The sequence below is a fragment of the Lentzea sp. NBRC 105346 genome (assembly GCF_030269605.1).
In the GTDB taxonomy this organism is placed as follows: Bacteria; Actinomycetota; Actinomycetes; order Mycobacteriales; family Pseudonocardiaceae; genus Lentzea.
Genome location: NZ_BSTQ01000002.1, coordinates 518,254 through 575,924 on the forward strand (window position 1 = coordinate 518,254; position 57,671 = coordinate 575,924).

The 57,671-nt window shown below is 68.1% G+C and carries 39 protein-coding genes (2 of these 39 only partly in view); 21 read left to right on the plus strand and 18 right to left on the minus strand.

What is annotated here, in order from left to right:
* The 3 genes from QSK35_RS06395 to QSK35_RS06405 all read right to left on the minus strand — a co-directional run.
* Positions 1-2,884: the beginning of a non-ribosomal peptide synthetase gene (locus tag QSK35_RS06395; RefSeq protein ID WP_285743192.1), read on the minus strand. Its footprint begins 10,226 nt before the window's first position; the window shows 2,884 of its 13,110 coding nt (coding positions 1-2,884); it begins with the start codon at positions 2,882-2,884; its stop codon lies beyond the left edge, outside the window.
* Positions 2,881-15,795 carry a non-ribosomal peptide synthetase gene (locus QSK35_RS06400; RefSeq protein WP_285743194.1) on the minus strand — a complete coding sequence of 4,305 codons (12,915 nt, stop codon included), beginning with the start codon at positions 15,793-15,795 and terminating at the stop codon, positions 2,881-2,883. The genes QSK35_RS06395 and QSK35_RS06400 overlap by 4 nt, the downstream gene beginning before the upstream one ends.
* A 151-nt stretch (positions 15,796-15,946) precedes the next feature.
* Positions 15,947-17,107 carry a beta-ketoacyl synthase N-terminal-like domain-containing protein gene (locus tag QSK35_RS06405; RefSeq protein ID WP_285743197.1) on the minus strand — a complete coding sequence of 387 codons (1,161 nt, stop codon included), beginning with the start codon at positions 17,105-17,107 and terminating at the stop codon, positions 15,947-15,949.
* A 332-nt stretch (positions 17,108-17,439) separates the two neighbouring features.
* Here QSK35_RS06405 and QSK35_RS06410 point away from each other — a divergent pair, with 332 nt between their 5' ends.
* Positions 17,440-20,151 (plus strand): EAL domain-containing protein, encoded by a 2,712-nt coding sequence (locus QSK35_RS06410; protein ID WP_285743609.1) that lies wholly within the window; start codon positions 17,440-17,442, stop codon positions 20,149-20,151.
* Here the strand turns inward: QSK35_RS06410 and QSK35_RS06415 are convergent.
* The 3 genes from QSK35_RS06415 to QSK35_RS06425 all read right to left on the minus strand — a co-directional run bounded on the left by QSK35_RS06415 (position 20,148) and on the right by QSK35_RS06425 (position 21,939).
* Complete coding sequence (locus QSK35_RS06415; protein WP_285743199.1) at positions 20,148-20,636, minus strand: hypothetical protein; 489 nt, start codon at positions 20,634-20,636, stop codon at positions 20,148-20,150. The genes QSK35_RS06410 and QSK35_RS06415 overlap by 4 nt on opposite strands.
* Before the next feature lie 37 nt (positions 20,637-20,673).
* Entirely contained in the window at positions 20,674-21,489 is an 816-nt protein-coding gene (locus QSK35_RS06420; protein ID WP_285743201.1) for an RICIN domain-containing protein, read from the minus strand.
* Between the two features lie 72 nt (positions 21,490-21,561).
* On the minus strand, positions 21,562-21,939 hold the full coding sequence (locus QSK35_RS06425) for a hypothetical protein (protein WP_285743203.1): 378 nt from the start codon (positions 21,937-21,939) through the stop codon (positions 21,562-21,564).
* 25 nt (positions 21,940-21,964) lie between these two features.
* Here QSK35_RS06425 and QSK35_RS06430 point away from each other — a divergent pair, with 25 nt between their 5' ends.
* Positions 21,965-24,337, plus strand: a complete 2,373-nt coding sequence (locus tag QSK35_RS06430) for an NACHT domain-containing protein (protein ID WP_285743205.1) — start codon at positions 21,965-21,967, stop codon at positions 24,335-24,337.
* Here QSK35_RS06430 and mycP read toward each other — a convergent pair.
* On the minus strand, positions 24,321-25,544 hold the full coding sequence (gene mycP / locus QSK35_RS06435) for a type VII secretion-associated serine protease mycosin (RefSeq protein ID WP_285743207.1): 1,224 nt from the start codon (positions 25,542-25,544) through the stop codon (positions 24,321-24,323). The genes QSK35_RS06430 and mycP overlap by 17 nt on opposite strands.
* A gap of 243 nt (positions 25,545-25,787) precedes the next feature.
* Between mycP and QSK35_RS06440 the strand changes: the two genes are divergently transcribed.
* Together QSK35_RS06440 and QSK35_RS06445 are read left to right on the plus strand one after the other, a co-directional pair.
* The gene (locus tag QSK35_RS06440; RefSeq protein ID WP_285743209.1) at positions 25,788-28,682 is read left to right on the plus strand and encodes an AfsR/SARP family transcriptional regulator; all 2,895 of its coding nucleotides are present in this window, start codon (positions 25,788-25,790) and stop codon (positions 28,680-28,682) included.
* On the plus strand, positions 28,663-29,637 hold the full coding sequence (locus QSK35_RS06445) for an RCC1 domain-containing protein (protein ID WP_285743211.1): 975 nt from the start codon (positions 28,663-28,665) through the stop codon (positions 29,635-29,637). The genes QSK35_RS06440 and QSK35_RS06445 overlap by 20 nt, the downstream gene beginning before the upstream one ends.
* A 50-nt stretch (positions 29,638-29,687) precedes the next feature.
* On the opposite strand, the gene QSK35_RS06450 is transcribed toward QSK35_RS06445, so the two are convergent.
* Positions 29,688-30,284, minus strand: coding sequence for an MmpS family transport accessory protein (locus tag QSK35_RS06450; protein ID WP_285743213.1), 597 nt, complete (start codon positions 30,282-30,284; stop codon positions 29,688-29,690).
* Positions 30,285-30,369: 85 nt separating this feature from the next.
* On the minus strand, positions 30,370-32,292 hold the full coding sequence (locus QSK35_RS06455) for a putative bifunctional diguanylate cyclase/phosphodiesterase (protein ID WP_285743215.1): 1,923 nt from the start codon (positions 32,290-32,292) through the stop codon (positions 30,370-30,372).
* A 207-nt stretch (positions 32,293-32,499) separates the two neighbouring features.
* Between QSK35_RS06455 and QSK35_RS06460 the strand changes: the two genes are divergently transcribed.
* Together QSK35_RS06460 and QSK35_RS06465 are read left to right on the plus strand one after the other, a co-directional pair.
* Complete coding sequence (locus tag QSK35_RS06460) at positions 32,500-33,513, plus strand: sugar ABC transporter substrate-binding protein (RefSeq protein ID WP_285743217.1); 1,014 nt, start codon at positions 32,500-32,502, stop codon at positions 33,511-33,513.
* 43 nt (positions 33,514-33,556) lie between these two features.
* On the plus strand, positions 33,557-34,948 hold the full coding sequence (locus tag QSK35_RS06465) for an amidohydrolase family protein (RefSeq protein WP_285743219.1): 1,392 nt from the start codon (positions 33,557-33,559) through the stop codon (positions 34,946-34,948).
* 5 nt (positions 34,949-34,953) lie between these two features.
* On the opposite strand, the gene QSK35_RS06470 is transcribed toward QSK35_RS06465, so the two are convergent.
* Together QSK35_RS06470 and QSK35_RS06475 are read right to left on the minus strand one after the other, a co-directional pair.
* Positions 34,954-35,724 carry a hypothetical protein gene (locus QSK35_RS06470; RefSeq protein WP_285743221.1) on the minus strand — a complete coding sequence of 257 codons (771 nt, stop codon included), beginning with the start codon at positions 35,722-35,724 and terminating at the stop codon, positions 34,954-34,956.
* A 157-nt stretch (positions 35,725-35,881) separates the two neighbouring features.
* Positions 35,882-38,695 (minus strand): tetratricopeptide repeat protein, encoded by a 2,814-nt coding sequence (locus QSK35_RS06475; protein ID WP_285743222.1) that lies wholly within the window; start codon positions 38,693-38,695, stop codon positions 35,882-35,884.
* A gap of 115 nt (positions 38,696-38,810) precedes the next feature.
* Between QSK35_RS06475 and QSK35_RS06480 the strand changes: the two genes are divergently transcribed.
* The 3 genes from QSK35_RS06480 (at position 38,811) to QSK35_RS06490 (ending at position 43,142) form a co-directional block, all read left to right on the plus strand.
* A complete protein-coding gene (locus tag QSK35_RS06480) occupies positions 38,811-39,083 on the plus strand; it encodes a hypothetical protein (protein ID WP_285743224.1) in 273 nt (90 codons plus the stop codon).
* Between the two features lie 126 nt (positions 39,084-39,209).
* Complete coding sequence (locus QSK35_RS06485; protein ID WP_285743226.1) at positions 39,210-40,976, plus strand: protein kinase domain-containing protein; 1,767 nt, start codon at positions 39,210-39,212, stop codon at positions 40,974-40,976.
* 3 nt (positions 40,977-40,979) lie between these two features.
* Positions 40,980-43,142 (plus strand): ATP-binding cassette domain-containing protein, encoded by a 2,163-nt coding sequence (locus QSK35_RS06490; RefSeq protein WP_285743228.1) that lies wholly within the window; start codon positions 40,980-40,982, stop codon positions 43,140-43,142.
* A gap of 3 nt (positions 43,143-43,145) precedes the next feature.
* Here QSK35_RS06490 and QSK35_RS06495 read toward each other — a convergent pair whose 3' ends face one another.
* Positions 43,146-44,552, minus strand: a complete 1,407-nt coding sequence (locus QSK35_RS06495; protein WP_285743231.1) for a hypothetical protein — start codon at positions 44,550-44,552, stop codon at positions 43,146-43,148.
* On the opposite strand from QSK35_RS06495, the gene QSK35_RS06500 reads away from it, so the two are divergent.
* A complete protein-coding gene (locus QSK35_RS06500) occupies positions 44,551-44,754 on the plus strand; it encodes a hypothetical protein (RefSeq protein ID WP_285743232.1) in 204 nt (67 codons plus the stop codon). The genes QSK35_RS06495 and QSK35_RS06500 overlap by 2 nt on opposite strands.
* Before the next feature lie 5 nt (positions 44,755-44,759).
* Positions 44,760-45,104, plus strand: a complete 345-nt coding sequence (locus tag QSK35_RS06505; RefSeq protein ID WP_285743233.1) for a hypothetical protein — start codon at positions 44,760-44,762, stop codon at positions 45,102-45,104.
* A 54-nt stretch (positions 45,105-45,158) separates the two neighbouring features.
* Here the strand turns inward: QSK35_RS06505 and QSK35_RS06510 are convergent, their stop codons facing one another.
* On the minus strand, positions 45,159-45,527 hold the full coding sequence (locus QSK35_RS06510; protein WP_285743234.1) for an SH3 domain-containing protein: 369 nt from the start codon (positions 45,525-45,527) through the stop codon (positions 45,159-45,161).
* Between the two features lie 128 nt (positions 45,528-45,655).
* On the opposite strand from QSK35_RS06510, the gene QSK35_RS06515 reads away from it, so the two are divergent.
* Positions 45,656-46,627 (plus strand): hypothetical protein, encoded by a 972-nt coding sequence (locus QSK35_RS06515; RefSeq protein WP_285743235.1) that lies wholly within the window; start codon positions 45,656-45,658, stop codon positions 46,625-46,627.
* A gap of 17 nt (positions 46,628-46,644) precedes the next feature.
* Here QSK35_RS06515 and QSK35_RS06520 read toward each other — a convergent pair whose 3' ends face one another.
* Positions 46,645-47,583, minus strand: a complete 939-nt coding sequence (locus tag QSK35_RS06520) for a toll/interleukin-1 receptor domain-containing protein (protein WP_285743236.1) — start codon at positions 47,581-47,583, stop codon at positions 46,645-46,647.
* Between the two features lie 239 nt (positions 47,584-47,822).
* Between QSK35_RS06520 and QSK35_RS06525 the strand changes: the two genes are divergently transcribed.
* The 5 genes from QSK35_RS06525 to QSK35_RS06545 all read left to right on the plus strand — a co-directional run bounded on the left by QSK35_RS06525 (position 47,823) and on the right by QSK35_RS06545 (position 51,274).
* Positions 47,823-48,401: a TerD family protein gene (locus QSK35_RS06525; protein WP_285743237.1), complete on the plus strand. Its 579-nt coding sequence runs from the start codon at positions 47,823-47,825 to the stop codon at positions 48,399-48,401.
* 85 nt (positions 48,402-48,486) lie between these two features.
* Positions 48,487-49,569, plus strand: coding sequence for a DUF475 domain-containing protein (locus QSK35_RS06530; protein ID WP_285743238.1), 1,083 nt, complete (start codon positions 48,487-48,489; stop codon positions 49,567-49,569).
* Between the two features lie 8 nt (positions 49,570-49,577).
* Complete coding sequence (locus QSK35_RS06535) at positions 49,578-50,219, plus strand: TerD family protein (RefSeq protein ID WP_285743239.1); 642 nt, start codon at positions 49,578-49,580, stop codon at positions 50,217-50,219.
* A gap of 32 nt (positions 50,220-50,251) precedes the next feature.
* On the plus strand, positions 50,252-50,476 hold the full coding sequence (locus tag QSK35_RS06540) for a TerD family protein (protein ID WP_285743241.1): 225 nt from the start codon (positions 50,252-50,254) through the stop codon (positions 50,474-50,476).
* Positions 50,477-50,722: 246 nt separating this feature from the next.
* Entirely contained in the window at positions 50,723-51,274 is a 552-nt protein-coding gene (locus QSK35_RS06545; protein ID WP_285743243.1) for a hypothetical protein, read from the plus strand.
* On the opposite strand, the gene QSK35_RS06550 is transcribed toward QSK35_RS06545, so the two are convergent.
* Genes QSK35_RS06550 through QSK35_RS06560 form a run of 3 tightly spaced genes read right to left on the minus strand, consistent with a single transcriptional unit; the run spans position 51,271 to position 53,467 of the window.
* Positions 51,271-51,870 carry a flavodoxin family protein gene (locus tag QSK35_RS06550; protein WP_285743245.1) on the minus strand — a complete coding sequence of 200 codons (600 nt, stop codon included), beginning with the start codon at positions 51,868-51,870 and terminating at the stop codon, positions 51,271-51,273. The two genes, QSK35_RS06545 and QSK35_RS06550, sit on opposite strands and share 4 nt — an antisense overlap.
* The gene (locus tag QSK35_RS06555; RefSeq protein WP_285743247.1) at positions 51,867-53,057 is read right to left on the minus strand and encodes a cytochrome P450; all 1,191 of its coding nucleotides are present in this window, start codon (positions 53,055-53,057) and stop codon (positions 51,867-51,869) included. The genes QSK35_RS06550 and QSK35_RS06555 overlap by 4 nt, the downstream gene beginning before the upstream one ends.
* Before the next feature lie 8 nt (positions 53,058-53,065).
* Positions 53,066-53,467, minus strand: coding sequence for a PRC-barrel domain containing protein (locus QSK35_RS06560; RefSeq protein WP_285743249.1), 402 nt, complete (start codon positions 53,465-53,467; stop codon positions 53,066-53,068).
* A gap of 95 nt (positions 53,468-53,562) precedes the next feature.
* Here QSK35_RS06560 and QSK35_RS06565 point away from each other — a divergent pair, with 95 nt between their 5' ends.
* Genes QSK35_RS06565 through QSK35_RS06580 form a run of 4 tightly spaced genes read left to right on the plus strand, consistent with a single transcriptional unit; the run spans position 53,563 to position 57,361 of the window.
* On the plus strand, positions 53,563-55,851 hold the full coding sequence (locus QSK35_RS06565; protein WP_285743250.1) for a molybdopterin oxidoreductase family protein: 2,289 nt from the start codon (positions 53,563-53,565) through the stop codon (positions 55,849-55,851).
* 2 nt (positions 55,852-55,853) lie between these two features.
* Entirely contained in the window at positions 55,854-56,327 is a 474-nt protein-coding gene (locus tag QSK35_RS06570) for a hypothetical protein (protein ID WP_285743252.1), read from the plus strand.
* A 48-nt stretch (positions 56,328-56,375) separates the two neighbouring features.
* A complete protein-coding gene (locus QSK35_RS06575; RefSeq protein WP_285743254.1) occupies positions 56,376-56,690 on the plus strand; it encodes a hypothetical protein in 315 nt (104 codons plus the stop codon).
* Positions 56,687-57,361 (plus strand): DUF6766 family protein, encoded by a 675-nt coding sequence (locus tag QSK35_RS06580; protein WP_285743255.1) that lies wholly within the window; start codon positions 56,687-56,689, stop codon positions 57,359-57,361. The genes QSK35_RS06575 and QSK35_RS06580 overlap by 4 nt, the downstream gene beginning before the upstream one ends.
* On the opposite strand, the gene QSK35_RS06585 is transcribed toward QSK35_RS06580, so the two are convergent.
* Positions 57,342-57,671: the end of a TIGR03557 family F420-dependent LLM class oxidoreductase gene (locus tag QSK35_RS06585; RefSeq protein ID WP_285743611.1), read on the minus strand. 618 nt of this gene lie beyond the right edge of the window; 330 of the gene's 948 nt are visible here — the last part of the coding sequence; the start codon falls outside the window, past its right edge; its stop codon occupies positions 57,342-57,344. The two genes, QSK35_RS06580 and QSK35_RS06585, sit on opposite strands and share 20 nt — an antisense overlap.

The window sequence follows — 57,671 nt, forward strand, 5'->3', positions numbered from 1 at the left end:
CGTCAACACCGACCACTTCACCAGCGGCGTCGACCGTCGCCAGCGCGGCGACCGTGCGGCGTTCGAACACGTCGCGGATCGACAGCTCCACCCCGGCCGCCCGCGCCCGCGACACGAGCTGGATCGACATGATGCTGTCGCCACCCAAAGCGAAGAAGCTGTCGTCGACGCCCACCGACGGCAGCCCCAGCACCTCGGCGAACAGGCCGCACAACACCTCTTCCCGCTCGGTGCGCGGCGCTCGCCCGGACACCGCCACCGACGGAGCAGGCAGTGCGTTCCGGTCCACCTTCCCGTTGGGCGTCACGGGCAACGCGTCCATCGGCACGATCACCGACGGCACCATGTGCTCCGGCAACCGTGAAGCCAGCCAGGAACGCACGTCGTCGGAAGACACCACGTAGGCGACGAGCCGGCCGTCCCGCACCACCACGACGTTCTGCGCGATCTCCGCCAGCACGGCCTCGATCTCACCGAGCTCGATCCGGAAACCGCGCACCTTCACCTGATCATCGGCCCGGCCGATGAACTCGAGCTCGCCAGAACGGTTCCAGCGCACCATGTCCCCGGTGCGATACATCCGCCCGCCGAACGGACAAGCCACGAACCGCGACGCGGTCAACGCAGGCCGCCGCAGATACCCGCGCGCCAGACCGGCACCCGCGACATACAACTCCCCCGCCACACCAGCGGGAACCGGCCGTAACAACCCGTCCAGCACGTAGACGCGCGTGTTGGCAATCGGCCCGCCGATCGGCGCCCCCGAGCCCAACGGCGAGCTCATCGTGGCGCACACGGTCGTCTCGGTCGGGCCGTACGCGTTGATCATCCGACGACCGGGCGCCCACGCCGACACCAGCTCGGGCGAGCACGCCTCACCGGCCACAACAAGGCATTCGAGCGAAGGAACCGGCGACACACCGGCCAACGCGACCGGCGGCAGCGTCGCATGGGTGACGTCGCGAAGAACGGACGCGAGGTCGTCGCCCAGCACCTTTCCGCTGGTCAGCACGAGCGTCGCGCCGGACAGCAGCGACATGCAGATCTCCCAGAACGCCGCGTCGAAGCTCAGCGATGCGAACTGCAGGACCCGTTTCCCGGGCCCGACCCCCAGCTGAGACCGTTGCGACTCAAGAAGACTCGCCACGCCGGCGTGCGACACCACGACACCCTTGGGCCGCCCGGTCGACCCGGACGTGTAGATCACGTACGCCGGATGCTCCGGCCGCAGGTCCACCACCGGGTCGTCGACCGGCCCCGACAGTTCGGGCAAGGCGGTCAGCACCACCTGTGGCGCGGCATCGGTCAGCATGAACTCGATGCGCTCGGCCGGATAGTCGGGATCGACCGGCAGGTACGCGCCACCGGTCTTCAAAACACCCAGCACCGCCACGACCATGTCGATCGACCGCGGCAACGACAGAGCCACGATCGACTCCGGTCCCACCCCGAGCCCGATCAGGTGGTGCGCTAGGCGGTTCGACCGCTGACTCAGCTCCAAATAGGACAGTGAAGTGCCGTCACACTCCACGGCCGTACGATCCGATACCTGGAACAGCGCGGGCACGGTCGCCGCCGACACGGGACGCGCCGAGTCGTTCCACTCCAACAGCATCCGAGAGCGTTCGGTCGGATCCATCAGCTCGACGCGCGCCAGCGGCCGGCCGGGATCCGCCGCGAACGCCGCCAGCACGCGGACGAGCCGATCGACGATCAACCGCACGTCGGCGTGGGAGAACAGGTCGGGCCGGTAGCTGACCCGCAGCCGCAGCCGCTGACCCGGCACCGCGACGAGCGACAGCGGATAGTGCGTGACGTCCCCGCCGTTGGTGCCGAGATACGAGACCCGCACCGCACCGACGGTGTGCTGGGTGGACGCGTCCACCGGATAGTTCGCGAACTCCGTGACGGTGTCGAACAGCTCGCCGTGCCCGCGCTGGATTTCCACGAGGTCGAGGTGCTGGTGGTTCAGCAGCGCGGCCCGCTGTTCCTGCAACCGTTCCAGCACCGTGCCCAGCGAGTCACCGGGCCGCATCCGCACCCGCACCGGCACGGTGTTGATGCACAACCCGACGAGCCGGTCGCAGCCGGGCAGCTCGGGCGGTCGCACCGCGACAGTGGCGCCGAAGACCACGTCGTCGCTACCGGTCAGATAACCGAGCAGAACACCCCACGCGCCCTGCACTACCGTGCTCAGCGTCAACCCGTGCCGCCGCGCCTGCGCGGTCAGGGACGACGTCAGCTCGGGCGACAGCAGCTCGGCGACCTCCGACGGGATGACGGAGGCGTTGTCGCCGGGCCCGATGCGCGTGGGCGTCACCCCGTCCAGCGCCGCGTGCCACGCCTCCCCCGCCGCGTCCTGATCCTGCCCCAGCATCCACGCGAGGTAGTCCCGATACGTTGGCGGATAAGGCAAAGTGGTACCGGAGTAGAGGGCGAACAGCTCCTGCAGGAAGATCGGCGCGGACCAGCCGTCCAGCAGGATGTGGTGGTTGGTGAACACCAGCCGGTAGCCGTCGTCCAGGCGGATCAGGGTGAACCGGAGCAGCGGCGGTCGCACCGGATCGAACCGCCGGGCCCGGTCCTCGGCGAGCGTCCGCTCCAGGTCGTCGGTCTCGATCTCCGACCACGGCACCTCGATGTCGGCCGGCACGATCTGGACCGGGAAGTCCAGGCCCTCGTAGTGGAATCCGACCGCGAGGTGCGGATGGCGGCGCAGCAACGCCTCGGCCGCCGCGCGCAACGCGGGCACGTCGAGCGGCCCGGTCACCTCGAAGACGGTCTGCACGACGTAGACGTCCGGGGCGTCCGCGTCGTACAGCGCATGAAACAGGAAGCCCCGCTGCAACGGCGACAACGGCAGCACATCGGCAACACCCGTCACGACTTCGTCCTCCGCGCCGACTCGAGCATCGCGATCTGGGCCTGGCTGAGCGGCACCAGCAGGTCAGATGGGGTGAGCCCGCCCGCCTCAGGCCGTTGCGCGTGCGTGACCAGGCCTTCCAGCGCGGCGAACCACAGTCCGGCGAGCTCACCGATCCGCTCGGCGGAGAACAGGTCCGCGGCGAACAGCCAGTGCGCCACCAGTTCCGGCCCGTCCGGCCGGTCCTGGGTGGCGGCGTCCAGCGCGATGGCGTGGGCCAGCGGCATCTCCCCGTGTTCGATCCCGCTCAGCAGCGTCGCGTCCGAGGATGGTGCCCAGTCGTGATCATCGGTCACGGTGAACCGGCCGAGATAGTTGAACCCGAGCTGCGGCCGCGGCAACCCGGCAAGCGCCGGTCCGGTCTCGGCGTCGAGGTACCGCAGCACGCCGTAGCCCAACCCGTTGTCCGGCAACGCCCGCAACTGTTCCTTCACCTGTTTGACCGCCTGGCCGAGCGACACCCCGCCGGACGTCACCTCGTCCCACGCGAGCTGGCCGGGGTCCAGCCGCACCGGGAAGATCGTGGTGAACCAGCCGACCGTGCGGGACAGGTCGACGCCCGGCACACCGAGCGCGTCCGCCTCCCGGCCGTGGCCCTCGACGTCCACCAGCACCGGTCCAGGTTCGCCGCGCCACTGCGCGACGGCCACCGCGAACGCGGTCAGCAGGACGTCGTTGATCCGCCCGTGGAACAGCTCCGGCACCCGCGTCAGCAACGGCCTGGTCACCGATGCGGGCAACGTCAGGGTCAGCGATCCCGCCTTGGTGTCCTGGTCGGTGAGTGGCCGGACGGACAGCAGTGGATCCGGACCGCGCAGCACGTCTGTCCACAATGGCAGCTCGGATCGCCTGTCCTGCTTCGACAACAGCCTCGCCCACTCGCGGAACGACGTCCCGCCCCTCGGCAGCGGCCGGCCTTCGAAGGCCGCTTGCAGGTCAGGCAACAGGATCCGCCACGACACTCCGTCCACCACGAGGTGATGCGCGACCAACAGCAGACATCCGCTGCCGAACCAGACGGCCTGCAGCATCACGCCGGACTCGGGGTTCAACCGGGCCAGCGCCTGTTTCGCCTCCTCGGCCAGTCCCCCGGTCGCAGGCCGCACGGTCACCTCGACGGAGCCCGGTGGCGTGATCTCCAGCTTCCGGCCACGCACCCGCATTCGCAGCGCGTCGTGGTGATCGACAACCTTCTGCAGCGCGGCCGTCAAATCTTCCGCGCTGGTCGGCGGAACCCGGATCACCATCGACTGGTGGAAGTCGTCGATCGACCCGCCGCGCTCCCACAGCCAATGGATGATCGGTGTCGCCGGCAGCTCACCCGCTCCAGCGTCGGCGGCCCGTTCGACTACGTCCCCGGCGCAGGCGGCGAGCGCGGCCGGCGTCTTGCGGTCGAACACGTCCTTCGGGCTGATCAGCAGACCGGCCTCGCGGGCGCCGCTGACCAGGCGCAGAGTGTTGATGCTGTCGCCACCCAGTGCGAAGAAGTTGTCGTCCACACCCACACGCGGCAGCCCGAGCACGGACGCGAACAGCCCGCAGAGCAGCTCTTCCCGCTCGGTCCGCGGCGCGCCGTCCGACACCACGATCTCCGGGTCGGGCAGCGCCGCGCGGTCCACCTTTCCGTTGGGCGTCAACGGCAACGCGTCCAACGACACGATCACCGATGGCACCATGTACTCCGGCAACCGTTCCGCCAACCATGACCGGACATCGGCCTTGGACACCACATAGGCGACCAACCGCCCGTCGCGCACCACCACGACGTTCTGGGCGATCTCCGCGAGCACGGCCTCGATCTCACCGAGCTCGATCCGGAACCCGCGCACCTTCACCTGATCATCGGCCCGGCCAACGAACTCGAGCTCGCCAGAACGGTTCCAGCGCACCAGGTCCCCGGTGCGATACATCCGCCCGCCGAACGGACAAGCCACGAACCGCGATGCGGTCAACGCAGGCCGCCGCAGATACCCGCGCGCCAGACCGGAGCCCGCGACGTACAGCTCACCGGTCACGCCGACCGGAACCGGCCTCAGGAAGGCGTCCAGCACGTAGACCCGCGTGTTGGCGATCGGCCGGCCGATCGGCGCCCCCGAAACCAGCGGCTCGCTCATCGTGGCGCACACGGTCGTCTCGGTCGGTCCATACGCGTTGATCACACGCCGCCCCGGCGAGAACCGACTGATCACCTCGGCGGAGACGGAATCGCCCGCCACCACGAGGGTTTGCACATCCGCCAGCTGTTCGGGCGTCCATGCCGCCAGCATCGACGGCGGCACGGTCACGTGCGTGATGTCGTCCAGCCGGTCGCGCGGGCCGATCACCAGCGCCGCGCCGGACAGCAACGCCATGCACACCTCGGAGAACGCGGCGTCGAAGCTCGGCGACGCGAACTGCAGCACCCGGCTGCCCGACGTGACGCCGAACCGCGCGACCTGCGACGCCACCAGGCTCGGCACACCCGCGTGCGAGACCACAACACCCTTGGGCGTGCCGGTCGATCCGGACGTGTAGATCACGTACGCCGGATGTTCCGGCCGCAGGTCCACCGCCGGTTCGTCGACCGGCCCACTCAGTTCGGGCAGCTCGGTCAGCACCACCTGGGGCGCCGCGTCACGCAGCATGAACTCGATGCGTTCGGCCGGATAGTCCGGGTCGATCGGCAGGTACGCGCCACCGGCCTTCATGACGCCGAGCATCGCGACGACCATGTCGACGGACCGCCCGAACCGCAGCGCCACGACCGACTCGGGTCCGACGCCGAGCCCGATCAGGTGATGCGCCAGCCGGTTGACTCGCTCGTTGAGCTCCACATAGGACAGTTCGCCGCCCTCGAACACGATGGCCGGGTTGTCCGGCGTCGTCGCCACCTGCCGCCGGAACAGCTCCGGCACGGTGCCCGACAGGGCACGGCCGGTGTCGTTCCAGTCAACCAGCAGCCGCGCGCGTTCGCGTTCGTCCAGCAGATCCAGGCGAATGATCGGACACGAGTCATCCGTGAAGGCTTGGAGCACGCGAAGGAACCGTGCGGCGATCGCGTTCGCGTCCAGGTCCGGCCGGTGGCTCAGCTTGAACCTCAGCCGCTCGCCGGGCACGGTCAGCAGCGACAACGGGTAGTGCGTGACGTCGCCGCCGTGGGTGCCGACGAACCGGATCCGTTCGTCGCTCTGGTCGATCGGGTAGTTCTCGAACACCGTGACGGTGTCGAACAGCTCGCCGTGCTCCCGCTGGATCTCCGCGAGGTCCAGGTACTGGTGCTCGAGCAGCGCGGTCTGCTGTTCCCGCAACCGTTCCAGCACCTCGCGCACGGTGCCGGTGAGCCGCACGCGCACCGGCACGGTGTTGATGCACAACCCGACGAGCCGCTCGCTGCCCGGCAGCTCCGGCGGCCGGACCGCCACGGTGGCGCCGAAAACCACGTCGTCGTTGTTCGTCAGGCACCCGAGCAGCACCGCCCACGCGGCCTGCACCACCGTGCTCAACGTCAGCCCGTGCCGCCGGGCCAGGCCGGTGAGCCCGCGGGTCAGCTCCTCGGACGCCGCGACCTCCAGCAGCTCGGGAACAGCGGGGGTCGCGTCCCCGATGCGCGTCGGCTGGGCCCCGGACAGCGCCTCGCGCCACGCCTCTATCGATGCCGCTTGGTCCTGACTTTCCAGCCACGCCAGGTAGTTCGCGAACGGCACCGGTTCGGGCAGCTCGTCGGTGAGCAGCTCGTTCAGCAGGATCGGCATCGACCAGCCGTCGAGCAGGATGTGGTGGTTGGTCAGCACCAGCAGCCGCCGGCCCCCGGTGCGGATCAACGTGAACCGCAACAGCGGCGGCCGTGCCGGGTCGAACCGCCGGGCCCGGTCCTCCGCGAGCGTCCGCTCGAGGTCGTCGGTCTCGATCTCGGCCCACGGCAGCTCGACGTCCGCCGGCACCACCTGGACCAAGGCCTCGTGATCGAACGCGGCGGCCAGGTGCGGATGGCGGCGCAGCGCCCGTTCCGCCCGCGCCCGCAACGGGCTCACGTCCCCGGTCACCTCGAAGACCGTCTGCACCACGTAGACGTCCGGCGCGTCCGCGTCGTACAGCGCATGGAACAGCAGTCCTCGCTGCAACGGCAACAGCGGCAGTACCTCCGGGTTCAGCGACATCGGTTTCGCCTCGGGGATGTCCGTGCCCGCGGCCGCCGCCAGACCCGCGGGCGTCTTGTGCTCGAAGACATCCTTCGGCCGGATCAGCATTCCGGCGTCCCGCGCTCCGCTGACCACGCGCAACGTGCTGATGCTGTCGCCGCCCAGCGAGAAGAAGTTGTCGTCCACGCCCACGCGCGGCAGCCCGAGCACGGACGCGAACAGCCCGCACAGCAGTTCTTCCCGTTCGGTCCGCGGCGCGCCGTCCGACACCACGATCTCCGGGTCGGGCAGCGTCGCGCGGTCCACCTTTCCGTTGGCGGTCAACGGCAACGCTTCCACCGACACGATCAGCGACGGCACCATGTACTCCGGCAACCGTTCCGCCAACCACGACCGAACATCGGTCTCGGAGACCACATAGGCAATCAGGCGGCCGTCGCGCACGATCACGACGTTCTGGGCGATCTCGGCAAGCACGGATTCGATCTCCCCGAGTTCGATCCGGAACCCGCGCACCTTCACCTGGTCATCGGCCCGGCCGATGAACTCCAGGTTCTCGCCCGCCCACTTGACCAGGTCGCCCGTCCGGTACATCCGCCCTGGTCCGAACGGGCACGCCACGAATCGTTCCGCCGTCAGGTCCGGGCGGTTCACGTAGCCACGGGCCAACCCGGCGCCCGCGATGTACAGCTCGCCGACGACACCGGCGGGCACCGGCCTCAGGAACGCGTCCAGCACGTAGACCCGCGTGTTGTCCAGCGGCGACCCGATCGGCACCGCGCCCTGGTGGTCGCGCGGCACGTCGTACGTGGTCGCGAACGTCGTCGTTTCCGTTGGCCCATAACCATTCGTGACCACGGTGTCCGGGCAATGGTCGAGCACACGCCGCACCGCGTTACCGGACACGACGTCACCACCGGCCAGGACGCGCCGCACCCCGGCGAACACCTCGGGCTCGCGTTCGGCCATGACGTGGAACAACCCGGCGGTCAGCCACACCGCGGTGATCCGCTGCTCGACGATCGTCCGCGCGAGATCCTCCGGCGCCACGACCACCGTGCCGCCGCGCAGCAACGGAACCCACAGCTCGAAGGTCGAGGCGTCGAACGCGTGCGGCGAGTGCAGCAGCACGCGTTGCGCCGAGCCGTCGTCCCAGCGCCGGTCCAGCGCCAGTTCGACGACATCGCGGTGGGTGATCTGGATCCCCTTGGGCGTGCCCGTCGAGCCCGAGGTGTACATGACGTACGCGATCTGGTCCGGGTCAACCGTCAACTGAGGCTCGTTGGCCTGGGCCCCGGTCTCCTCGGCACCGGTGAGCACGATCGCCGCGCCGGTTTCCCGCAGCCCCAGCTCGATCCGGCTCTCGGGATACGACTCGTGCACCGGAACGTAGGCGCCACCGGCCTTGGTGATGGCCAGAATCGCCACAATCAGTTCGGTGGAGCGGTTCATCCGCAGTGCGACCGGTGTTTCCGGCCTCACACCTCGTTCAATCAGATGGTGCGCCAACCCGTTCGCGCGCGCGTTAAGTTCCTCGTAGGTCAAGGTTTCTTCGCCGCACACGACCGCGGTGTGCTCGGGCGTCCGGGCGACCTGCGCCGCGAACAGCTCGGGCAGCGTCGCGTCCGGAACCGCATGTTCTTTGAAGGTCAGCAGCTTCCGGCGTTCGTCGGGATCAAGCAGATCGATGTGGCTCAGGGGTTTGCGCGGGTCGCCGGTGACCGCGTCGAGCAGCCGGACCAACCGTTCGGTCAACATGCGCACGGTGTCGTGGTCGAACAGGTCGGTGGCGTAGCCGACCTGGCCGTGCAACCCGTCCCCTTCGCGGAAGTCGAGCAGCAGGTCGAACTTGGCGCCGTGCGTAGGCAGCGGTTCGAGGTCGACCCGCAGGCCGGGCAGCTCGAAGCTGGTCTCCGCGGCGTTGCGCAGCGTCAGCATGACCTGGAACAACGGGTGGCGCGCGAGCGACCGCTCCGGGTTGAGCACCTCGACCAGGCGGTCGAACGGCAGGTCCTGGTGCGCGTACGCCGCCAGAGCGGTGCTGCGCACCCGGCCGAGCAGCTCCTCGAACGACGGGTCGCCACTCGTGTCCGTGCGCAGCACCAGCGTGTTGACGAAGAACCCGACGAGGTCGTCGAGCGCGTCGTCGGTGCGGCCCGCGATCGGGCTGCCGATCGGGATGTCCGTGCCCGCGCCCAGCGCGCTGAGCAGGGCGGCCAACGCGGCGTGCAGGACCATGAACAGGCTCGTGCCGCTCTGCCGGGCCAGCGTCACCAGCTTCGCGTGCAGTTCCGGCCCGATCTCGAAGTCCAGCGTCGCGCCCTCGTGGCTCGCCACGGCCGGGCGCGGCCGGTCGGTCGGCAGTTCGAGGTGGTCGGGCAGGTTCTCGAGGGCTTTGGTCCAGTACGCCTCCTGCTCGGCGACCGGCAGATCCCGTTGCCACAGCGCGTAGTCCGCGTACTGCACCGGCAGCGGCTTCCAGTCCGGCGCGTTGCCGGTGGAGCGCGCGGTGTAGGCGGTCGCGATATCACTCCACAGTGGACCTATCGACCACTCGTCGCCCGCGATGTGGTGCAGCAGCACGACGAGCACGTTCCCGCCGCACAACCACGCGCGGATCGGCAGCTCGGTCGTGAGGTCGAACCGGTGGCTTGTCAGCGTGGCCGGGTCGACGTCGACTTGTTGTAGTTCCGGTGTCAGGTCGGTGACCAGCTGGCTCGGCACGCCGTCGCGTTCGACGATGATCGTGCGCAGGCTCTCGTGCCGCTGCACCACATCCTGCAGTGCTTCTTGCAACGCCACCACGTCCAGTGCGCCCGTGAAGCGGACGGCCAGCGGCACGTTGTAGATCGCGTTCGGCCCCTCCAGCCGGTCGAGGAACCACAACCGCTGCTGCGCGAACGACAACGGCACGACGTCCGGCCGCGGCATCGGCTCAATGCGCGGCGCGGTGTTGCCGGCGTTGGCGATCCCGGCCACCGTGGGCGCCTCGAACACCGACTGGACCCCGATGTCCAGGCCCAGCACCGCACGGATGCGGCTCACCAGCCGGGTCGCCAGCAGTGAATGCCCGCCCAGCGCGAAGAAGTCGTCGTCGATGCCGACCCGCTCTACGTTCAGGACTTCGGCGAACAGTCCGCACAGGAGCTCTTCCCGCGGTGTTCGCGGTGCTCGACCTTCGGCGACGAACTCAGGTTCTGGCAGTGCATTTCGGTCGAGCTTTCCGTTGGGAGTCAACGGAATTTTGTCGATCTCGACGAACTTTGCGGGCACCATGTGGCTCGGGAGCTTGGCTTTCAGCTGCTCCCGCAGTCCGTTGGTGTCGCCGACGACGTAAGCGACTACCTTGTCGTCTTTTGCGATTACTTTGTTCGGCGCCGGGATCGCCGCTTCGATCTCGCCGAGCTCGATGCGGTAGCCGCGGATCTTGACCTGGTCGTCGCTGCGTCCGAGGTACTCCAGCTGGTTTTCGTGGTTCCACCGCGCAAGGTCGCCGGTGCGGTACATCCTGCCAGGGCCGAACGGGCACGCCACGAACCGTTCGGCCGTCAGCCCCGGCCGGTTCAGGTATCCGCGCGCGAGCCCGGCGCCGGACACGTACATCTCGCCGGGCACGCCGGGCGGCACAGGCTTCAACCGGTCGTCGAGGACGTGGACGCCCAGGTCCGGGATGGGCTCACCGATGATGCTTCCATCGCGCGGCCTGTCGACCTGGAAGTATGTGACGTGCACGGTGGTCTCGGTGATGCCGTACATGTTGACCAGCGCGGGTCCCTCGACCCACGCCCGCCGCAGGTCGAGCGCCTCGCCGCCGAAGATCACGTACCGCAGGCCGTCCACGCGTGGCAGCTGGTAGAACGCCGACGGCGTCTGGTTGAGCACCGTGACGCTTTCTTTTCGCAGCAGCTGTGCGAACTCCTCAGGCGCACGGCTCACCTGCTTCGGCACCACGACCAGCCGTCCGCCGTGGAGCAACGCACCCCAGATCTCCCACACCGAGAAGTCGAAGGCGTAGGAGTGGAACAACGTCCACACGTCGTCGGGCCCGAACCCGAACCAGTGGTCGGTCGCCTCGAACAGCCGCACGACGTTGCCGTGCGGGATGACCACGCCCTTGGGCCGGCCGGTCGAGCCGGACGTGTAGATCACGTACGCCGGATTCTCCGGCCTGACCAGCACTTCCGGATCCGTGTCGGGGTATCCGTTGGTGTCGGGGATTTCGGTGAGCGTGATGACGGGAGCGGCGTCCGTCAGCGTGGTGTTGATGCGCTCTTCCGGGTAGTCCGGGTCGATCGGCAGATATGCCGCGCCCGACTTCAGCGCCGCCAGGATCGCGACGACGAGGTCCTTGGATCGTGGCATGACGAGTGCGACGATCCGTTCCGGTCCGGCACCTCGCTCGATCAGGTGGTGCGCCAGGCGGTTCGTCCTGTTGTTCAGTTCCACATAGGACAGTTCGCCGTGCTCGTCGGTGATGGCTGTGTTTTGGGACTGTTTGGGGAACAGGTCGAGCAGCGTCCTGGGTGTGGTCTCGATCGGTCGCGGCAGCACCGCGTCGAACAGCTCGACGTCGCCGATCCGGACGTCGGGGTCGGCGATGACGGCGTCGAGCATCCGTTCCCAGTACCCCTTGACGGCCTCGATCGTGGTGGCGTCGAAGAGATCCGTGGCGTACTCGAAGTGTCCTTCCAGTCCGTGCGGTGTTTCTTGCAGCGTCAGGCAAAGGTCGAACTTCGTGGTGCCGGTGGCGACCGGCTCCACCTCGACCTCGAGTCCGGGCAGGTCGATCTCGGCCGGGCCGGCGTTCTGCAGCACCAGCATGATCTGGAACAGCGGGTGGTGCCCCCGCGACCGAGCCGGATTGAGCGCCTCGACGAGGTACTCGAACGGCACGTCCTGGTTGGCGTAGGCGGCGAGGTCGGTCTCGCGGACCTGGTGAAGCAACTCGCGGAACGTCGGGTTGCCCGCGGTGTCGGTGCGCAGCACCAGTGTGTTGGTGAAGAACCCGATCAGGTCGTCGAGCGCCGCGTCGGTGCGCCCGGCGATCGGGGTGCCGATCGGGATGTCGTTCCCCACGCCGAGCCGCGTCAGCAACGCCGCGAGTGCCGCGTGCAGCACCATGAACAGGGTCGCGCCTTCGCGGCGCGCCAGCTCCTTGATCCCGTTTCCGGCGATCGAGACCCCGGTCCGGGCGCCCCGGTCCGACGCGACCGCGGGCCGTTGCCCGCCCATCGGCAGCGTGGCGAGCTCCGGGAGTCCGGCCAGCCGCTCTTTCCAGTACTTCAGCTGCCGGTCCCGCTCGTTCTTCAGCGCATCTCGTTGCCACAGCGTGTAGTCCGCATACTGCACGGGCAGCGGTGCCCAGTCCGGGGTCTTTCCTTCGGTTCGCGCCCGGTAGGCCGTGGCCAGGTCTTTGAGGAATGGCCCCATCGACCAGCCGTCGCCGACGATGTGGTGCACTACTACCAGCAGTCGGTGTTCGGTCTCGCTGATTTTGGTGAGCTCCACACGGACCGGGACCTCGCCTGCAAGGTCGTACACGATTGGGTGACTGAAACTGTCAACAGTTCGGCCCTGCGCCTGCGGCGGCTCAAAAGTGTCAGACCCCCGCGGTACGCTTTGAGCGCATAAGGAAGCGCGCGGGCCAAGCGGCTGCTCTGACACGGGCACAACGACCTGCTCCGGCTCGCCGTCCGTGGTCGTGGTCGGGAAGAACGTTCGCAACGACTCGTGCCGGGCTACCACGTCAGCCACCGCGGCCCACAGCGCATCGGCGTCCAGGTCGCCGGTGAGCCGGAGGGCCAGCGGCATGAGGTAGGTGGCGCTCGGGCCTTCGAGCTGGTGCAGGAACCACAGGCGGCGCTGGGCGAACGACAGTGGGATCCGGTCTGGCCTCGGCTGCGAGGTCAGGGCGGGCCGGGGGTTGGCGGCGGCCAGCGTCAGGCCGGCCACCGTCGGCGTGTCGAAGAGGGCGCGCATCGGTAGTTCGATGCCCAGTACGGCTCGGACCCGGTTGGTGAACCTGGTGGCCAGCAAGGAGTGGCCGCCCAGTTCGAAGAAGTTGTCGTCGATCCCTATGTGGTCGACGCCGAGTACTTCGGAGAACAGGCCGCAGAGGACCTCTTCCTGTGGGGTGCGCGGTCCGCGTCCGCGCCCGGCGAACTCCGGGGCGGGCAGCGCCGCGCGGTCGACCTTGCCGTTCGGGTTCAGCGGCAGTTCGTCCAGTTCGACGAACGCGGTGGGGACCATGTGTTCGGGAAGCAGCCGAGCGGCGTGCTCCCGCAACCCGTCCGCGGAACCAACGACGTAGGCGACGATTCGCTCGTCCCGCACGACGACGACCGCCCGGCGAACCCGGCTCAGCAGGGCCGCCTCGATCTCTCCGGGCTCGATCCGGAATCCGCGCACCTTCACCTGATCATCCGCGCGACCGGCGAACTCCAGCGATCCGGAACGGTTCCACCGGGCCAGATCGCCCGTGCGGTACATGCGGCCCCCGAAGGGGCAAGCCACGAAACGGGATGCCGTCAGCCCCGGCTGCCGCAGATACCCGCGCGCCAACCCGGCGCCGGCCACGTACAGTTCACCGACCACCCCCGGTGGCGCGGGCCGCAAACGCTTGTCCAGCACGTAAACCCGGGTGTTCCAGATTGGACGTCCGATATGGACATCCGTCGAGAACAGGCAATCGCCGGTAACCTCGGTCGAGCCGTAGAAGTTGATCAGCCGGGCGTCCGGCAGAACGGAAGCGAACCGGGCGGCGTGGGCCGCGGTCAGGGCCTCGCCGCTGGATATCCAGAGCCGGCAAGCCGGAGGTGTCCGCGACTCGAGCAAGGTCATCAGCAGGCTGGGTACGACCGTCAGGCGGCCGATGTCGTGCCGGGCCACCAGATCGGGGTCGACCGACGTCGACGGCGACAGCACCAGGTGGCCGCCGTGCAGCAACGGGCCGAGCAGTTCGGTGGTGCCGTCGATGAAGCTGAGCGACGTCTTCGCCAGGACCGGTTCGTCGTAAGGGAACTCGTGCGCACCCCACAGCAACCGGTTGACCAGCGCGGAATGCGTTCCGACGACCGCCTTCGGGCGGCCGGTCGACCCGGACGTGTAGATCAGGTACGCGGGATGCGACGGGCGCAAAGGAACGACCGGGTCCGACGAAGGCACATCGGCAACAGGCAGCGAGCGAAGAACCACCGCGGGAGCGGCGTCGGCCAGCAGGAACTCGACCCGCGAGGCCGGATACTCGGGATCGATCGGCAGGTAAGCCGCACCCGCCTTGAGCACGCCGAGCACGGCGATCACCAGGTCGAGCGACCTGGGCATGTGCAAGGCGACGACGGATTCGGGACCCACGTCGGCCAACGCGTGCGCCACGCGGTTGGACAAGAGGTTCAGCGAAGCGTAGGTGAGACTCTCATCGCCGAACGTCACCGCCACGGCGTCGGGTGTGCGGGCAACCTGCGCGCGGAACAGCGCGGGGATCGTCGTGTCCGGCACGTCTACAAGCGTGTCGTTCCAGTCGAAAACGACCTGACGGTCCTCGAGAAACGGGATCTGCCCGACCGGTTCGCGACCGGAGCAGAGCGCGCCGACGAACGCGGTGAACCGGGAAGCGTGCGCGGCGAGATCGGCAGCGGAGTACAACGCCGGATTGGCCTCGAACTCCACGGTGTCGCGGCCGTAGGCGTAGATCATCAGGTCCTTGACCGGCGCCATCGGCAACGCGTGCATGGTCGAGACACAGGAGCCGAACCGGACGTCGTGGTCGAACGACATGGGGTTGACGACGACGCTGAACGCGGAACGCCGCGCGAACTCCGCACCGGGGTGGTCCTGATGCTCGACGACACGCCGCAGGCTGTCGGCCACCGAAGCGACGACCTCCGTGAACGGCATGCCGGGATCCACGTGGACCCGCAGCGGCAGCTGCGTCGCGCGCATCGCGGGCGTCGCGAGAGCAACGCCGCTCGAACGGCCGGCCGAAGTAAGCCCGAGGACCACATCCTCGGTACCGGACAACCGGTGCAGGTAGACGGCGGTCGCCGCGATCAGCACCGTCGACCAGGGCACCCGGTGCGCGGACAGGTCGGCCGACAGGGAAACACGCAAGGTTTTCGCGGAGGCGGGTGCGGCCAGGCTCACGGGCGCGGCGCACTGCGACAGCCAGAAGTCGCGGTCCAGCGCGAACTGCGGCGACGAGAGGTACGCGGCCTCCTCGGCCACCAGGTCGTCCAGCGAGCCGAACGTCGACGGCGGTGGTTTCTGCCCGGCGACCAGAGCCGAATAGATCTCGGCCAGCCGCTGCAGATAAATCGTCTGTCCATAGCCGTCGAGCAGGATGTGGTGCACGCGGAATTGAAAGAAGTAGCGGGAAGGAGAAATACGGAACAGGGTGTGACCGAACAGCGGACCGTGTTCCAGATCCATCGGATCAGCAAGAAGTGCACGCATCCGGTCGTGTGCCGCATCCGGACCGTCAACGTCCACAATAGACAGATCGACATCGAAGAGTGGCTCGACGACCTGCCATGGGGTGCCGTCCTCGTCCGGGACGAACCGCGCCCACAGGGCCTCGGTCTCGGCGACCGCCTGCCGCACCGCCCGGCTCAGCAGTCGCGCGTCCAGCGAACCGTTGATGTCGAACCAGATCGCGCAGTTGAACTGCGCTTCGGCCGGACTGAGCTGCTGCGCGACCCACACCCCCGACTGGGCGGCCAGCAGCGGCCGGCGGGTGGTACTGGTGTCGAACAACATCCGCTCACACTCCTGTCGAGAGGGCAACGCGCCGGATGGGCGGTGTTGTTCTCTAGCGGGGTCAGGAGCGCGGTGCCGACCATTGTTCGCCCCAAGGAAACCAGGGCGCAGGCCGGTCAGCAGTAGAGCGTTTCCATGAGGCGGTAATCACTCAGGCCGGTGGCGCCAGCACGATTACCGAGTTGTGACCGCCCATTCCCAAAGAGGATTTGACGGTGATGCCGTCTGCCACCTGCGACGGTCCGTCGAGCAGGCGGGGATGTCCCGGTGCGACGACAGGTGGCGCGGGTAGGACGCCCCGGTCGTAGCCGAGGGCGGCAACGGCCACCTCGACCGCGGACGCCGCGCCCTGACAGTGGCCGGTCATCGGTTTTACCGAGTACACCTCGGTTTCCGGGAACAAACGGTCCAGCACGGCGGCCTCGGCCCGGTCGCATTGGGCGGTACCGGGACCGTGCGCGTTGAGGTAACGCACGGCGGACGCGGGTACGCGGGCGTTCTCCAGCGCGTCCTCGAAACAGGCTGTGATCTGTGAAAGGTTCGGGTCTATCGATGTCACGTGGTAGGCGTCATGGGACATCGCGCCACCCAGCGTTGTCGCATATGGCCGATCGGCGCGCGACGAGAGCACGAAGGACACCGACGCCTCGCCCATGATGAAACCGCGGCTGCCCTGCTGGAACGGGCGGCACGCGTCGAACGGCTCCGCGTCGGCGATCGCGACGCCGAGCCGGACGAAGTGCGAGACGTTCTCCGGGGTCAGCGAAAGATCAGTCGCGACGAACACGACGTCGTCGACGATTCCGGCGTCCAGCCAGGACTTCGCGGTGATGAGGCCCGCGTTGCCGGACGCGCACATGGCCGACACGTTCATCGCCGGACCGTGGAACCCGTACTCCTGCATGAAGGTGGACATCGGCGTGGACGGCATCAGCGCCAGGTAGTCGTGTACGGACAGAGATCCGCCACGGGTGGTGTAGAACTCGCGCCACAGGTCGACCTCGCCGAGCACGACGGCGTGCAGGAGGCCGACGCGACGACCCGGCCGCCAGCCGCGGTCGGCGGCGTCGTGGATCGCTTCGCGGGCCGCGGCGCGCATGGCCTGGGCGAACCGGCTCGGTCCGTCCTGGAGGTCACCGCCGTCGTCGGACACACAGGCGGCCCACACGGTGTCGCCGGGATGTTCGGCCAGTCCGGACACGATGCTGGCCGCGGGTTTTCCGCTCATCAGACCGTTCCACAGCGGTTCGCGGCCCCAGCCGTACCCGCTGACGACTCCGATTCCGCAGATCGGCATGCCCTGCACGGTCATTTCGCTCCCCCTCACCTCGAGAGCTGACACCGCCCGCCGGCGAACTCACAGAAGCAAACTCACCCAGAAGCGAACTCATACAGCGCGATCCGCCGAAGAGAGCAACCGTTGACGTGCTGTTCAAGGGCAGGCGTGACCATGGTAACCGCGATGACACACGAGTAGGCACATCCGCTTCCAGTGGTCCACCATGGACGCGGTCCGATATAACGGCACACCGTGGACGCATCAGACGGGTGGGAATTACGTCCTCGATGTAGTACTACTCCCCGATGGCGCCACCACGAATCGGACCTGACTACGGGCCTGGGGGCCACGCGGTGAAGGAGCTCATGGGCGACGCCGAGTTCGACCAGGAGGTCCTCGTCGAACTCGCGCTCTCGGCCGGGTCGGCCGTGGTGTGGTGGTACGACTTCGCTTCCGACGGTGTGGCCTGGCTATCCGGTCTGGACGACATGCTGGGCCTGTCCGGCTCGGACGAACCGGTGGTGCGCGCCCGCCTCGCGGACCTGATCGCGCCGCTGACCGTCGCCGCGAAGGCGGCCGCGGTGTGGCAGACCTTCGAGCTGGAGCAGGAGTGCAAGACCCCGGCCAACGAGGTCCGGTGGATCCTGTTCCGGGCCAGGGTGTCCGAGCACGACGGCAAACGCACCCTGCTCGGTGTCGCGAGCGACGTGACGAGCCAGCGTCTGCAGCAGCAGGCGCTGACCGATCTGGCCGACCGGTACCGGCTGCTGATCGAACTGTCGCCGGACGCGATCGTGGTGCACGAGGCCGGGCACGTCGTGTACGCGAACCCGGCGGCGGTGCGGTTCGTGCACGCGAGGTCCGACGCCGAGATCCTCGGCCGGCCGATCACCGACTTCGTGCACGCGGACTCGGTTCCGCAGATGTTGCAGCGCATTTCGGAGCTGAACGCGCCGGGTGCGGCGAGCGAACCCGCCGAGGCCGTGCTGCTGCGGTTCGACGGCGGCACGATCGACATCGAGTCCGTCTCGGTGCGCACCACCTGGGAGGGCCGCCCGGCGTTCCAGGTGATCATGCGGGACGTCACCGCGGCCAAGGCCGCCGCGGCGGCGGTGCACTACCAGGCCGCGCTGGTCGCCCACGTCAGCGACGCGTTGATCGCGACCACCGCGAACGGTGTCGTCACCAGCTGGAACCCGAGCGCCGAGCAGGTGTACGGGTATTCGTCCGCCGAGGCGATCGGCCGGCCGATCCACCGTGTGGTCGGCGCGTCGCTGGACCCGTCGTCCGTGCTGGAGGGCGGCGGGGTCGTGCAGACCGTGCACAGCCGGTCCGACGGCAGCGCCCTCGCGGTGCGCGTGTCGGTGGCGCGGATGGACGACGGGTACGTGCTGATCTGCGCGGACGAGACCGCGCGCCGCCGCGCCGAACAGCACTTCACCACGGTCGTCGCCGCCATCGAGGAAGGCGTGATCGTGATCGGGCCGTCCGGTCTGGTCGAGTCGGTGAACCCGGCGGCCGAGCGGATTCTGGGGATCCACGAGGAGATCGCGGTCGGCACGCCGATCACCGCGGCCGCGTTCTTCGACGAGACCGGCGCCCTGGTGCCGCCGTCGAACTATCCGTCGGTCCACACGCGGCTGACCGGGCAGCCGCAGCACGGCCGGATCGTCCGCGTGGATCGGCCGGGTAAGGCGAGCATCTGGCTGTCGGTCAGCAGCCGCGCCCTGACGCCCGGCTCCCTGCCGTCGGCGGTCGTCGTGTCGTTCACCGACATCACCGAGCGCCGGATGATCGACGGCCGGCTGGAGCACGAGGCCACGCACGACGCGCTGACCGGGTTGTTCAACCGGACGGTGACCATCGACCGGCTCAGCCCGAGCGCCCGCGGCCACCGCTCCGGCCACACCGCGGTGCTGTTCATCGACCTGGACAAGTTCAAGGTCATCAACGACTCGCTCGGCCACAGCGTCGGCGACGAGGTGCTCAAGGTCATCGGCACGCGGCTGACCCGCAGCGTCCGCCGCGGTGACGTCGTCGGCCGGCTCGGCGGCGACGAGTTCGTGGTCGTCGCGTACGGGATCATCAGCAAGGCCGAGGCCACGGCGCTCGCCGACCACATCCGCGCCGAGCTCAACAGACCCATCGAGCTGGAAGGCCGCAACCTGCACGTCGACGCAAGCATCGGCATCGTGATCGCGGCGCCGGAGGACACCCGCGGCGGCGCCGACCTGCTGCGCGACGCGGACCTGGCGATGTACGAGGCGAAGACGCGCGGCCGCGGCCGGCACGCGTTCTTCGACGTCGACCTGCGCGAACGCACCCAGCGCCGGCTGCAGCTGGAACAGGACCTGCGTGAGGCGCCGCGCACCGGCCAGCTGTGGCTCGCCTACCAGCCGATCGCCGACCTGCGGACCGGTGAGATCAACACGGTCGAGGGCCTGCTGCGGTGGACGCACCCGTCGTACGGCCCGATCTCGCCCAGCGAGTTCATCCCGCTGGCCGAGGAGAGCGATCTGATCAACATCGTGGGCGCGCACATGCTGTACGCCGCGTCCGCGGAGATCGTCTCCCTGCGGTCCACGACGAAACCGGACCTGCAGCTGACGGTCAACCTGTCGGCGCGCCAGCTGGACGACCCGTTCCTGGTGCCCGCCGTGCGCAACGTCCTGCGCACCACGGGCCTGCCGCCCAGCGCGGTGTGCCTGGAGATCACCGAGAGCGCCCTGATGCGGGAACCCAAGCTGGCCGCCCGCACGCTGGCGGCGTTGCGCGACCTCGGTGCCCGTCTGGCGATCGACGACTTCGGCACCGGCTACTCGTCGCTGGCGCAGCTGCTGACGTTGCCGCTGGACACCCTCAAGATCGACCGCACGTTCGTGTCGGGACTGGGTTCCTCCGAGGACGCCGAGGCCATCGTCACCAGCATCATCGCCATGGCGCACGCCGTCGACCTGACCGTGGTCGCCGAAGGGGTCGAGGACACCGTGCAGCTCGACATCCTGCGTCAGCTCAACTGCGACCAGGCGCAGGGCTTCCTGGTCGGTCGTCCCATGCCGTCGTCGGAACTGTTCTAGCCGGGCATGTTGCGCGCGAGGGCGGTCACCGCAGGCAGCACCTCGATGAGCTGGACCTGAACCAGCTCAACGGCTTCGTCCGGGTCGCGCACCGGCTCGACCAGTTCGCGCAACAACGAGCCGACGACGTCGTTCGCGCACCGGTCGATCTCCGGCACGAGCTCGCGCAGCTGGTCGGCGGCCTTGTCGAGCAGCTCGAACCGGGTCGACTCCTCCAGCATCAACGCCACCAGCCGCAGCACGCGCCGGCACGTGCGCAGCGCCAGCGCCCTGGTCGCACCCGTCTGGCCGCCCTGCAGCCCGAGCCGTGACCGCACCCGTTCGATCCAGGGCGCGACCGTCTCCGCGCGCCAGATCGGGCCGGACGCGAGCTCCGCGTCCGGGTCCGGCATGCCATGCGACCTGCGTCGCCGCCACACCGCCACCAACTGCCTGCTCAGGCCCAGCGCGTCCGCGATCTCCGCGATTCCGTAGAACTCCCCCACGCCTCGACTGTAACCTGAGACAACATCATCTGTCATCTCACATGACACTCCAGCGCTGGTTCGCTCCGCCGTGGCACGGAAACTGCTGCAGCACACCGTGATCGCCCAGCGCTCCCGCCCGGATGTCGAGACACATCCCGCTGTGCCTCGCGACGATGCCGGTGGGCCAGATGCTCCACTGCTGGTTCGTCCCGTCGTGGCACTGGTACTGCTGGACGATCTCCCCGGCGTTGTGGCTCGCGTACGGGACGTCCAGGCACTTCCCGGTCGCGACCGACTTGATCCGGTAGTAGCCGTCGCTCGTCTGCTGCAACAGCCACCGCTGGTTCGGCGCACCGTGGCAGGTGTACTGCTGGAGGTTCACGTGGTCGGAGGGGTCGGCGAACGGGATGTCCAGGCACAACCCGCTGTGCTCCACCCTCAGCGTGTACTCGACCGGACCCGACGGACACGTCTCGCCTCGGGCGACGACGGTGATCCGCGTGGCGGTGTCGATGGCGCTCACCACGACGGCGTGGTTGCCCGTGTCGGGCAGCACCTCGGCCTGTCCCGACACGCACACCTTGACGTCCTCACTGCCGACGTCCAACCGGTACCGGCTCTGCACCGACTCGCCGCCCGAGTAGTGGTTGATCGCCAGCACGGTCTGCGACGACGACCCGGACAGCGACGTCTTCGCCGCCACCTCGAACTTGAAGGTGCCGATCGGAGTCACGATCTGCGTGGTCCGCGATACCGCGATGTCCCCGTTGGCGCTCAACGAGAACTCGACGGGGAGCCCGGTCGGCTGGTACTTGACCGTGGGCTCACAGGCCGCGAGAACCAGCAGGGCGGCGAGGACCAGCGCTCTCATCCGCGGCAACCTACGTCCGAACGACCCAGGCCGGGTGATCAAGGAATGCCGGGCGATAAGGAAACCCGATGATCATTCCTCGTAGTACTCGGCGTACCACTCCGCCTGCCGCGAAACCGAGAAGTCCTCGAAGTCACCCGACTCGACGCACAACTTCAGGTAGTCGAGCGCCTCGCCCTCGAGGTGCGCGAGGGTCGCCTCAAGACCCGCGCCGCACAGGAGCTGGACGTCGATCGAGCAGTGGGCGTCCCAGCCGGACTCCTTGGCCTCCCAGATCAGCGGCGCGTCCTCGAGTGAGCCGTTGAGGAAAAGCTGAACGCAGCACAGCTTCATCAGGCCGACGTCGGGTTCCGGCTCGCGCATCTCCCGCGTGAGGATGCCGCGCACCTCGTCCAGCTGCGCGCCCGTGGGTCTCAGGCCGTACTTCTCCAGCAGATCGTCCTCGGTCATCGGCAGATCATGCATGCTGTGATCCATGGCGCGGAGACGGTGGCGGCGGACCGGGTTGGTCATCGGCCTGTGCGGCGTGATCGCGCTGCTGGTCGTGACCGGTTTCGTGTTGCGGCGCCAGGGACTTCAGGACGCCGCCAACGTGGCCCAGCTGACCGGCGGCCTGCTCCTACCGGTGGCTCTCGCCGCGCTCGGCGTGCTCGCCTGGTTCCGGCGGCCGGCCGGATCCGCCGACGTCGACGAGCTCGCCAAAGCCGTCAAGAAGCAGTGGGGCGCCGAGGCCGGGCGGCGTGGCATGCAGCCCGGGATCAGGGTGCGGTGGCGGCTCGCAGATCGCCCCGAGCTGGCCGAGGATCCGCGGCTGCTCGACCACGGGTCACTCGCCGGGGACGCGTTCGGGCTGAACGAGATCGTCGAGGCGTTTCTCGCGTCGCGCGAACGACGGCTCGCCGTCCTCGGTGGTCCGGGCACCGGCAAGACCACGCTCGCGGTGCAGTTGCTGCTGCGGCTCGTCGGAGAACCGCGCCGCGCCGGGGATCCCGTGCCGGTGCTGATGTCGCTGACGGACTGGAACGTCAGCGGCGACCGGACCGTGCTCGACTGGCTCACCGAGCGGCTGCGGCGCGACTACCCGCGGTTCGACGCCGAGGCGCTGGTCGAGGAGGGGCTCGTCCTGCCCGTGCTCGACGGTCTCGACGAGGTGCCGCACAACATCGGCACGCAGGTGCTCACGAGCCTGAACGTCGCGGCTCACCGGCTGCCGGGGCTGATCGTCACCAGCCGCGCGGAGGAGTACGCCGAGGTGGTGCGCGAGGCGGGTGACGTGCTCGCGTCGGCGTTGGTGATCGAACCCGAGCCGCTCACCCCGACCGGGGCGGCGGACTACCTGCGCGGGGTGCGACCGGCGCTGCCGCCGGCGTGGACGGAGGTGGTGGAGGCGTTGGAGAGCCCGCAGCCGCCCGCCGCGCTCACCAGCGTGGTCTCTACCCCGCTGGGTCTGTGGCTGCTGCGGGTGACCGCGCACCGTGAGGGCGATCCGGCGGCGTTGCTGCGCTTCGAAACACCAGAGGAGCTGCGCGGACACCTGTTCGGCATGCTGATCCCGGCGCTTGTCGAGGACCGGCCGCACCACCCGCGGCTCGGCGGCCCCTTGCACCCGCGCACGAAACTCGACGCGGACCAGGTCGACGCCTGGCTGCAGACCATCGCGCAGAACCTCGGCCGGCCGCTCGGGTACTGGCCCAAGACGCCGGAGACTCCCCGCGACTTCCGCTGGTGGCAGCTGGGGCGGGACGCGCTGCCGCGCTGGGTGCTGCCGTGGACGATGATCGGCGCGGGAGTCGTGCTGGGAGCGGTGTTCGGCGTCGTCGTCGGCTTCGGCATTCAGGTCGATCCGCAGTTCCGGCCCGATGACTATCCCGGCGCCTGGGTGATGGTGCCGGTGTGGAGCGTGCTCGGCGGCCTGCTCGGACTGCTCTCGGCGACCACGGCGAACTCCGCCACCACGAACCACCTCACCTACGGTGCGTTGCGCACACCGCGGCAGTGGGGCGCTTTCGTGCTCTTCCTGATGCTGGGAGCCTTCGTCGCGGGACCGGCCCTTGGACTGCTGCTCGCGCTCATCGAGTGGCTGGTCTATCGGGTATGGCTCGGGATCGCGGGATCGCCACCACCCACGTGGATCGGCGTCGATCTCACCTCCAGGTCGATCCTCGGCGCGATCGTCATCTGTTCAATCGTCGGCCTGGTGGGCGCGTTGTCGGTGTGGCGAACGTCTTCCCCGGAGAACGAGTCGGCGACACCCGCCGACTCACTGAAGGCGGCCCAGGACGGTGTGGTCGCCCGCACGATCGGCTACGCCGTCATCGGTGTGCTGATCGCTTTCCCGAGGGATCTCAGCCATCCGGCCTTCTCCGCCCTGCTGATCACGGCGTGGGCGGTGATCGGGCTCGCCGTAGCGGTCCTCACCGAACGCAGCCCGTGGATCGCCTACGTCGTGACGACACTGCATCTCGCCCGGCGTAAGAGAGTTCCGCTGCGACTGATGTCCTTTTTGGACGACGCGCACCGGATAGGCCTGCTGCGGGCGGTGGGTCCGATCTACCAGTTCCGCCACGCCGAGCTGCAGGACCACCTGATCGAACGCTACCGCGCGAGCCTGCCACCACCTGTCGAGGAGGATCCGGAGCCGGCCCGCACCCGGCTGTGGCGGGTGCTCGGCTTCGCCCAGGGCGCCGGGCTGGTCGCGGGCGGCGGCGTTCTCGGCGAGCTGTTCCTTTCCTCGGATCCCGTTTCGCTGGGCTACCTCATCTTCCTCGGCGTGCTCGTGCTGGCCGGACTGATCGCGTTCGGCGTGAGCTTCTGGTTGCGGCGCAAGGAGGTCAACGACGCCGGTTGACCGTGTGCATGACGAACAACGTCAGCAGCAACAGCACGAACCCGGCCCCGGACCCGCCCAGCGCCCACAGGATCGGCTCCCAGTCCTTCGCGGGCGGCGCGTTCACCACCGTGATCATCGGCGCCGGCCGCACGGGCACCGCCCCAGGTTGCTCCGCCGGAATCACGGCGGTCAGAGCGGCGACCGGATTCACCATGCCGTGCCCGACCTTGTGGTCCCGCCCGTCGATGTTGCCCGGATGCTGCGCCGTCGCCTTCAACCGGGCCATCACCTCGCGGGCGTTGAGCCGCGGAAACCGTTCCCGCACCAGAGCGGCCACACCCGCGACGTAGGGCGAGGCGAAGCTGGTGCCGACGATCGGTTGCGGCTTGCCGGACTCGGGATCCACGACGGCGTCGACGAGCCCGGCGCCCGCCGGGTCGAGCGTCACGATGCCCTCGCCGGGCGCGGCCAGCGAGACCCACGGGCCCCACACGCTGAACTGCGACACCGCACCTTCCGGGCCGATGGAAGCGACGGACAGCACGTCGTCGGCGAACCGCGGCGGTGACGCGACCACCTTGACGTTCTCCGGGTCGAGGTTGTCGTTCTGCTCGGCGCAGCCGGTGGGGCCGAGGTTGCCCGCGGCGGTCACGATGACGGCGTCCTCGGCGTCGACCGCGTACTTGATCGCGTCACGCAGCGCGATGTCGTTGTCGGACAACGCATGCGGCTTCTCGCAGTTGGTCACGCTGATGTTGATGACCGCGGCGCCGGACGCGGCGGCGTGCACGATGGCCTGCGCCAGGGTCTGCACGGTGCCCGCCTTCTTGCGGGGCGGGTTGCCGCCCTTGAACTCGTAGCGGTCGCTGGACTGGCGGATCGCCATGATCGTCGCCTCCGGTGCGACACCGATGTCGGTGGCCGCCAGCACGCCCGCGACCTCGGTGCCGTGGCCGTCGCAGTCCTTGCGACCATCCGACCTGTCGACGTAGTCACCGCCGCCCTCGAGCCGCCCCTTGAGCCGCGGATGTTCGTTCACCCCGGTGTCGATCACCGCGACCTTCACGTCCTTGCCGGTCGCGAAGCGATGCGCCTGGTCGAGTTCCATCCGTACCGGCGCGTCCAGGGACTTGTCCGCGGGGCCGATGCAGTCCTGACCATTGCGTACATACGCGACATCCGGTGCCGGTGCCGCGTGCGCCGGTGCCGCGAGCACGATGAGCATGACGGCAGTGCAAACAAAGATTCTGCGCAACACCATGTCCCCCTCAGAACATCCCCGGTGCGCAGTATGGGCACACTCCCCGATTCCATGCCTGTAGCCAAATTCAGGAACGCGACCGTCCGCAGTGGATCCCAGACGCTTGCACGGTGCACAAGTTGTACGATCCGTGGTGCAGGTGAATTAATCTCTCGAACACCGTCCAACCGGTTACCAAGCACCGTCCGAGCGTCTACTGTCTGCGCGGTGCAGTTCGGAGTGCTCGGCCCCCTGACCGTCTCGACCAGCGACGGGACCCCCGTCGCCGTCGGCGGTGCGCGGCTGAGAACCCTGCTCGCCGTGCTGCTCTTCCACACCGACGAGCCCGTGTCGGTAACGCGCCTGGTAGAGGCACTGTGGGAGGGCGCGCCGCCCAAGTCGTACCTGTCGAACCTGCACACCTACGTGTCCCGGCTGCGCGACCGGCTGAACCTGCGGATCGAGCACTTCGACGCCCGGTTTCGCCTGGTCCTGACGCCGGGCGCGCTCGACCTGCAGGTGTTCCGCGACGAGGCGGAACGGGCGCGGCGGACCGGGGACCCGCGGCACTACCGCGCCGCCCTGGAGCAGTGGCGGGACCGCCCGCTGCTCGACCTGAGCGTCCCGGTGCTCGAACCGGAGATCGCCCGGCTGGAGGCGACCCGGCTGACGCTGGTCGAGGAGTGTTTCGACGCCGAACTGGCGGCCGGCCACGGCGCCGAGCTCGTCGGTGAGCTGCAGGCGACGGTGACCGGACATCCCACCAGGGAACGACTGTGGGCCCAGTTGATGACCGCGCTGTGTGCCGCGGGCCGTCCGGCCGACGCGCTCGCCGCCTACCGACAGGCGCACGCGACGCTCACCGAGACGCTGGGCGTCGAGCCGAGCCGGGAGCTGCGGCAGCTGCACGAGGAGATCCTGCGCGGCGAGCCGCCGACGCCGGTGAAGTCCGAGTTCCCGATCTGCCAGCTGCCGCCGGACATCCCCGACTTCGCGGGCCGGGACCGGATCGCGGCCGATGTGGCGGATGCCTTGCGCGCCAACGGTTCCGCGGTGCCGGTGGTCGTGCTGACCGGTGAGCCGGGCGTCGGGAAGACGGTGCTCGCGCTGCGCGTCGCGCACCGGACCAGGGCGGACTTCCCCGACGGCCAGCTGTTCACCCGGCTCGCGGGCGCGTCGCCGGAGCCGAAGACCGACGCGCCGGCCGCGTTGCTGCGCGCCATCGGGGTCGCCGGGCCGGCGATTCCGGAGGACCTCGACGAACGCGCGGCGCTGTTGCGGGCCAGGCTGGCCGGAAAGCGCGTGCTCGTCGTGCTCGACGACGCGGCGTCGCCCGAGCAGGTCGTGCCGCTGCTACCGGGAACGCCGGGCTGCGCGGTGCTGATCACCAGCCGCCGGAAGCTGAGCGGACTCGTTGGCGCGCAACGGTTTGCCGTGCTGCCGTTCGACGACGCCGAGGCGCACACGTTGCTCGAACAGGTCGTCGGCCGGGCCCGCGTCCAGGCCGAACCGGGCGCCGCGGCACAGGTGGTGGCGCTGTGCGGGAACCTGCCGCTGGCGTTGCGCATCGCGGCCACGCGGCTGGCCACCCGCCCGCACCTGACGCTGGCGTTCCTGGCGAAACGGCTGGTCGACGAACGCCGCAGGCTGGACGAGCTGGCCATCAGCGGGCTGCAGGTGCGGGCCAGCGTGACCCTGTCCTACCGCGGCCTGACCGCGCCCGCGCGCACCGCGTTCCGGCGGCTGGGGCTGCTCGGCCCGCACAGCGTCGCGGCGTGGGCGCCCGCGGCGCTGCTGGACACCGACGACGTGGACCCGGTGCTGGAGGAACTGGTCGAGGCGAGCCTGCTGGACCCCGCCGGCCTGGACGCCGCGGGCGAGGCGCGGTACCGCATGCACGACCTGCTGCGCGTGTTCGGGCGCGAACGCGCGGAGGACGAGGACCCCGCGGCCGACCGCCTGCTCGCCACGCGGCGCCTGCTGGACACCGCGCTGACGCTGGCCGACGAGGCCGCGCGCGCGATGCCGCGGTCGTTCCTGCTGATCCGCCTGGCCGACGGCGGCCACCACGACGACCCGGTCGCGTGGTTCACCGCCGAGCAGAACACGCTGGTCAACCTGGTCCGCCTGGCGTGCGCCGTCGGCTGGCACCGCGAGGCCGCGGCGTTGACCGAGCGGCTCACCGTGAAGCTGTGGAGCCGCAGCGAATGGGCGGAGATGCGTGCGCTGCACCAGCTGCTGCGCGACGCCGGGGACGACCGGATCGCCGCGCGAGCCGACTTCGTGCTCACGCTGATCGACTTCCACCGTGGCCACTACGACCACGTGGCAGCCGGGTTCGAGCGTTGCCGCGTGGCGTTCGAGCGGCTGGGCGACCGGCACGCCCTGGCGTGCACCCTGAGCAACCAGGCGCATTTCCTGGCGGTGAACGGCGAACCCGAGCGCTCGCTGCCGCTGGCCCACCACGCGGTCGAGCTGTTCCGGGCCGAGGGCGACGGCTTCGGCGAGGCCGCCGCGTGCCGGGGCGCCTCGATCGTGCTCGGGCGGCTGGGCCGGCTGCCCGCAGCATTGGCTGCGAGTGAACGCGCGCTGGCGCTCGCCCGGAAACTCGACGAGACCCGGCAGGTCGCGCTCGCACTCACCGACGTGGCGTGGACCCGGCTGCTGATGGACGACCTGGAAGAGGCGCGGTCCGCGGGCCGCGAGGCCGTCGCGCTGTTCCGGTCACTCGGCGAACGGTCGGCGCTGGCCAACGCCCTGTACGACCTGGGTTTGGCGTCAGCGGGTGGTCCGGATGCATTGCGGTGCTTCGAGGAGAGCTTGGGGTTGGCTGAGGAGATCGGCGAACGCCCGCTGGTGGCGGCGGCGCAACGGGCGCTGGCCTGCATCGGAGTGGTCGACGCCGGTGCGACTCTGGAGGACAGCCTGGCGACGTTCCGCGAACTGGGCGCCGTGTCCGAGCAGGTGACCACGTTGCGGCTCATCGCCCAGACGTGCCCAGAGCGGGCCGCGGAGGCGCTGGCCGAGGCGGAACTGCTGACCGACGAACGCGATCTGGTCGGGAAGGTCAAGCTGCGGGCGCTGCTCGCGCTGTGCACGACGGGTGCAACGAGCGTGTGGTGAACCGAGCGAACCTGTTGGTCGTCCCCCACCCCGAGAAGGGAAGACGACCATCAGAACACTCGCTCTGTGCCTCGCGGCCACCACCGCCATCACCCTGATCCCGGCCGAGGCGAACGCCGCCACCGGGCAGGTCATCGCGTGGGGCAGCAACTACTACGGCCAGTCCGCCCCACCGGCATCGGTCGCCGCGGGCGCCACCGCAGTGAGCGGCGGCCTCACGCATTCATTGGCGCTCAAGGACGGCATACCGATCGCGTGGGGCGACTCGAGCAACGACCTGACGTTCGTGCCGATCGACCTGCGCCGTGGTGGCGTGACCGCGATCTCCGCCGGGTACAAGCACAACCTGGCCATCAAGAACGGCGGCGTGCGCTCGTGGGGCCGCTACACGAACCCCGGCCAGACGCTGGCGCCACCACCGGAAACGGCTAAGGACGTCACGGCGATCTCCGCCGGATACCTGCACAGCCTGGCCCTGACCAACGGCAAGGTCGTGGCGTGGGGCTTCGGCAACCACGGCGAGACCGCGGTGCCGCCCGAGGCGGAGTCCGGAGTGGACGCCATCGCCGCGGGCATGTACTTCAGCGCGGCGTTGAAGGACGGCGAGGTCCTCTGCTGGGGCCCCAACCGCTTCGGCGAGTGCAATGTGCCTGAAGAAGCCAAGTCCGGCGTCACCGCCATCGCGACCGGCTCGACGTTCATGCTGGCGCTCAAGGACGGCCACATCATCGGCTGGGGCAACAACTCCAACCACCAGCTCGATATGCCCATCGAGGTCGACGACCACGTCGCCGCGATCAGCGCCGGATCGGCGCACAGCCTGGCGTTGAAGGACAACGGCCAGGTCGTCGCCTGGTGGTACAACAACGCCGGGCAGAGCACGGTGCCGGAGGTCGCCGCCTCCGGCGTCACCGCCATCTCCGCGGGCGGATACTTCAACCTGGCCCTGAAGTGACCTCGTGAGTGGTTTCCGTCGCTCTGGCAACGGAAACCACTCACGAGAGGTCAGACTCCGGTGCAGACCGCCGAGGCGAACGGCCCGCTGTCGGTCTTCTCCGACACGACCTTGCCGTCCACGGTGATCTTGCAGGAGACGGTGCCGCCGTTCTCGTCGGCCGTGACCGTGAGCATGCCGCCCTTGTACACGCCCTTGTTCTGGACCTGCTTGGTCCACGGCAGGGTCGTCACCTTCTCGTCGACGGGGTTGAGCACCTCGCCGTAGGTGACGTCGACGTTCTTCGCGTCACCGGTGACGTCATAGGTCACCTCGGCGACGCGCTCGACCTCCTCCTTGGCCTCGTTGACCGCGGAACCGATCACAGCGACCCACACGATGCAGACCACGAGGCCGATCACCGACAGGATGATGCCGAAGATCGACAGAACCTTGTTGGTGGCCTTGCCCTTCTTGACCCGGACGAGGCCGACCACGGAGAAGATCAGGCCGAGGATCACCAGCGGCCACGCGATCATCCCGACGATCGGGATGGGTGAGAAGACCAGACCCGTCACTCCGAGTACGAACCCGGTGATACCCAAGCCGTTCTTCGGCTGCACGGGGGTGTGCGGCGGCATGGGCGGCTGGTAGGTCTGTTGGGACACGGGTGTTCCTTTCCAAGATGAATGACGCAGAACACCCTGCCGAAGCCCACCACACGCGCCGTGCACACGCGGAACACACTCCGCGTCAACGCTCCAGCGCCGCGCGTTCCTCCAGCCACACCGCGAACTCGTCGGCGGGCAACGGTTTGCTGAGGCAGTACCCCTGCACGATGTCGCACCCGAGCGCGGCCAGCTCCGACCACGTCTCGTGGTCCTCCACGCCCTCCGCCACCACCTCGAGCTCGAGGTTGTGCGCGAGCCCGAGCAGCGACCGCGTGATGGCGTTGCTGCTCGCGTCGGTGAGCATGTTCGTGGTGAACGACCGGTCGATCTTCATCTCGTGCACCGGCATGGTGCGCAGGTAGGCGATAGACGAGTAGCCGGTGCCGAAGTCGTCGATGGACAGCCGCACGCCGAGGTCCTTCAGCCGGCGCAGCACCTCGGTGGCGCACTGCGGGTCGGCGATGATCGCGCTCTCGGTGATCTCCAGCGTCAGCGTGTCCGCGGGGACGTCGTGGCGGGCGAGCGCCTCGGCCACCTGTTCCGGGAACGAGCGGTTGTGCAGGCACTGCGCGCCGATGTTCACCGAGACCGGCACGTCCCAGGTGCGCGTCTGTACCAGCGCGCCGTCCAGGACGTACAGGGTGAGCGGTTCGATCAGGCCGCTCTCCTCGGCCGCCGGGATGAACTGGTCCGGCCCGAGCAGGCCCCGTGTCGGGTGCTGCCAGCGCGTGAGCACCTCGACGCCGCAGACGGCGCCACTGTGGACGGCGGCCTTCGGCTGGTAGTGCAGGACGAGCTCGCCCTGGTCGATCGCGCGGCGCAGGTCGCTGATCACGGTGAGCGCGGCGGTGGTGTACTCGTCGAGTCCAGGCTCGTAGACCGCGATGCCCAGGCGGCCGCGCTTGGCCGCGTACATGGCGATGTCGGCGTGCTTGAGCAGGTCGTGCACGTCGGCGCAGCCGAGTGACGGGTACGTCGCCACGCCGATGCTGCCGCTGACCTCGAGGGACAGTCCGTCCAGGTCGACCGGGACGTCCAGTGCCTGGTGGACGCGTTCGGCCACGCGCACGGCCGCGTCGCCCACGTCGGGCAGCAGCACCGCGAACTCGTCGCCGCCCAGGCGCGCCACGGTGTCGTCGTCGCGCACGGCCTCGCGCAGCCGGTCCGCAACGTGCTTGAGCAGCCGGTCGCCGAAGGCGTGTCCGAGCGTGTCGTTGACCGGTTTGAAGCGGTCGAGGTCGATCAGCAGCAGGGCGAGCGGGGTGTTGCGGCTCAACGCCTGCGTCGTGCGCTGGGTGAGCAGCGCGCGGTTGGCCAGGCCGGTCAGCGAGTCGTGGGTGGCCTCGTGCTCGCTGGTGGCGGCCTGTCTGAGGATCTTGCGGCGGTGGCCGAGCAGGGCCATGCCGCACAGGCCGACCAGGCCGAGGTCGACGAGGAACGCCAGGGTGGCCGCTAGGCGCAGCTGCTGGTTCCGCAGGTCGGCCCGCTTGAGGTAGTCGGTGGTCTCCAGGCGTTTGAGCTGCACGACCGAGGCCAGCTGCTTGCGCAGTGACGCCACGGTGAGCTCGGCCTGGTCCGCGTGCAGGCGCAACGCCCTGGCGTCGCCCGCGTCGCCGAGCACCAGCATCTCCTGCAGCAGGGTCGCGTAGTCGGAGTACAGGGTGCTGATCTTCGCGGCCGCGCGGACGTCGGGCGGGAGACCGTGCTCCGCAAGCCAGCGCAGGCTGTCGTGGTCGGCGCCGGCCGCCATCGCGAGGGGTTCACGCAGCGCGCCCTTGCCGCCGGCCCGCAGGTAGTCGCCCATCGCGTGGTCGGCGACGTCCACGTGCTGGACGACCTGCCCCCAGCGGTCGCTGGTCTCGTTGAGCTCACGCAGGTGCGCGTTGGTGCTCTGCATGCTCAGGCTGGTCCACAACGCGAGTCCGGCCAGCGTGATCAAGCCGATCGACAGACCGGCCACCGACGCCCGCGCGGTGGCCCGAGCTTCGATCCACTTCCACAGCATTCGTAATCCCGTGTCACTCGGACATGGACGGGTGATCGTAGCGCGATTCGGCCGGGATTCCGTCATCGCTACACGAAATGGGGGAATACCGGCCAAATACCGTCACTCACCGTGGTCGAGTAGCGTCGAGCGCCGCGAACAATCAGGGATTGGCGGCCAATGGCGCTTCTTTCACGTTCCTTCGCGTTGACTGTTTCCACCGGGTTGATGCTGGTAGCAGCCCTGAGCGGGTGCGGAACCGAGAAAACATCCGCTGATCGGCCGACAATCGGTTTCCTCTCCCAGAACACGAGCCGCGACTTCTCCAACGAGATGAGCGACGGCTTCGGCGCCGGCGCGCGCATCGCCGGTGGAGTGGAGTCCATCACCACCGGTCCGCCCACGCACGACGGGTTGAAGCAGGTCGAGTTGTTCCGCGACCTGACCACCAAGGCGAAGGGCGGAATCGCCGTGTCGGCGGTCGCCCCGGAACTGCTCGCGGGCCCGATGGCCGAGGCGAAGGACAGCGGGATCCCGCTGATCGCGGTCGCGGGCGGCCAGATCGCGCCCGGCGCGGGCGTGAAACTCCTGCTCGAGAACGACAACTACGAGCTGGGCCGGATGCTGGCCGACGAGGCGATCAAACGCCTGCCGTCCGGCAGCACCGGCAAGATCGTGCTGGGCAACAACTCCCCCGCCCAGCCCGCACTGGACCAGCGGGCCCAGGGCATGCGCGACCGGTTCACCGAGAAGCTGCCGAACGTCCGCGTGACGGGCCCGTCGGACACCCAGCGCGACGCGCCGGCCAACATGGTCGCGTGGCAGACCTTGGTCACCGCGAACCCGGACGCCCTGGCGTTCCTGGGCACCGGCGACATCGACGCGGTCAACCTGGCCACGATCCGGGCGAACACCGGTGGCAAGTGGCTGGCGGGCGCGTTCAGCCTCGACCCCAAGGCGCTGCAGGGCGTCAAGGACGGCCACCTGTTCGCGCTGGTGTCGGCCGAGCACTTCGTCAAGGGTGCGATCGGCGGGTGGCTGCTGGCGCAGCGCGCGAAGGACGTCCGCAAGCTGCCCGAGGGCTGGCTGGTCACACCAGGTCTGGTCGTCTCCTCGTCCAATGTGGACGACATCGTGAAACGTCAGGCGGCCAAGGACAAGCAGTCGTTCTTCCAGCCGCAGATCGACGCGGTGATCTCCGATATCGACAGGTTCCTGCGACCTCTGGACCAGGTCAGATGACTAGAGTCCGGTGGGACCACGCTCCCCTGCTCCAGGAGTGCCGATGATCAACCGCAGAACGCTGCTAGGCGCCGCGGCCGTCATGACCGCCACCGGATCCGGTGCCGCCCAAGCCGCACGGCGTGAGCGTTACCTGGTCAAAGGCGGATCGGTCGTGACCGTCGACCCGGCCCTGGGCACCCTGCCGCGCGCGGACGTCCTGATCGACAACGGCCGTATCGAAGCCGTAGGCCCGGACTTACCCGCCCGCGGCGCCCGGATCATCGACGCCACCGACATGATCGTCATGCCCGGCCTGGTCAACACCCACTACCACATGTGGAGCGCGCTGGGCCGCAACTACGTCGCGGACGGCTTCGGCTACTTCGCGGCGAAACGCGCCACGTCCATCCACTACTCGGCAACCGACTTCTACCACAGCGTCCTGCTCGGCCTGGCGGAACTGGTGAACGCCGGCGTCACCACCGTCCACAACTGGTCGAACAACACCCGCTCCCCCGCGCACGCCGACGCCGAGCTACGCGCACACCGCGACTCGTTCCTGCGCGCCCGCTACTCCTACGGCCACGTGGACCAGATGCCACGCGACCAACCGGTCGACTTCACCGACCTGGACCGCGTACGCCGCCAGTACTTCGCGGACGGCCCGGCGTTCGACGGCTTGGTCTCGTTCGGCATCAACCTGCGCGGGCTGTCCCAGAGCACCGAGGCCGCGTTCTTCGCAGACATGGAGGCGGCGGTCGGTCGTGGCCTGCCCATCGCCCTGCACGCGGGCCAGGCGCCGCCGCGGATCGTCGACGCGGCCGACTACGAACGTCGCGGGTGGCTCGGGCCTCAGTTGTTGCTGTGCCACTACGTGACCGCGCTCGAGAGCGATATGGAGATCCTCGCGCGGACTCGGACGCCGCTGAGTTGGTCGACGCACTCGGAGTTCCGCTTGGGCACCTCGGGGGACCCGCGCGCCACGTTGCTGCGCATGCGGAAGGCGGGTGTCACCGTGTCGCTGTCGTCCGACGCGACGTCGATCGCGCCGCCCGACCTGTTCGAGACGATGCGGCTGACCTGGACGACCGGGATCCCCTGGTCTCCCGAGACGTTGCCGGAGATCGGGTTTCGCGACGTGCTGGGTATGGCGACGATCAACGGCGCTCGCGCGCTTGGGCTCGGTGACGTGACCGGTTCGCTGACTCCCGGGAAGCGGGCCGACGTGATTCTCGTACGCACCAATGACGTGAACATCGCGCCGATCTGCTTTCCCGAGACGACTCTTGTTCAGTCCGCCACGCCGGCGAATGTGGACACGGTGTTCGTGGACGGCCGGATCCTCAAGCGGGGTGGACGGCTAGTGGCGTTCGACGTGGCCGAGCTGGTGCGCAACGCCAAGGCGTCGTCGTTGCGAATCAGGAAGGCGGCGGGAGGGATCCTGACCCCCTAAGTCGGTCAGCCCGCCGCCCGTGAACCACCGGGCACGGCGCCGGAGGCATCGTCCGCCGATTCCAGCCCAGTCCGAGGCGGCGGCACCACGCGTGGGGCGCTCTCGTCGACGACAAGGTCGAAACGTTCGCACCGGTGCACGTACGTCGCCGGCGTCAGCAGTGGCGCCTGCACGCAGAACTCGTGCGTCTCACCGGTACGCAGTGGCCGTGGAAACCGCAGGGCACGTCCGTCCGGAACCGCTCCGTAAACGACCTCGAAATTAGCCGAGCACGGCAACGGAATTTGGTCGACGCCATCACGCAACGCGATTACGGTCCACTGTTCGACACGCACCGGCGATGGGGCGTCGAGCCGGAGGAGAACCTGGATCCGGGCGACGTACCAATCCTCCTGCGCCTGCTGCGCGGGGTGCAGCGCGGCTTCCACGAGACGGGTGAGGCCGTCGTCGATCCGGCGACGGACGGTCCGCGAATCGCGTTGCAGGCGGCTCGCCAGCCACTCGACCCGATGAGCGAGAAAGACGTGCTGCGCGTCGGGGTTCAACCCCAACGGTGTGGTCACGGCCAACCTCAGGTCGTCAGGAAGCGTGCGGACAAGGTCGGCGACCCATGCGCCGAGCTTCTCGCGGACGACCTCAGCCCCATCGCAATCGCTGATACCGCAAGCCTCGCGCAACGCTGGGCCGACGTGGCGGTCGAGGCCCGGAGTGTGGACGCCCCGGCCCCGACGGAGAGCCTTGAGCTCACCTATTAGCAGTTTCGATGAGACGGCCATCTTCCCTCCGTGCGAGAGATTGCGCGGAAATCACACTGCGTTCTGGGCGCTATGTCGCAGATCGAACCGTGGGCGTTACTCCGTGACCGCCATGTAACTATTTCCAGTTGAACTCGAATAGTCAAATATAAGGAAAGTCGACTAAAACCTGACAGAATCATGACTCAGGCTTTGTGCGCCACCTCCGGTCGAGCCAGCCGAACGCCTGCACAGCGATGCCGGGCAGGAACGAGGCCAGGACACTGCCGGTCCACGCCTGGCCGTAAAGATCGTTGCGGCGACCGACCTCTTGCACCGCGTCGCGCTTCACCGACTCGAACGCGGCGAGGGCGGCGGCGCGGTCGCCGGCCAGCCACCGCATCACGCCGAGTTCGTACCGGCTGCGCAAGGTCTCCGGGTGCCCAGGGCCCAGCACGCTCTCCTGCCCGGCCAGCGCGGTCTGGTACTGAGCTGTCGCGGTCGGATAGTCGCCTTTCTGGGCGTGCGCCTGTCCGATGAGGAACACCGACCTGAGGTACAGCCGGTGGTCGGGGCTCAACTGCACGGCCAGCTCGGTGGGCAGGGTGCCGTACTCCCGCACGGTCTGTTCAGGACGGCCAAGGCCAACCATCACCTTGAGGTGCGCCACCTTGATCGTCAGTGTCCTCGGGTTGTCGGGACCGAAACGGCGTTCGGCGGACTCAAGGAGCTTGCGCAGCTCCACCTCGGCGTTCAACCACTCCGCACGGTCGGGGAACCGCTCGAGGATGTGGACCTCGAGCTGGGCCTCATACAGCAGGGTCGCTGCCTCGATCGCGTTGATGTGACCGGGAAGCCCGAGACGCCGGTAGTGGTCGACCACTTCCTGCGCGGCGGTCCGCGCACCTTCCCGGTCATCACTGGCCATGCCGATCGCGACCAGTTCGAGCCGAACCGGAATCACTTCTTCCGCATACCGTTCGCCGAATTCCCCGAGAAGATCCCGTGCGAGCGAGCGGGCTTCGGTGAAGTACCCCAGCGCCCGCCGGTTGCGGATGTACGCGGTGCGGACTTCGATTCGTTCTTCAGGCGCGGCGGTGGCGAGCACATCGTCATGGACGAGCCGAGCCCAGACCGCCTCCGCTTCCCGGTGATGTCCTATGGCGTCCAGCACCGCACCGTGGACGCACTCCGCCCGCATCGCCATCAGGTCGTCACAGGCCAAGCCGAAGAGCTTCCGCGCATGGTCACGCGCCTGCTCGTACTGACCTGCGGCGTGCCGTGCCCGCGCGGCGGCGAGCAGGTGATCGAGCCGATCAGGTTCCAGCCCGCAAAGATTCTCGTGGAACGGCGCGGCCAGGCCGGGTTCGCCCCGCCGGTCGTGATGCCGCGCCGCGACCGTGTTCAGCCCGATGGACAACTCGGTCGACCGGCCGGTACGGGCCAGCAGTGCGGTCGCGTGTTCGGCCAGCGCGGCTGTACCCAGCTCGGCGAGCTCGATCAGTTTGCGGGCCGCGACCACCGCGATGGCCTCGAGCTCGTCGGCTGCGATGCCCTGCCGTGCCGCTTCCCGAACCAGCTGGTGCACCTGCCACGACGTCCCCACCGGTTCGACCAGCATGTCCCGATCCAATGTGGACAGAATTTCGTTGGTGCGAGACCGGTCGGTGGAGTCCACAGCGCCGATCACGTCCCGGATCAGCACCGCCGGTATCGGGTCTGCCGCACACACCGCTGACAACGCGAGCACCACGCGTTCGGCGCCAACCCGACGCTCGACTGCGAGCCGCACGGTCGCCAGCGCGCGGCCGAGCACGGTCGCGTCGGTAGTCAGGTGCTCGACTCGTTCCCACAGCCGCCACAGTCCCTCTCGGCCCCGCGCCCCGGCCGCCGCGAAACTGATCGCGTACGGGTGGCCGCCGAGCCTGGCCACGACGTCGTCCACGGCCTCGTTCTCGTCCTCAGCGGGCGCGCGGTGCACCGCGAACAGCTCCCTGCCGTCGTCACGGGTCAGACCGCTCAGCCGTACGGGTTCGGCGAACTCACGGGGGAACTCGTGCTGTCCGATCAGCAGCGTGTACACGCCCGCCGCGTGCGGGACGAGTTCGGCGAGCACCTCGGCGGGCTCCCCTCGAGGCACGTCGTCAACCACCCACAACACCGGCCCGGCGCAGGTCGCGAGGTGACGGTTCCACCAGCCGAGCAGCTGACGCCGGGACATATCACCCAGCGGAAGGCCGATGTCATCGGCAAGCCGACGCAGCTTCGCGGTGTGTGTGGCACTCACTTGGCGCGCCGAGCCACCCGCACCGGTGAGCTCGGTCCAGAACACACCACCGCCGTACAGGAAACCGAAGTCGTGCACGTAGACCTTGGCGAGAGACGTCTTGCCGATGCCGGTCATACCGCTGAGCGCGGCGACCGGACGTGACGTCACGGTCTCCGTCAGTGGGTGATCGCCGCGGTGCAACGCGCGGTGGATCGCCCAGCGGTCGCGGTACCGGCCGACGAACCCGGCCGTCGGTTCCGCCGGCCCGTGGTGGGCGGTGGCCCTCGCGGAGAAGTCGATACCGGGAAACGGGGAGCCGACCTGTCGCACGGCGTCCCGGATCCCTGACACGATCTCCGCGAGCTCCTGTTTGGTGTTCCAAGTCTTCCAGTACCGGTGTGCGCCCGTCTCCAACGGCATCAGGTGCTCGGTTCTGGGGTCCTCCGGGTTGATCACGAGGATTCGCCGCTCGACCTCACCCGCGCGCAGAGCGGACAGGTAGGCGTGATGCAGCTCGAACTGGCAGGCGGGCCGGGTTGGGAACGACGTCGAGTAGTACGTGAGCATCGTCTTCGAGCCGCGCAGCGCCGCCTCGATCTCACCGGTGATGTCGTGCGCGTATCGGATCTCCCAGTCGTCGACGAACGGGCGGACCCCGGCCCGCCTGAGTGCGCCGGCCAGCTCGGCGACGCGCTGCCGGTCGTCGCCACTGAACGAGAGAAACACATCATAATGAGGCCCCACAACTGAAACGATATCCGCGAGAGCGGAGTAGTTTTGCACGCTGTCGGCTTTCTTACGCGTTCTTGTCCACACCTTGTCCTGTACGCAGGCGTGCACGATCCTGTTCCCTGCTCCAATGAACTGGAGCAGCTATGAGATCTTCTCGATCCTCAGCGGCGTCTCGTTGCTCGCCGCCGTATTCTTCCCCGACGTCAAGCCCAAGGACCGGGCACTGTGCGCCGCCGGTGGGCTGTTCTTCCTGATCTACGGCTTCTACGTCGCGAACCAGACCACCGGGACCTGGACCTTCCCTTGGGTGATCTTCGTGATTCCGTTCGGCGCCGTCGCCTATCTCGGGTACACGATCGCCAAGCGTAAAGGCTACTTCGACAGCGAGGCCGACGACTGAGATGCGGCCTTGAACTGTCCCTTGTTTGTCCACTGCCGACCCGTTCGGTCGACCTAAAATCTCACCCGTCGAGAGAACAAGAATGTGAGGTCTGTGCGCATGGGGCGAGCTTTGGGGAGTCGGTACGTGCTGGGCGAGCTCCTCGGTTCCGGCGCGATGGGACAGGTCTATCAGGGTGTCGACAAGGAAGGCGGACAATTCGCTTTCAAGCTGCTGCGCAGCGATCTCGTCGACGATCCTGAATTCGTCGCGCGGTTTCACCAGGAGCGCTCGATCCTGATGAACCTCCGCGGGCAGCACCTTGTCGCCGTGCACGATCTCGTCGTGGAAGGCGACACCGCGGCGATCGTCATGGACCTGGTGCTGGGCGGCAGCCTCCGCGACCTCCTCACCAGGTCCGGCACGATCCTGCCCGCCGAGGTCGCCAGGATCGGTGCGGGGATCGCCGACGCGCTGCACCACGTGCACGTCGCCGGCATCGTTCACCGGGACGTCAAGCCGGAGAACGTACTGATGGACTCCGCGACCCCGAAGCTCACGGACTTCGGCATCTCCAAGATGACGGGCGCGTCCAAGGTCGGCCGCAGCACACTCCTAGCGGGTACGCCGAACTACGTCGCGCCGGAGGTCGCCGACGGCAGGGACATCACTCCTGCGGCGGATCTCTACTCGCTCGGCATCGTGCTCTACGAACTGTGTTGCGGCGTCACACCGTTCGCCGGCGACTCAGTGTTCCAAGTACTCAAGAGCCACGGCGAGATGGCACCCGGCCGCCCGGACGGCATCCCTGACGAACTCTGGGACGTCATCTCCAGCCTGCTGCAGAAGAACCCGGCGGCGCGGCCGCGTTCCGCCGAGCAGGTCGCCGCGGTGCTCATGGTGCTGGCCGACCGGCTGCTGAGCTGGCCGGTCGGCGACCGGCTGGACAAGCCGCCGGCCGCCATTCCGCTCAACCACGGAAACGACAACGAGACGGTGCTGCGCGTGTCACCGAAGACCACCGCATCGAGTCAGAAGCCCAAGCGCCGCAAGCTACCGCTGGTGCTGAGCACGATCGTGCTGCTGGGTGCCGCTGGTGGCGGCTACGCCCTGGCGTCACGTACTTCGACCGACAACTCGAGCACGACCGCCACGTCCACTCCGGGGGGTGTGGACGCCGACGGAGCGCGGGGCACAGCTTCGACGTCCGCTCGCGCGACGACCACGCAGGAGATCCGCCTCACCTCCATGCCGAACCTGGTCGGCAAGAAGCTCGGTGAGGCAAGGGACCTCCTGCCCAAATCGATGAACGTCGAGATCATCGAGCAGGTCACCGAGGACAAGCCGGACGGCGAGGTGCTCAGCCAGGAGCCCGCCGCAGGGCAACCCGTGGACAACAGCGCGAAGCTCACGGTCGCACGCCCCGCGGTGACCGTGTACCTCGATGCAGTCCGACCCGCATCAGGTCAATGGGGTTCAGGTGGCGATGCCATTACCGCTGGTATGGCAGGCAAACCGTATCTCCACTCGCTCGCGTCCTACACCAGGTACTACTGCACGGCTGACCTGCAGGTCGTGGAGTACAACGTGTCGAAGGGCTACCGTCGGCTCGTCACCACGGCAGGAATCACTGACAGCTCCCAGAACACAGCGATGAAGGTCCAGCTGGAGATCTTCGGAGATGGCAGACAACTGACCAGCAAGCCGATCGAGTACGGCACCGTGGTACCCCTCGACATCGACCTCACCAACGTGCTCCGGCTCAAGATCCAGTGGGTGATAACGAGCAACAGGACTACCTGTGGCGACAACTATTTCGTGCTTGGCGAGGCCAAGCTGCTCGGCCTGGCGGGCGAGGTACCCACTTCTGGTGTGCCCGCGGCACCCACGTCCACGACGACCACGACGCGGTGATCGATGAACGCCGAGCTGGAGATCAGCGCCGGGGACAGACGGTGGACGTTCCAGCCCGGCGCGTCGATCCGGGTGGGCCGCGGCCCCGGTAGCGACATCGTGCTGGACGACCCATCGGTGTCACGCGACCACCTGCGCGTCGAGTACGACAACGGCTGGGTTGTCCGCGATCAGCGGACTCGTGGTGGTACCTGGCTCGACGGCCGCGAGCTGCGCGAGCACCGGATCGTCGGCGACCTCGTCGTCCGGCTCGCCGATGTGGTGGAGGTGGCGTTCCGTGTCGCCGGTGCGCCACCGACCTCGGTGCTCACCATCGGCAGGGCGTCCAGCAACGACCTCGTGCTGAGCGATCCCATGGTGTCGCGTCATCAGGCGACCGCACGGCGTTCCGGCGACCAGTGGCTGCTGTGCGACCTCGGTGGGCCGAACCCGGTTCTGCGCAACGGGAAAGCGATGGGTTCCGAGGCACTCGTGTCCGACGGGGACCTGCTCACCATCGGGTCGACCGACGTGGCCGTCACGGCACTGGGGTTCACACCGCTGCCGGACTCGCAACGGCACCTGGTCGTCGACGAGGTGAGTTTCTCCTTGCCCGATGGGAAAAGGTTGCTCGCCGACGTCGCACTCGACGTGCGGCAGGGTGAGTTCGTCGCGGTGGTCGGACCGTCCGGGGCGGGCAAGTCGACCCTGCTCAAGGTGATGACCGGGGAGCTCGCGCCGTCGCGCGGCCGCGTGAGCTACGACGGGCTCGACATGCACGCGAACAGCGCGGTGCGCAGCCGCATCGGTGTGGTGCCCCAGGACGACGTGCTGCACCTGAAGCTCAGCGCGCGCAGTGTGTTGAACTACGCCGCCAAGCTGCGCTTGCCCGCCGACACCACGCGCCGCGAACGCAGGTCCGCGGTCGACGAGGCGCTCGACCAGGTCGACCTGGTGGCACAAGCGGGAACCAGGGTGCGCAGTCTCTCCGGGGGACAGCGCAAGCGGGTCTCGATCGCGATGGAACTGCTGACGTCACCCCCACTCTTGCTGCTCGACGAACCCACCTCCGGACTGGATCCCGGACTGGACAAGGCGATCATGGCTTCGCTGCGGGCGATCGCGGACACGGGTCGCTCGGTTGTGGTCGTCACGCACAACCTGACCAACCTCGCCGAGTGCGACCGGATTCTCATGCTGGCGCCCGGCGGTGTGCCGTTCTTTCTCGGCGCGCCGTCCGACCTGCGCGTGCGGTTCGGGTCGGCGGACTGGGCCGAGATCTTCGACGCCGCCACCCGTCACCCCGCGCCCGAAGCCTCGGCATCCGATGCACCGAATCCACACTCTGCGGCAACCGATCCAACACCGGCGCCCCGCTCGTGGTGGCGCCAGACCAGGACGCTGATGTCCCGCCACTGCAGGCTCATCGCGGCAGACTTCGCGTATGCGGCGTTCCTGGTGGTCATGCCGCTGGTGCTAGCTGGCCTCGCGCTGGCCGTGCCAGGCAGCGGAGGGCTCGGGCCGCCGAATCCCGCCGACCCGACCGAACCGACGCAGATGCTGGTGTTGATGTACGTCGGCGCCGCGTTCACCGGTGGCGCATGTGGGGCCCGGGAGATCGTGTCGGAGCGGGCGATCTTCCTCCGGGAGCGAGCCGCCGGGCTGCACGCCCGCGCCTACGCGATGGGGAAAGTGCTCGTGTTCGGGCTCATCGCCGTGATTCAGGCCGTCCTGCTCGTCGGCGGCACAGTCCTGGTCAAACCGGGCCCTACCGATGCTGTGCTCCTCGGACACCAGACACTGGAGCTCGTTGTCGCGGTGTGGCTCACGACGTTCGCCTCGTGCGCGCTGTCCCTGCTCATGTCGGCGCTGGTCCGGTCGTCGGAGCAGGTGATGCCGGTGCTGGTCGTGCTGGTGATGGCGCAGCTGGTGTTGTGCGGTGGCATGATTCCGGTCACCGGCCGCCCGGTCTTGGAGCAGCTGTCCTGGCTCGCGCCTGCTCGGTGGGGTTACGCCGCCGGTGCATCCACAGTGGACATCAGGACGGTCGTGCCCGGTGTGCCGGATGATTCGTTGTGGCGACATGAGGCACCGTGGTGGCTGCTGTCGGCGACGACGCTCGCCTCCCTCACGCTCACCTTCGCGCTGTTGCTGGTACGCAGGCTGGGCCGGCTGCGCGCCGGATGACGGTCACTCGTCCCAGGCGATACCGAACGACAAGTTCGGCGTGAGCCCACGAAACACCATGCTCACTTCTCCCGCGGCGTCCGCGCTGATCGGTTCACGCGGCGCCGCGTGGTCGTTCACCTCACTCATCCGCAACCCGTCGACTTTCCAGATGGCAGAAGGCAATCGGCCGATGCCGAATCTCACGTGGAGATCGAACAACTCACACGGAAAACTCGGCGTACACATGTAGAAGGGACCCATCTGACGCTTCCCGGCAAATCGGAAGCACACGAAGAACTCATGTTCGGCACCAAGTTCCAGCGGGAACGGCAGTTCGAGGTCGAAGACAACTCGCGTAGACGAGTAGTTCAGCCGGGTGCGCAGCGTTCCACCGTGCAGGACGATGATTTCCGGATCGTTGGGCGGCTCGGCTCCCTGCCAGTTCGACGGAACCGGGATGGATAATTCGAGCCGCACTTCCCGCAGCCCCTCGACCGTCGCGGCGATTCGACGCATTTCGTAGATCTCGGCCACCTCCCGATCGAGAACGACCGATGTCCGCAGCGCGGTCGTGCGCCATGGTGTCCCGCCCGGCATCTCCTCGCGCTGTTTGTGCTTGCGCCCCGCCGCCGACTCCGCCATCACCCGAATGCCGTCATCAATTCGCCTGATCGCGGTCCGCTCGTCGCGCCGCATTCGCTGGGCGAGCAGCTTGACGCGATCGCCGTACAAACGGGTCCGGGTGCCTTCAACCAGCCCGAAAGCGGTCGACACGGCGTCGGCCAGATCCGTCGGCAGGCTGCTGACCAGCGCTTTCATCTCACTGATCAGCCTCGCCCTCACATCGGCCGGATCGTCATCGGCCTCCAGCGAGAAGGCCGCGTGCAGTGCGGGCCCGATCCTCGCCACGATGTCGGGAGCATCGAGCCCGCGACCCTTGCGCAGCGCCTTGAGCTCCGCGATCAGCTCGTCGACGTCGAGGACGCCGAGCGGTCGCGGGCCGAGTTCGTCGCACTGGGACTCGACCTCGACGTCGTCATGTCGGTGAACTGCGAGGCGTGGGCCTACTTCCGGGCTCACCACCACGAAGCCGCAGTCGAACACTACGAGCAGGCCGTCGAGCTGAGCGACCGCTGCGGCAGCCGGTACGAGCTGGCGCGAGCGACGACCGGGCTGGGCAATGTCGAAGCCGCGGCCGGCCGTCACACGCGGGCCGCCGAGTTGTGGGCCAAGGCGGACGAGCTGCACGGCGGCCTCGATGCGGTCATGGTCGGCGAGATGCGGGAGCGCATGTTGTTGGAATGAAAGGATTGTGTACAGATTCTGGGCAGTTCCATGACAACCTCCAGCGACCTCGTAACAGCATTCGACACCGTCCGATGTCGAGCGAGGGGAGGCAATGACGACGCGAGATTCGGAGACGGTCATGGACGAAACGCAGGCGCGGCAACGACAACAGCGACCACATCGAAGGCGCTCGATCGCGTGGGTGTACTACGCGATTCTCGCGGCAGCGGGCGTGTACGTCGGCTTCGACATCGATGTGACGGCCCTGATCCCGGCCGTGCTGTGCGCGGCGTACTCGGTGTATCTGTTCCGCGGCGGCCGTTACGTCTGGTGGATCTGGTGAGCGCCATGTCCAGGTACCTGATCGCCGGAGTCACCGTGCTCGTCGCCGCCTGTTCCATCGGACCGACGACGAAGGAGGACGTGTGCCAGAGCTTCACCGAGCTGGGCAACAGTGTCCTCAAGGCCAACGGCATCGCCGACAACGCCATCTTCCGCAACGCCGACAGGCTGTCCGGCATCGCGATGCGCTACCAGGGCGGCACCACGTTGAAGTCGGACGCGGACGCACTCGCCAGGATCGCCGACTCGGGTAGGACGAACGGATTGGAGCTGATGACAGCCACAACGGGCATCGCGAAGCTCTGCGGACACCCGCTCGCGCTCGACTCCTTGTTGTCCGGGAACAGGTAGGACGACGCGGAGGCGGGCGCCGGTCCGACCGACCGGCGCCCGCCTCGGCGTGTTTCAGCAGTGGCCGACCGACGTCTGGTTCTCCACCAGTGACGAGTGGGTGTAACCCGTGCCGCGTGGCGTGGCGATCCGGAACCACCGCGGGGAGGCGTAGTCAGAGGCCGGCGGGTACACCCACTGCGTGTCCGTCCAGCACTGCATCGTGACCAGGGTGCCGTTCGGGTTGTATGCGATCACGCTGCAGCCGGTGTTCGGGCAGGTGCGCAGGTTCGCGCCGCCCGAGTTCGAACCGATGTAGCTCGGCCCGTAGAGCGCGTGCACGTCGGCCGAGGCCAGCGGCGCGGTCGTGACCAGAGCAGCGCCGGACGCCACAGCCGCGAGCAGCACTGTCCGCCACCTGTGCGTCTTGCCGGTTCCGTTCATCAGGAATCCGCCTTTCGACAGAGTTCGATTTGCATCAGAGACGTCGACCATCGTGTTCGGGTACGGTCGCCAAAAGAAGGAGAAGAACCGGTCAGAACACGGACAGGACAATTCACGGGGAATACCGCATGAGTGACACCGGAGTCGAGCAACTGGTCGCGGAGCTGAAAGCCCTGAGGAGAGGTTTCGGCGTCCAGTCACGCGACATCTCGACTCGCATCGGTCCGGCGTTGCGGCATGTCTGCGGATTGTCCGCGGAGGACAGCCAACCTGAGCAGCGCGAGAAAGTCATCTCGATGCTCACCACTGTGATCGACGAGCTGCCGCTCAACCTCGCCGACATGGCGAAAGACGTGTTCGGTCTGGCAGGCACCGCGGACGTGCGATACGAGGAACGAATGGCCAGGCGGGCGAAGGCGGTGGACCGTGACACCAGGACCGTCCGCAGGTACGTCGACGATGTGCTGGTCAGGATCGCCGAGACCGCGCTTCATTCCCGGAGTCGTCGGCCGTTCACGCGACCGGCTGAGAATGAACACCCCTGGCACACCGCCGAACTCACCACGATCGTCCTGCTCGACCCGGCCATCACCGAGGTGTTCGAGGAGCGACGAGTGGTCAGCAGAATCTCGGACCTGGCAAGCGTCGACTACTCGATGACCATCACCGAGGACGGACCACTCGACGTCGCGACGCTGGGGATCACCGTCCTCCGCGGCGCCTGCCTGGATTTCCCCGAACGCGTGGGCTCGAACCGGCTCACCTTCCAACTGCGGCTTCCCCGCCCGCTGGCGGTGCATGAGGAACACGTGATCTCACTGCGCATGCGGATCCCGAGACCCTTCGCCCCGCACTACGTGTGCACGCCGAAGCGACCGTGCGACCGGTTCACCCTGATCATGCGCTTTCCGGGTGACCACGTCCCGAACCGGGTGTGGCAACTCGAGGACGAGTTCCCGCTCGAACTGTCGGACCCGCTGCTCGACCGGATTCCGCTCACCGTCGACGCCATCGGTGAGGTCACTGCCTCGTTCACCGATCTCGCACTCAACCGCTCTTACGGCATCGGCTGGGAGGCGCGGCGATGCGACGCTTTGTAGGCTCCGTCCGGCGGATCTCAAGCCGAACGGCCGCCCACCTGTTCGATGTGGTCAACGATCTTCTGCCACAACAGGTCGAAGAACCCGTCGGCTGACAACAGGTCATGCTGCTTGTTTCCGACGAGTGCGAAGTCGACGTACCTGAGTCGACCTTCACCGGCCTCGTTGTCCCACTCCGCTGTGGCCCACCCGTTGAACGCGTTCCCGGTAGCTCTGGGCCATGCGAAGTTCATCGCGATCCGGTCCTCGCCGAAGGTGTCGTCGAGCCACACCCTCAGGCCGCAGATCTGTTCACCTGACCTCTCGACCCGAACGTCGACCGCCGTCTCGGTTACACGAACACGACACAGGTATCCGAACGGCTCGAGCTGCGACGCCGCATCAGTGAACCTCGCACCGACCCTCGTCAGCGTCACCTCGAGCGTCCGGTACGGGCTGAAACCCAGCGGGGCGATCTTCGGGAGCCGTACCTGCGGAAGACCAACCGACGCCGGCTGCGCGTTCTCGACACCACCATCGACTCGAGTCGCGCCACGAACCCGGTCGGCCGTGATCTCCGCCAGTTCCTCGACCGTGTAGCCCCCTGCCTCGAGGTATGCAACCGCAGAGCTGATCAGCTCTTCCGGCACCTCCACGTCGCCCACCAAGATCGGCAGAAGGTACGGATCATCCGGGCGCTCGATGGACCGCGCAACGGCGGCGTTGAACTCGTCCATCGGATATGAGCCAGCCAGATACTCCGACGAGATGAACGGAACGACGTAACGTGCCCGACCGCCGTAGACCTTGCGGAACTCGTAGATGAAGTTGTGGCCCCACACGCGAGTGGTCACGTTCCGGTCGTAGAAGACGACCGGCCCGAGCGCCTCACACGCGCGGACGTACCTCTCAACCAGAGGGCGCTGAGCACCCGCGAAAGACACCGCGAGGTCATACATGGTGGCTCGATCAAGCATCGAAAGATTGTATCGAACGACCTTTTCGGGTACTGCCCGAGCCGATATTCAGCCGAGTTGACAGAACGCGGACTGGTTCTTGACATCATCATGACGACCTCGAATTTCCGTTAACAGCGTCACCTCCTGGCCGATGTCCACGGTGGACTTGGCCGGGTCAGGAGATCCCCACGATTTCCACGACCCGCCCACAACCGCCGTAAGCCGATCACAAAGGCGCCGACTACCAGGAGGAATTCATGACCGTAATGCTCACCAAGGGCGGCAACGTCTCCCTGACCAAACAGGCTCCGAACCTGACCGCGGTCCTGGTCGGACTGGGCTGGGACGCGCGGACGACCAGCGGCACCGACTTCGACCTCGATGCGAGCGCGCTGATGTGCGACACCGGCGGCAAGGTCATCTCAGACGCCCACTTCGTCTTCTTCAACAACCTGAAGAGCCCCGAGGGTTCCGTCCAGCACACCGGCGACAACCTCACCGGCGAGGGCGACGGTGACGACGAGTCGTTGCTGGTCGACCTCGCGACCGTGCCATCCGGATGCGACAAGATCGTGTTCGCGGTGTCCATCCACGAGGCCGCCCAGCGAGGGCAGTCGTTCGGTCAGGTCCGCAACGCCTTCATCCGGGTGGTCAACCAGGACGGTGGCTCGGAGCTCACCAGATACGACCTCAGCGAGGATGCTTCGACGGAAACCGCGATGATCTTCGGCGAGCTGTACCGCGCTGGTGCCGAGTGGAAGTTCCGCGCGGTGGGCCAGGGCTACGCCACGGGGCTGGCCGGTATCGCCCGGGACTACGGCGTCAACGTGGCGTGATCGCATCCTGAGCACACAGGCGGCGGGCCGCCGCAGGCCTCCCCCGAGCATCGCCCGCCGCCCTCCACCTCGCCGGAGGATTTCCATGTGGTTCAAGACGTTTGGCGGATCGCTCGCCATCACCGCGGTTGGACTCACCGCCGCCTACATCTACGCGGGTCCCGCGGGTCTCGCACTCGCGGCAATCCTCGGTGTACTGGAGTTCACGCTGTCGTTCGACAACGCCGTGGTCAACGCCACGGTGCTCCGCACGATGAACGCGTTCTGGCAGAAGCTTTTCCTCACGCTGGGCGTCGTCGTCGCAGTGGTCGGCATGAGACTCGCCTTCCCGTTGCTGGTCGTGGGAATCACCGCCGGGCTGTCCCCCGCGTCCGCGATCTCGTTGGCGATGCAGCGAGGGGACCCGCACACCGAAGGCTCGTATGGTTACCTTCTACACGAGGCCCATCCGGCGATCGCCGCCTTCGGCGGAGTCTTCCTGCTGATGTTGTTCTGCGACTTCGTCTTCGAGCGACGCGAGATCACCTGGATGGGCTGGCTGGAACGCCCGCTCGCGCGTATCGGACAGCTTGACCAGCTGTCCATCGCGGTAACCCTCATCGTCGTCTCCGTCGCCGCCGTCGAGTTCGCCTCCGAAAGCAAGTCCACCACCGTGCTGATCTCTGGCGTACTCGGCCTCGTCACCTACGTGCTCGTCAACGCCCTGGCCGCCAGGTTCGATCCGGAAAGGCACTCCGGACGCGGCACGAGCGCCGCGGTCATGAAGGTCGGCAAGGCCGCACTCATGTCGTTTCTCTACTTGGAAGTACTCGACGCCAGTTTCAGCTTCGACGGCGTCGTGGGCGCGTTCGCGATCACGTCCGATCCGATCATCATCGCGATCGGGCTCGGCCTCATCGGGGCCACCTTCGTCCGGTCACTGACCGTGTTCCTCGTCCGGCAACGGACGCTCGAGGAGTACATCTACCTCGAGCACGGAGCCCACTGGGCCATCGGCGCACTCGCGGTGCTCCTGTTGTGCACCATCAGATTCGACATCCCCGAGCTGGTGACCGGGTCGATCGGGATCGGCTTCATCGGGCTCGCCTTCATCTCCTCGATCGTGCGGAACAAGCGATCCGCACCCAGCGTCGCACAGGGCGACTCACTGGAAACCGCCAGAACGTGAGGATTCCCATGGCAATCGACTACACCAAGCGACCTCGGGAGGGCCACGTCGTCCTGACGAAGGCCGCCCCCAGTGTCTCCTTGCACAAGCAGACGTCCGGTCTGCTCCGCGTCAACCTCAACTGGAAGTCGCGTCCCGCGCGCACCGGATTACTCCGTCAGCTGTTCGCACCGCCGGACATCGACCTCGACCTCGGCTGCCTGTACGAGTTCACCGACGGATCGAAGGGCGTCGTGCAGGCATTGGGAAACTCGTTCAGCGCGAGCCCGGCCGGTGTCCGCGAGGCCGTGATCCGGCTGGACGGTGACGACCGCTCCGGCAGCAACCAGAACGGCGAGAACCTCTTCGTCGACCTGGCCCATGCCGCGAAGATCCGCCGGATGATCGTCTTCAGCTTCATCTACGAAGGTGTCCCCAACTGGGCCGCCGCGGACGCGGTCGTGACTCTCCATCCTGTATCCGGGCCGTGCATCGAGGTTCGCCTCGACGAACCCGACGACCGAGCCATGATCTGCGCGATCGCGATGATCGAGCATGCTCCCGGCGGAACTCTCTCCGTTCGCCGTGAGGTTCGGTACCTGCACGGTGGCCAGCGGAAGCTGGACGAGACCTACGGCTGGGGACTCAGCTGGACTGCGGGCCGCAAATAGCCGCCTCACCACCACCGAAAAGTATCCCGGACATGACGATCAGGTTGACCAAGGGCCAGCAGGTCTCCCTGCGCAAGCACGACCGCGGCACGCTGCCCCGCGTACGCATGGGACTCGGCTGGGACACAGTGAAGAAGCGTGGCCTGTTCGCCCTGCGCGACCAGAGCATCGACCTTGCCGCTTCCGCGCTCCTGTTCGACACCCATGGCACCCTGGTCGACCTGTCACGCGTGCCAAGATCGTCAAGTACAACTTGACGGGTCTGGCAAGCACCCGGTGCAGATCATGGCCAAGATGTTCCGGAACGGTGCCGCGCCGGGCATCCACCTCCAGGCGCAGGAACTGCTTCAGGCGCTCACCGGAGTGATTTGAGCGATGCGGTGGCCGTCATACACACGCAGGCGGCCGCCGCGCCTGCATGAGCGCGTTGCGTGTGCTGAGCGTGTGGTGGCGCGAGGCAGGATGCAACTCTCCCGACATCAGCATTCAAGAAGAGGTTTGTCGTGCGTGTTGTAAGCGCCTGCGCGGTCGTGCTCGGACTAATCCTGACCACCACGGCCTGCTCCGAGAAGGGCAAGCCCGTAGCGGGCTCCACTCCCACAAGCACCACCACCAGCAGCAGTTCAACGAAAAAGGCCGAACCGGCGGGCGACAAGAAGATGGGCAAGACCCTCACCATCACCGACGAGACGATGGGCTACTCGGCGGCGATCACCCTGGAGTCGGTCACCACGGCCACCAAGGGCGGCCCGCCGATCGACATCAAGCCGGAGAGCGGCACGTTCGTGATCCTGGAGCTGACCTTCGAGGGCAAGAAGGGCAAGTTCCCGGTCAACCCGCTGTACTTCCACCTGATCACGCCGGACGGCAAGGACATCGACCAGATGAAGGGCAACGGGATGCTGGCGTCCCCGCCCGACGACCTGGAGGCCGCGGACCTGCTGGAGGGCAAGACGGTCAAGGGACGGGTGGCGCTGGACGCGAAGCTCGACCCCGGCACGAAGATCGTGATCACGGACGTCCTGGACAAGCCGGCCGGTGAGTGGGTGCTCTAGATCGGGTTCTTGGCCAGGGCCAGCGCGGTGGCGTGCAGGTTCGCCGCCATCGCGCGCCCGGTCTTGGCCGACCAGTCGTGGCCCTCGTCGGTCTCGGAGAAGCTCGGGCCGGGGCCTGGACCGCGGTTCCAGTACGTCCAGGCCTGGCCGGGGATCGTGTACCCGATGTCGCCGAGAGCGCCGGCGATCTCGGAGATCACGTGGTGCGCGCCGTCCTCGTTGCCGGTCACGACCACGCCGGCGACCCGGTTGTAGGCGACCGGCCGGTCCTGCGAGTCGGTCTCGGAGATCATCGCGTCCATTCGCTCCAGCACCCGCTGCGCGATCGACGACGGGTGGCCGACCCAGGTTGGCGTGGCGACCACGAGGATCTCGGAGCGCAGGAGCTCGTCGTGGATTCGCGGCCAGTCGTCGCCGTCGCCCATGTCCGTCGACACACCGGGCGGGATGGAGAGGTCGGCCAGCCGGTAGGTGCGTACGCCGACGTCACGACCCCGCAGCTCGTCGATCACTACCTGGGCCAGCGCGTCGGTGTTGGACGGCTCGGGCGACTTCTTGAGCGTGCAGTTCAGCACGACGGCGCTCAGCTGGGTCATGCCACGCGAGTACCCACCGGGGTGACCGTGAATCGCAGGCCGAAGTGGTTCAGCGTCTTCGGCAGCGGCGCGGACAACGTGGGCCACTTCAGGTGCTCGGACACCATGTCGATCAGCGTGCCCGCCGTGGTGAGCACCAGGTCGCGGCCGGGACACACGCCCGGACCGCCGCTGAACGGCACGATCGCGGGGTCGCGCGGGCCGTCCCAGATCTCCGGCGCATAGCTGTCGGCGAAGTCCAGGCGGTCCGGGTCGCGGTGGAAGAACGGCGTGAACACTACGAACGTGGTGCCCTTGGGCAGCCAGGTTCCGTGCCACTTCGTGTGTTCCGTGCTCTCGCGCAGGATGATCGGCGTGGTCGGCCACAGGCGTGCGGACTCGAGGATGCCGGGCGCGCCCGTGCCGCCGATGGCCAGTGCCCGCATCGCGACGATGCCCGCCGCGTCGAACGCGAACAGCCAGTGCGGCACCTGGCCCTCCAGGTCCTCCGGTGGCGCTACCGCGGCCAGGCTGCCCTGCTCACCGCGTTCGAGGTGCTGCCGCAGGCGGCGTTCGAACCGCTGCCGCAGGCCACGGCGGCGGGGATGCAGGTACGCCCAGTTCCCGGACTGTCGCAACGCCTTCAGGTCGTCGATGAGCTGCTCGTCGTCGCGGGCGGCGTTGCCCAGCACCACGCGCCGCGCGATGCGCCACCACACCTGGGCGAAACCGTCCCAGTCCAGGCTGCCGGTGTTCAGCGCATGCCGCACCAGCAGGTCCGCCTCGTCCCGCACGATCTCCTCCACCGGGACATTCGACGGGCGCAGCACCCGCTCGTTGAGCTCACGCCGGCGTTCGCGCACCGCGCCTCGGGACACGATCACGCCGTGCGGCTGGAAGTGCTCCAGCGCGGCGTTCTTTTCCTTGGTGGCCAACGAGAACGGCTCCGGTGACTCGGCCAGCAACCGGCTGACGTCGTCCGGGTCCACCAGCAGCGCGATGTTGCGGCCGGTGATGCGCAGCCGGATCGGCTCCGGGCCGTAGCGCTCACGCAGCGCGCGCATGGTGGCGACGGCCGTGGCATCGGCCTGGATCTTCTCGGCCGCGCCCATGACGTGCGGCCGGCGCACGATGACGCCTTTCGCGAGGGTGGGCAGCAGCACGGTCGCCACCGCGCGGACCGTGTCGATCCGGGACGCGATCGCCATGTGTCCTCCTAGAGCATCGGCGGGAACGTTCGGTAGCTGTCGGTGTAGTAGTCGCCCAGACGGTCGCGGTAGCTCTCGTCCGGTTCGTACTCGGGCGCGTCCTTCACCTGCTGCTTCGTGCGGTCGATGTAGACCTTCTTCGCCTCGTGGTCGACGCGGTTCACCGTGCCGACCGGCAGCACCACCTTGCGGCCGAAGATCCACGGGCCCGTGTCGACCATCAGGCAGTCGTTGGGGACCTTCGCGTTGTCGCTGGAGATCGAGCCGATCGAACCGTCGGTCGCCTCGACGTCGTACCCGACCACGCCGACATCCGGGCGGTCACGGGTCTCGTCGTCGGTGCGTTCGTAGTCGGGACGATCCTCGAAGATGTCACGCCACATCCAGGGGCTGAACGGGAACGGCTGCATGTCGTCGCCTCCCGGTATCTCGGAAACTCCGCTACTCGCTGTGCGTACCCAGGGCAGCGGCGTTTCAACCGGGAAGCGCCGGGTACCGCCCACACGTGGATCGCATCGCGGACATTTGGGGCCCGCGCACGCCGCACACGCCCGGCGCGGCGTGGCCGGTGCGCGTCGACCAGCATCTCGAAGAGGGACTGACGGAGTCCGATGTGGACCGGTGGGTCCAGTCGGCCTGCGTGTTGTGCAGCAACGGCTGCGCGTGCGACGTCGCCGTCAAGGACGGCCGCATGGTCGGTGTCAGGGGCCGCGCCGAGGACGTCGTCAACCGGGGCAGGCTCGGGCCGAAAGGCCTCTACGGCTCGTGGCAGTGGAGCGATACAGACCGGCTGACCCGGCCGTTGGTGCGGGAAAACGGGAAACTGGTCGAAACCGACTGGGACACGGCGATGGACCTGGTCGTGCGGCGGTCGAAGGAGCTGCTCAACGAGGTCGGACCGCTGTCGCACGGCTTCTACACCAGCGGCCAGCTGTTCCTCGAGGAGTACTACACGCTCGCGGTCATCGGCAAGGCCGGGCTGGGCACGCCGCACATGGACGGCAACACGCGGTTGTGCACGGCGACCGCCGCGGCGGCGTTGAAGGAGACCTTCGGGGCCGACGGGCAGCCCGGCACCTACACCGACATCGACGTGTGCGACGCGCTGTTCCTGTTCGGGCACAACATGGCCGAGACGCAGACCGTGCTGTGGTCGCGCGTGCTGGACCGGCTCGAAGGGCCGGACCGCCCGGTGCTGGTGGCCGTCGACCCACGCGAGACCAAGGTCGCCCAGCACGCGGACGTCCACCTGGCGCCGTTGCCGGGCACCAACCAGGCGCTGATGAACGGCCTGGTCCGCGAGCTCATCACGCGGGGCTGGGTCGACCACGAGTACGTCAAGGCGCACACGATCGGCTTCGCCGAGCTCAAGCAGACCGTCGAGCCGTACACGCCCGAGCACGTGGCCGAGGTGTGCCGCATCGACGCGAACGACCTGCGCCGGGCCGCCGAGCTCTTCGGGACGAAGGACCGCGTGGTGTCCACGGTGCTGCAGGGCTTCTACCAGTCACATCAGGCGACCGCCGCGTCGTGCCAGGTCAACAACCTGCACCTGCTGCGCGGCATGATCGGGTCGCCGGGCCGCGGCGTGCTGCAGATGAACGGCCAGCCGACCGCGCAGAACACGCGGGAGACGGGCGCGGACGGCGACCTGCCGGGGTTCCGGAACTGGAGCAACCCCCAGCACATCGAGCAGCTCGCCCGGTTGTGGAACGTCGAGCCGCTGACCATCCCGCACTGGGCGCCGCCGACGCACGCGATGCAGATCTGGCGCTACGCCGAGCAGGGCACCATCCGGTTCCTCTGGATCTCCGGGACGAACCCGGCGGTGTCGCTGCCGGAGCTGAGCCGCGTCCGCGCGATCCTGCGGCAGGAGAACCTGTTCGTCGTCGCGCAGGACGGCTTCCGCACCGAGACGACCGAGCTGGCCGACGTCGTGCTGCCCGCCGCGTTGTGGGGCGAGAAGCACGGCACGTTCACCAACGCCACGCGGACCGTGCACCTGTCCGAGCAAGCCGTTGAGCCGCCTGGGGAAGCGCGCAGCGACCTGGACATCTTCCTCGACTACGCGCGGCGCATGGACTTCCACGACAAGGACGGCGATGTGCTGATCAAGTGGAAGGACGCCGAGGGCGCGTTCGACGCGTGGCGCGAGTGCAGCCGCGGCCGGCCGTGCGACTACAGCGACCTGTCCTACGAGCGGTTGCGTGGTGGCAGCGGCATTCCGTGGGGTACGGAACGGCTGTACGGCGACCATCGGTTCCCCACCGACCCGGACTACTGTGAGGACTACGGCCACGACCTGCTCACCGGCGCCACCACGACGCCCGAGCAGTACCGGGCGAAGCAGCCGGGCGGCCGGGCGTTCCTCAAGGCCGCGGAGTACGTGCCCGGACCGGAGCAGCCGAGCGCGGAGTACCCGTTCGTCTGCACGACCGGGCGGACCGTGTACCACTTCCACACGCGCACCAAGACCGGCCGGTCGCGGCGGCTGCGGGACGCGGCACCCGAGCCATGGGTCGAGGTGTCGGCCGAGGACGCCGCGGAACTCGGTGTCGCACAGGGGGATGTCGTCCGCGTGGAGTCCGAACGCGGAGCCGTCGAGGTTTCGGTCCGGATTGGACGGTGCCGCCAGGGTGTGGTGTTCCTGCCGTTCCACTACGGCTACTGGGACACCGATTCGGACGAGCACGACCGGGCCGCCAACGAGCTGACGGCGACCCGCTGGGACCCGGTGTCCAAGCAGCCGGTGTTCAAGGTCAGCTCGGTGCGGATCACCAAACGGGAGGGCTGATCGTGCATCTCGCGACGTATGTCGGACTGCTGCACAGCTCGTTGCGCACGCTCGCGGACGCGTTCCGGGCGGTAGGCGACGGGCACGGCGAGGAGCCCGACGTCAAGACGACCTGCCAGGTGCTGGCCGGGCGGATCGACGGGCAGGTCGAACGCCTCGGCCCCATCGTCGAACGCTACGGCGAGCACCGCGAGTCCGAACCGGAACGGCTACGCGCGGCGGAGTTCGAGGCTGGTTTCACCGGGGCGCGCAGTGGCGGTGTCGGACTGGTGCGTGACCTCCAGGACCTCTACGCGCTCACGTCGTTCACCGACATCACGTGGACGGTCGTCGGGCAGGCGGCACAGGGCCTGCGGGACCAGGAGCTGCTCGACACCGTCACCGCCGGTACCCAGGACACGGCCCGGCAGCTGGCGTGGCTGCGCACGCGGATCAAGGAAGCCGCGCCGCAGGCGCTCATCGCCGCGCACGGCTGAACGTTTGCGCGTCGCTGGACCGGGTAGACGACTGTCATGCGTGTCGGAATGATTGCGCTGCTGGCTCTCCTCGCAGCCGGGTGTTCGTCGGCCGACGAGCCGGACGCACGGGCCGCGGCCGAAAAGTATGTCTCAGCGGCGCAGAACGGACAGAGCTGCGCGCTGGTCGCACCGCGCGCCGCCCGTGACTGCACCGATCCACGCCTCGACGGGTCGGTCGGCGAAATGCAGCTCTGGGGCGACGAAGCGGTCGCCGCGGTGGGTGACAAACGCGTGTACCTGCACCGTTTCTCCGAGGGCTGGAAGGTGACCGGCGCCGGTTGCTCGGGCGAACCGGCCGAGTGCGAGGTGGGTGGGCCGTGAAGAAGTTCCTGCGGGAGAACAGCCTGACGCTCGCGTTCGGGCTGCTGTTCCTCGGCGCGCTCGTCGGCCAGTTCTTCGTGGGACACGCCGACTTCAACGAACGGCAACTCACCGCCGGACTCAACGAGGTGAGCCTCGGCGAGTACCTGGTCTCGTCGGACTTCTGGGTCGACGTGACGGAGAACTGGCAGTCCGAGTACCTGCAGTTCTTCCTCTACGTCACGGCGACCGTGTGGCTGATCCAGCGCGGGTCGCCGGAGTCCAAGCCGCCGGACAAGGCGGGCCCGCAACCGGACAAGGAACAACAGGTCGGACAGTACGCCAGCGACTCCTCACCCCGCTGGGCGCGCGTGGGCGGCTGGCGCACGCGGCTGTACTCGAACTCGCTCGGCCTGGTGATGCTGCTGCTGTTCCTGTTCTCGTGGTCGATGCAGTCGATCACCGGCTGGTACAGCTACAACAGTCAGCAGCTGCAGGACTTCATGTCTCCCGTCGGCTGGCTGAGCTACGTGGGTTCACCCGACTTCTGGAACCGGTCGCTGCAGAACTGGCAGTCCGAGTTCCTCGCGATCGCGTCCATGGCAATCCTGAGCGTGTGGTTCCGGCAGCACAGCTCGCCGGAGTCCAAGCCGGTCGGCGCCGCGCACTCGGTCAGCGATCGCTCGGGCTGAGCGCCGGCAGCAGCTCTTCCTGGGCGAACGCCAGGAACTCCTCCTGGTGGTCGCCACCGACCTGCACGATCGCCACGTCGGTGAACCCGGCGTCCAGGAACCGCTCCACGCCATCGACGATCGGCTTCACGTCCGGTCCACAAGGGATGGACGCCGCCACGTCCTCCGGCCGCACGTACTGGCTCGCCCCGGCGAACGCGGCCGGGCCGGGCAGCTCGGCGTTGACCTTCCAGCCGCCACCGAACCAGCGGAACTGCTCGTGCGCACGGGTGATCGCGGCCTGCTCGTCGCGGTCGTAGCACACCGGCAG

Bases quoted from the DNA above. Each gene is read 5' to 3' on its own strand.
- QSK35_RS06400 (WP_285743194.1), bottom strand. From the start codon at position 15,795: ATGTTGTTCGACACCAGTACCACCCGCCGGCCGCTGCTGGCCGCCCAG.
- QSK35_RS06405 (WP_285743197.1), bottom strand. From the start codon at position 17,107: ATGACCGTGCAGGGCATGCCGATCTGCGGAATCGGAGTCGTCAGCGGG.
- QSK35_RS06410 (WP_285743609.1), top strand. From the start codon at position 17,440: ATGGGCGACGCCGAGTTCGACCAGGAGGTCCTCGTCGAACTCGCGCTC.
- QSK35_RS06420 (WP_285743201.1), bottom strand. From the start codon at position 21,489: ATGAGAGCGCTGGTCCTCGCCGCCCTGCTGGTTCTCGCGGCCTGTGAG.
- QSK35_RS06425 (WP_285743203.1), bottom strand. From the start codon at position 21,939: ATGACCGAGGACGATCTGCTGGAGAAGTACGGCCTGAGACCCACGGGC.
- QSK35_RS06430 (WP_285743205.1), top strand. From the start codon at position 21,965: ATGGCGCGGAGACGGTGGCGGCGGACCGGGTTGGTCATCGGCCTGTGC.
- mycP (WP_285743207.1), bottom strand. From the start codon at position 25,544: ATGCTCATCGTGCTCGCGGCACCGGCGCACGCGGCACCGGCACCGGAT.
- QSK35_RS06455 (WP_285743215.1), bottom strand. From the start codon at position 32,292: ATGCTGTGGAAGTGGATCGAAGCTCGGGCCACCGCGCGGGCGTCGGTG.
- QSK35_RS06460 (WP_285743217.1), top strand. From the start codon at position 32,500: ATGCTGGTAGCAGCCCTGAGCGGGTGCGGAACCGAGAAAACATCCGCT.
- QSK35_RS06465 (WP_285743219.1), top strand. From the start codon at position 33,557: ATGATCAACCGCAGAACGCTGCTAGGCGCCGCGGCCGTCATGACCGCC.
- QSK35_RS06470 (WP_285743221.1), bottom strand. From the start codon at position 35,724: ATGGCCGTCTCATCGAAACTGCTAATAGGTGAGCTCAAGGCTCTCCGT.
- QSK35_RS06480 (WP_285743224.1), top strand. From the start codon at position 38,811: ATGAACTGGAGCAGCTATGAGATCTTCTCGATCCTCAGCGGCGTCTCG.
- QSK35_RS06490 (WP_285743228.1), top strand. From the start codon at position 40,980: ATGAACGCCGAGCTGGAGATCAGCGCCGGGGACAGACGGTGGACGTTC.
- QSK35_RS06500 (WP_285743232.1), top strand. From the start codon at position 44,551: ATGGACGAAACGCAGGCGCGGCAACGACAACAGCGACCACATCGAAGG.
- QSK35_RS06495 (WP_285743231.1), bottom strand. From the start codon at position 44,552: ATGACCGTCTCCGAATCTCGCGTCGTCATTGCCTCCCCTCGCTCGACA.
- QSK35_RS06505 (WP_285743233.1), top strand. From the start codon at position 44,760: ATGTCCAGGTACCTGATCGCCGGAGTCACCGTGCTCGTCGCCGCCTGT.
- QSK35_RS06510 (WP_285743234.1), bottom strand. From the start codon at position 45,527: ATGAACGGAACCGGCAAGACGCACAGGTGGCGGACAGTGCTGCTCGCG.
- QSK35_RS06515 (WP_285743235.1), top strand. From the start codon at position 45,656: ATGAGTGACACCGGAGTCGAGCAACTGGTCGCGGAGCTGAAAGCCCTG.
- QSK35_RS06520 (WP_285743236.1), bottom strand. From the start codon at position 47,583: ATGCTTGATCGAGCCACCATGTATGACCTCGCGGTGTCTTTCGCGGGT.
- QSK35_RS06525 (WP_285743237.1), top strand. From the start codon at position 47,823: ATGACCGTAATGCTCACCAAGGGCGGCAACGTCTCCCTGACCAAACAG.
- QSK35_RS06530 (WP_285743238.1), top strand. From the start codon at position 48,487: ATGTGGTTCAAGACGTTTGGCGGATCGCTCGCCATCACCGCGGTTGGA.
- QSK35_RS06535 (WP_285743239.1), top strand. From the start codon at position 49,578: ATGGCAATCGACTACACCAAGCGACCTCGGGAGGGCCACGTCGTCCTG.
- QSK35_RS06540 (WP_285743241.1), top strand. From the start codon at position 50,252: ATGACGATCAGGTTGACCAAGGGCCAGCAGGTCTCCCTGCGCAAGCAC.
- QSK35_RS06550 (WP_285743245.1), bottom strand. From the start codon at position 51,870: ATGACCCAGCTGAGCGCCGTCGTGCTGAACTGCACGCTCAAGAAGTCG.
- QSK35_RS06555 (WP_285743247.1), bottom strand. From the start codon at position 53,057: ATGGCGATCGCGTCCCGGATCGACACGGTCCGCGCGGTGGCGACCGTG.
- QSK35_RS06560 (WP_285743249.1), bottom strand. From the start codon at position 53,467: ATGCAGCCGTTCCCGTTCAGCCCCTGGATGTGGCGTGACATCTTCGAG.
- QSK35_RS06575 (WP_285743254.1), top strand. From the start codon at position 56,376: ATGATTGCGCTGCTGGCTCTCCTCGCAGCCGGGTGTTCGTCGGCCGAC.